Source organism: Mesorhizobium sp. M7A.F.Ca.CA.001.04.2.1 (assembly GCF_003998485.1).
In the GTDB taxonomy this organism is placed as follows: Bacteria; Pseudomonadota; Alphaproteobacteria; order Rhizobiales; family Rhizobiaceae; genus Mesorhizobium; species Mesorhizobium ciceri.
Genome location: NZ_RZQT01000019.1, coordinates 1 through 57,671 on the forward strand (window position 1 = coordinate 1; position 57,671 = coordinate 57,671).

Consider the following 57,671-nt stretch of genomic DNA (forward strand, 5'->3'; position numbering starts at 1 on the left):
GCGCAGCCCGAGACGGGCCGCGGATATTTGGCGTCGAGGAACGTGCCTTCCGGCCGCTTGACGATCAGGGGTTCAAACGCGCCGGCGCTGATCGGTACATCCGGGAAAATGTGGCGCATGGCGAGATAGACCGAGGATAGGGTCGTCGCCAGCACGCTGTTCATCGGCCCGGCGCAGGGCTTTGACGAGCCGGTGAAATCGAAGGTCAGCGTGTCGCCCTGTTTTTCGACGCCGAGCGCGATGATCAGCGGCTCGTCGACCACCCCATCGGAATCGACAAACGCCTTGGAATGGTAGGTGCCGTCGGGAATGGCTGAGATGTTGGCGCGCATCTGTTCGGCCGCGCGGCGGCGCAGTTCGGCGATCGCCTCTACAACCGTTTCATCCCCGTAACGATCCAGGATTCCATTCAGCCGATCCTGGCCGATCAGCAGTGCGGCGGCCTGGGCCCTGATATCGCCGATGCGCTGGTCGGCGACGCGGATGTTGGAGCAGATGATGGCGTAGATTTCCGGGTCGAGCACGCCCTTCTTGAACAGTTTTACGGGCGGCAGTCGCAGGCCTTCCTGCTCCACGGCAGTCGCCGAGGCTGAAAATCCGCCCGGCACCGAGCCGCCAATGTCGGGCCAATGGCCGGTGTTGGATAGCCAGCAGAAAATCTTGCCGTCCCGGTAGACCGGCATGGCGAAGCGCACATCCATCAGATGGGTGCCGCCGAGATAGGGGTCGTTGACGACGTAGATGTCGCCTGGTTCCGGCGGCAGGCAACGGCCGTCGGCGATCATCTCGATCACCGTCCTGGTCGAATACTGCATGACACCGACGAACACCGGCAGGCCCTGGCTGCCTTGCGCGATCAGCGAACCGTCGACAGCCGAATAGATTCCGTCGGAACGGTCATTGGCCTCGGCGATGACCGGCGAGAAAGCGGCGCGAGAGAACGTAAGGTCCATCTCGTCGCAGACCTGCTGCAGGGCCGCCTGGAGGACCGAAAGGGTGATGGCGTCGAGCTTTGCCATATCAGGCCTCGCCAATGTCGATGATGATGTTGCCGTCAGCGTCGCTGCGTGCGCGGTCGCCGGGTTCGAGCACGGTGGTGGCATCCATCTGTTCGAGGATCGCCGGGCCTTCGATGATAGCATCGAGCGGCAGCTTTTCACGCGCATATACGGGCGTGTCGTGCCAACGGCCGGCATACCAGACCGGCCGGATTTCGCGCCGCGCCTCGTCCAGCGTTGCTGCGCGCCCCGCCGGATCGATCAGGCGCGACAGATCGATCGCCAGACGCACGCCGGTGACCGATGTATTGAGATTGACGAGATTGGCTCGGATTTCCGGCAGCTCGACCTTGAAGCGGGCGAAATAGGCCTTTTCGAAAAGCTGCTGCAGCGTTGCCCGGGTCACCGAGGAGGACGGCAGCGCCACGTTGATGATGTGGGTCTGGCCGACGAACTGCATGTCGGCGGAGTGGGTGACGCGGATCGTCTCCGGCTTTACCGCTTCCTTGCCGATCAGCTCCTTGCCTTCGTTTCGGTGCCGTTCCAATACTGCGTAAAGATACGTTTCGTCGAGTACCGACACCGGCTGGTTGATGGTGTTGACGAAGTCGTGGCGCAGGTCGGCAACGACGCAGCCGAGCGCGTTGGTGATGCCTGGACGCGCCGGCACCAACACCTTGGGCAGGCCGAGTTCGCGCGCCAGGGCAGTCGCATGCAGCGGCCCGGCGCCGCCGAAGGCGAACAGCGCGAAATCGCGGGGGTCATGACCGCGTGACACCGAGACCATGCGGATGGCGCCGGCCATCTTCATGTTGCCGAGCCGCAGCACCGCGCCCGCCGCCTCGACGCCGGAAAGGCCGGTCGGCTTGCCGATTTTCTCCTCGAAGATGCCGGTGACGCGCTCTGATGTGACCGGGTTTTCGACTGCCAGCAGCTTCTTCGGCGCCAGCCGGCCGAGCACCAGATTGGCGTCGGTGATGGTCGGCTCGAGGCCGCCGCGCCCGTAGCAGATCGGGCCGGGATTGGCGCCCGCACTTTCCGGGCCGATCTGGATCAGGCCGGCCGCGTCGACGCGGGCGATCGAGCCGCCGCCGGCGCCGACCGTGTGCACCGCCACCATTGGCACATGGATCGGCATGGCATATTCGATCTCGATCTCGTTCGAGACGGCCGGCTCGGCATTGCGGATCAGCGCCACGTCGGTCGAAGTGCCGCCCATGTCGTAGGTGACGAGGTTTTCGAAGCCGGCACGTTTTCCGGTGTAGGCGGCGGCGATGACGCCCGAGGCCGGACCGGACATGACAGTCTTGGCCGATTCACGTGTGACGAAGCGGGCAGAGATCATGCCGCCATTGCCGTTCATGATCAGGAAGTCGCGGGCATAGCCTTTTGCAGCCAGTTCCTTGCGCAGCCGCTCGACATAGCGCTCGAGGATCGGCTGCACCGAGGCGTTGACCGAAGCGGTGACGCCGCGCTCGAACTCGCGCGCCTCCGACAGCAGCGCATGGCCTGCCGTGATGTAGCCGTTCGGCCAGAGCTCGGCGGCAATTTCGGTGGCGCGCCGCTCGTGCGCCGGATTGGCGTAGGAATGCAGGAAATGGATGACGAGGGATTCGCAACCGGCCGCGATCAGCGTCTGCACCGCCTCGCGCATTTCGGCCTCGTCGAGCGGTGTGCGTATCGCACCCGACGCCTCGACGCGCTCCGACACTTCGAGCCTGAGATTGCGCGGGATGATCGGCACGAAGCTGCCGGTCATGCCATAGGCCTGCGGCCGCGTGCGCCGGCCAAGCTCGATCACGTCGCGAAAACCGCGCGTGGTGATCATGCCGGTTTTCGCCAGCCGGCGTTCGAGCACCGCATTGGTGGTGGTGGTCGTGCCATGCACGATGAGGTCGATGCCGTCGATCGGAAATCCGGTGGCGCCGAGCGCCGAAACGACACCGAAGGCCTGGTTGTCGACCGTGGTCGGCGTCTTGGCCAGATACACCCTGCCGCCATCGCTTCCGTCGATCAGGAGCAGGTCGGTGAAGGTGCCGCCGACATCGATACCGGCAACGACATTTCCCTGGGGATCGCGCGCTTGCGCCGAAATATTCTCTTCCATCGTCGAAACCCGAAATGCGCGGACTACGGATATGCGTCAGTTTGGAAAGCTGTTTTAAGGGAGCATCTTGACGCAAATATCGTTTGTATACTAATAAATTCCGGACACAAGAGCTTGCCGCTTTGCAGTGTGCGAACAGCACGCCGGGACCTGAATGGTCCGGGCGCGCAGGTGAAGGTTTGGCGCCCGCGTCCGTGAGCTGGGCCAGAAGGTTGGATTTGATGAACACCACATCCGCTCTCAACACCGTCGGCGCCCGACCGCTGCAGTTCCCGATTCCGGCCAATGTCTATGCCGAAACCGTGGTCTCGGTGAAGCACTACACCGACCGGCTGTTCTCGTTCCGCATCACCCGTCCGCAGTCGCTGCGCTTCCGCTCCGGCGAGTTCGTCATGATCGGGCTGCCCAATGCGGAGAAGCCGGTGTACCGCGCCTATTCGGTGGCGAGCCCGGCCTGGGACGAAGAGCTGGAATTCTTCTCGATCAAGGTGCCGGACGGCCCGCTGACTTCGGAGCTGCAGAAGATCCAGGTCGGCGACACCGTCATCATGCGCCAGAAGTCGACCGGCACGCTGGTGGTCGACGCACTGACGCCGGCCAAGCGGCTGTTCATGATCTCGACCGGCACCGGCATCGCGCCCTTCGCCAGCCTGCTGCGCGACCCCGACACCTATGAAAAATTCGATCAGCTGATCCTGACCCATACCTGCCGCGACAATGCGGAACTCACCTACGGCCAGGAGCTGGTCGCAGCACTTGAAAGCGACCCGCTGATCGGTGAACTGACCACTGGGCGCGTCACGCTCTACAATTCGACGACCCGCGAGGAATCGGCACGCATGGGCCGCATCACCGCGCTGATCGGCTCCGGCAAGTTCTACAGCGATCTCGGCATCGACAAGCTCAACCCGGCAACCGACCGGATCATGATCTGCGGCTCGATGCATATGCTGAAGGACGTCAAGGAACTGGCCGAAAGCCTCGGCTTCGAGGAAGGCTCGCTGAGCCATCCGGCGACTTTTGTCGTCGAGCGCGCCTTCGTCGGCTGAGCCGCACCAACATCTCGAAGTCTACGTTTTTGACCGCACGGTCAAAAATTGCTGCTTTCGCCGCCTTTTTCGGTTATGACCGCCCGCAGGACTCGTGAAGTACGGCTTCACGGGCTATCTTCGGCACACGTCGCTGAATGAAAGGGCAGGAGATGAGCAGCACAATCCGCGAAGCCGATGTCGACTCGTCCAAGGTGACGCCGCTGCCGGCGCGTGCCGCCGCCAATACAGCCGTCCCACCGGACCATCGCGTTGCGCGCAACCCCGGCATGAAGCTCGACCTTGGCTTCATGGAATCGGTGCGCAGCGTCAATCGCTCGGCGCTGGAACGGCGCGTCGCCAGCCTGACCAAGCGGCGCTCTATCAAGGCCGACAACCAGGCCGCCTGGCTGCTGCGCGCCGTCGCCTGCATGGATTTGACGACGCTGAATTCCAACGACACCGAGGAGCGCGTGCGCCGGCTCTGCGCCAAGGCGATCAACCCGTTCCGCCGCGACATTGTCGAGGGCCTCGGCATATCAGGTGAAACCATCCGCCCGGCCGCCGTCTGCGTCTACCACCCCTTCGTTGCCACCGCCGTCGATGCGGTGCGCGGCACTGGCATCCATGTCGCCGCCGTCTCCACCGCCTTTCCGCATGGCCTGGCGCCGCTGTCGACCCGTTTGCAGGAGATCGAGGCCTCGGTCCGTGACGGCGCCGACGAGATCGACGTCGTCATCCCGCGCGGCCTGGTGTTCGGCGCCAAGTGGCGGGAGCTTTACAATGAGATCGTCTCGATGCGCGCCGCCTGCGGTGATGCGCATCTGAAGGTCATCCTCGGCACCGGCGACCTCGCCACGCTGCGCAATGTCATGCTGGCCTCGATGGTGGCGATGATGGCGGGCGCCGATTTCATCAAGACCTCGACCGGCAAGGAAAGCGTCAACGCGACGCTGCCCGTCGGCCTCGCCATGGTGCGTGCCATCAGGGCCTATTTCGAGGAAACCGGCTATCTCATCGGCTTCAAGCCGGCCGGCGGCATTTCCACGGCCAAGGCCTCGCTCGACTGGCTGGTGCTGATGAAGGAAGAGCTCGGCCGGCCATGGCTGGAGCCGGACCTGTTCCGTTTCGGCGCGTCGAGCCTCTTGACCGACATCGAGCGCCAGCTCGAGCACCATCTGACCGGACATTATTCGGCCAATCATCGCCACGCGATGGCGTAAGCCTTTACCCCACCCCGATCGGCTTTTGCCGATCGACCCTCCCAGGCGGGAGGGTGAAGGAGGCACCTGATGAACATTCTCGATCGCTATCACGCCATGGAATACGGCCCGGCACCGGAGGCCCGCAACGAGGCCGACGCCTGGCTTGCCGCGCGCGATTTCGGCAAGGCGCTGTTCATCGGCGGCGACTGGAAAGCCGCTGCCGGCGGCAAGACCTTCGAGACCAGCGAGCCGTCTTCCGGCAAGCTGCTGGCCGAGGTCTCGGACGCCAATGCCGCCGATATCGACGCGGCGGTTGCGGCCGCCGCCAAGGCGCTGCCGAAGTGGTCGGCAGCCTCAGGCTATCAGCGTGCCAAAGTACTCTATGCCATCGGCCGCGCCATGCAGCGGCATCAGCGCCTGTTCGCGGTGCTTGAGACCATCGACAACGGCAAGCCGATCCGCGAAAGCCGCGATATCGACGTGCCGCTGGCGATCCGCCATTTCATCCACCATGCCGGCTGGGCGCAGGCGCTGGACAGGGATTTCCCCGGCCATAGGGGTGTCGGCGTCGTCGGCCAGATTATCCCGTGGAACTTTCCGCTGCTGATGCTGGCCTGGAAGATCGCGCCGGCGCTCGCCGCCGGCTGCACCGTGGTGCTGAAGCCGGCCGAGTTCACGCCGCTGACCGCTATCCTATTCGCCGAGATTTGCGAGCGTGCCGGCGTGCCGAAGGGCGTCGTCAACATCGTCCAGGGCGGCCCTGAGGCCGGCGTCGCCATCGTCAACCATCCCGGCGTCCAGAAGATCGCCTTTACCGGTTCTTCCGAGGTCGGCAAGATCATCCGCAAGGCCACCGCCGGCTCGGGCAAGAAACTGTCGCTGGAGCTCGGCGGCAAATCGGCTTTCATCGTCTTCGAGGATGCCGATCTCGACAGCGCCGTCGAAGGCCTGGTCGACGGCATCTGGTTCAACCAGGGCCAGGTCTGCTGCGCCGGTTCGCGGCTCCTGGTGCAGGAAGGCATAGCCGACGCCCTGATCGCCAAGGTCAAGACGCGGATGAGCCGGCTGCGCGTCGGCAGCCCGCTCGACAAGAACACCGATATCGGCCCGCTGGTCGATCTGACCCAGCTCGAGCGCGTCAAGGGCCTGGTTGCCGAAGGCGCCAGACAGGGCGCTGTTTGCTGGCAGCCGGATGCCGGGCTGCCGTCCTCCGGCTACTACCATCTGCCGACGCTCGCCACAGGTGTTTCGCCGGCTAACATATTGGCGCAAGAAGAGGTGTTCGGCCCTGTTCTGGCGACCATGACCTTCCGCAACACCGAGGAAGCGATCGAGCTCGCCAACAACACGCGCTATGGCCTCGCCGCCTCGGTGTGGAGCGAGAACGTCAACCTTGCCCTGCACGTCGCGCCGCAATTGAAGGCCGGCGTGGTCTGGGTCAACGGCACCAACATGTTCGACGCCGCGTGTGGCTTCGGCGGCTACCGCGAGAGTGGTTTCGGTCGTGAGGGCGGGCGCGAGGGTATGTTCGAATATCTCACGGCAAAATTGCCGCTCGGCCCGGTCATCAAGCCGGCGACGATGTCGGCGCAACCGGTCGAGCAGGCCGACGGCGCGGCAATCGACCGTACGGCAAAGCTGTTCATCGGCGGCAAGCAGGTACGGCCGGACGGCAATTATTCGCTCGCCATCGCCACCGCCAAAGGCAAGCTTGCCGGCGAAGTTGGGCTCGGTAGCCGCAAGGATATCCGCGATGCCGTCTCCGCCGCCCGCGGTGCCAAGGCCTGGCCGGAGGCGACCGCCTATAACAGGTCCCAGGTGCTCTATTATCTGGCCGAGAACCTTTCCGGCCGCGCCGGCGAGTTCGCCGCCCGTCTCACCGAATTGACCGGCGCCACGCCCAAGGCCGCGCGGGAAGAGGTCGAACAATCCATCGAGCGGCTGTTCCTCTATGCCGGTCTGGCCGACAAATTCGAGGGCCGCGTGCACCAACCGCCCGCGCGTGCCGTGACATTGGCGCTGCACGAGCCGGTCGGCGTCGTCGGCATCGTCGCGCCGGATGCCTCGCCGCTGCTCGGCCTGATCTCGCTGATTGCACCCGCACTCGCGATGGGCAACACCGTGGTCGCAGTGCCGTCGGAGCGCTACCCGCTGCTGGCGACCGATCTTTACCAGGTCATCGAATATTCCGACATTCCCTCAGGCGCCATCAACATCGTCACCGGTCGCAGCGCCGAACTCGCCGGCGTGCTGGCCAAGCATGACGATGTCGACGGGCTTTGGGTGTTCGCCGATGCCGAGACCTGCGCCAAGGCGGAAGCCGAGTCCATCGGCAACCTCAAGCGCGTCTGGAGCGGCAATGGCCGCGGCATCGACTGGGCATCCGACCAAGCCGCCGGCGACGCCTTCCTGCGCCGCGCCGTCGAGGTCAAGAATGTCTGGGTGCCTTACGGCGATTGATGGCCTGCCGGTACTGTTCAGATCGTGTTCGGGCTTGACGCCCGGACAGATGTTCTTTAACGAGAAAAAACATCTTTATCAGTGAACGGTCAACGGCGCAGGCTGCACGATCACGCGTGACTGGCACATGACGCCTTGGCCAGCCGCAGGTAGACCCGGACTATCCCAGCGGACGAGGAGAACAGCATGGCGGATCTGGCAGGCAAGGTCGTTGTCGTCACGGCAGCGGCGCAAGGGATCGGCAAGGCGAGCGCACTGGCCTTCGCAAAAGCCGGCGCCATCGTCTACGCCACCGACATCAACGAGACGCTGCTGGCGGAACTCGCCAAGACGCCAGGGATCAAGACCCGCAAGCTGGACGTGCTCAACGACGAAGCCGTCAACGCCGCCTTTGCCGAGATCGGTGTCGTCGACGTGCTGTTCAATTGCGCCGGTTTCGTCCATTCGGGCTCGATCCTGGAGATGAAGGACGGCGACCTCGATTTCGCGCTGAACCTCAATGTCCGCGCCATGATCCGCACCAGCCGGGCCGTGCTGCCCGGCATGCTGGAACGCGGCGACGGATCGATCATCAACATGGCCTCGCTGGCCAGTTCCACCAAGGGCGTGCCCAACCGCTTCGTCTATGGCCTGACCAAGGCCGCGGTCATCGGCCTGACCAAGGCGATAGCCGCCGACTATGTCGGCAAGGGCATACGCTGCAACGCCATCTGCCCCGGCACGGTCGAGAGCCCGTCGCTGCAGGACCGCATGCACGCGCAAGGCGACTATGATGCCGCCCGCGCCGCCTTCATCGCCCGCCAGCCGATGGGCCGGCTCGGCACGCCGGAGGAAATCGCCGATCTGGCCGTCTACCTGGCCGGCGCCACGTACACGTCCGGGCAGGCCTACAATATCGACGGCGGCTGGTCGATCTGACTGCGGAAATCTTGCGTGGGCCGGACGATCTGGCCCGTTGCCGGCGTTTAACAGGGGATCGAACAGTCTGAAAATCCCGCGCGCCGGCTATCTTGTATGGCGATCGCGCTTGTCCGTAGTCAGGTCGGTGGGTACGGTCCGCCGGTTCCTTGAAGGAGCAATCGCCTTGGCGGAAAGTTTGCAAAAGGCCACGAGGCCGCAATCAGGAGAAGGATTTAGATGAAACTGCTGCGCTATGGCGAGGTGGGAAGCGAACGTCCCGGCCTGCTCGATGCGGATGGAACGATCCGTGATCTCTCCGCTCACGTCACCGATATCGGCGGCAAGGCACTCGATCCGGCATCGCTGGCAGCACTCGCCAAGCTAGATCCGAAGTCGCTGCCGGCGGTTTCCGGCAGCCCGCGCCTCGGCGCCTGCGTTGCCGGCACGGGCAAGTTCATCTGTATCGGCCTGAACTATTCCGACCACGCCGCCGAGACCGGCGCCACCGTGCCGCCGGAGCCGATCATCTTCATGAAGGCGAGCTCGGCCATTGTCGGCCCGGATGACGACGTGCTGATCCCGCGCGGCTCGGAGAAGACCGACTGGGAAGTCGAGCTGGCCGTGGTCATCGGCAAAACCGCCAAATATGTCAGCGAAGCCGACGCGCTCGACTATGTCGCCGGCTATAGCGTCGCCCACGACGTCTCAGAGCGCGCCTTCCAGGCCGAGCGGCAGGGCCAGTGGACCAAGGGCAAGAGCTGCGACACATTCGGCCCGACCGGCCCATGGCTGGTGACCAAGGACGAAGTGGCCGACCCGCAGAACCTCAAAATGTGGCTGACCGTCAACGGCAAGACGATGCAGAACGGCTCGACCAAGACCATGGTCTATGGCGTCAAGTATCTGGTGTCCTATCTCAGCCAGTTCATGTCGCTGCATCCCGGCGACATCATCTCCACTGGCACGCCGCCCGGCGTCGGGCTGGGCATGAAGCCGCCGGTGTTCTTGAAGGCCGGCGATGTGGTGGAGCTGGGCATTGAAGGCCTGGGGCAGCAGAAGCAGACGTTCAAGGCGGACGTTTAGGCAGTACATTTCGGGGTCGGCGCTGCCCCCTCATCCGGCCGCTTCGCGGCCACCTTCTCCCCGCTGGGGAGAAGAGACTGGCGTCGGCGCTGACAATCTCCTCTCCCCTCGGGGAGAGGTCAGCCGAGCGAAGCGGAGGCTGGGTGAGGGGGCTGCGCCGGCGTATCTACTTCAGCACCTTCCCATCCGCACCAAACCGATACGTCTTCGCCGGATCCGGCGTCGCATACAGCGTGGCACCCGGCTCGGCATCGTAAACACCAAAAATCCGCACGGTGATCAGCCCGGCCTTCTCGCAGTCGAGATAGAGGTTGGTGTCGGCGCCGAGATGCTCGGCGTGCACCACCGTTCCCTTCCAGGAGCCGGATTTCGGGTCGACGGTCAGATGTTCCGGCCGCACGCCGATGGTCCTGGCGGTTTCGCCGAGACGGGCGCCGTCGACGAAATTCATCTTCGGTGAGCCGATGAAGCCGGCGACGAACTCATTTGCCGGCGAATTGTAGAGCTCCATCGGGCCACCGATCTGCTCGATTTTCCCTGCGTTGAGCACCACGATCTTGTCGGCCAGGGTCATCGCCTCGACTTGGTCGTGGGTGACGTAGATCATCGTCGCCTTCAGCCGGCGGTGCAATTGCGCGATCTCGAGCCGCGTGTTGACACGCAGCGCGGCATCGAGGTTCGACAGCGGCTCGTCGAACAGAAACAGCTTCGGCTCGCGCACCACGGCGCGGCCGATGGCGACGCGCTGACGCTGGCCGCCGGAGAGTTCGGCCGGCCGCCTTTCGAGATAGGGCTCCAGCGACAGCATCGACGAGGCGATGCCGATGCGGCGCTCGATCTCCGGGGTCGGCGTGCCGGCCTGCTTGAGGCCGAGGCCCATATTGTTCTTCACCGTCAGATGCGGATAGAGCGCATAGGTCTGGAACACCATGGCGATGCCGCGCTTGGCCGGCGGCGTGGCCGAAACGTCCGCGCCATCGATGACGACGCGGCCCGAGGTCGAATCCTCCAGTCCGGCGATGACCCTGAGCAGGGTCGACTTGCCGCAGCCGGACGGCCCGACGAAAACGACGAACTCGCCGTCGTTCACTTCGAGGTTGATGCCCTTCAGCACCTCGACCGGCCCAAAGGCCTTCTTCACGTTCTCGATGTTCAGCGAGCCCACGGCTTCGTCCCTGTTCTAGAGTTTGACGGCGGCGCCACTGCGCACGCTCTCGTCGGCGGCAAGGCAGACGGCGAGCGATTTGACCGCGTCGTCCATATGTTTGGTGAGATCGAGATCCTCGCGGATTGCCTTCAGCACGAAGGCCTGTTCGAGGTCGCAGAGGTCCTGATGGCCGGGTTCGCCCTCCATCGACAACATCTCGTCTGGCTTGGCGAACTTGCCGTCCGCGCCGGTCGCCGCATTGTGCAGGCGGATGGTCGAGGTCTTGGTGTGGGTGTCGATGTCATCGGACTTCACACCTTCCTTCATGACGATCGACACGCAGCCATTGGGCGAGATGACGTCCTTCACGAAGAAGGCGGTTTCCGAAATCATCGGCCCCCAGCCGGCCTCATACCAGCCGACCGAACCGTCATCGAACAGCACCTGCAAGTGGCCGTAATTGTACATCGAGGGCGCGACCTCGTCGGTCAGCCGCACGCCCATGCCGCGCACTTCCACGGGCTTCGCATCGGTGATCTGCAGCATGACGTCGAGATAGTGCACGCCGCAATCGACGATCGGCGAGGTCGTCTGCATCAACTGCTTGTGCGTCTCCCAGGTATGGCCCGAGGATTGCTGGTTGAGGTTCATGCGGAAGACGTAGGGGCCGCCGAGCTTGCGCGCTTCGGCGATGAGCCTGATCCAGGACGGGTGATGGCGCAGGATGTAGCCGATCACCAGCTTCCTGCCGTTGGCCTTGGCCGCCGCGACGACGCGCCTGGCATCGGCCACCGTCGTTGCCAGCGGCTTTTCGACGAAGACGTGGCAACCGGCCTCGAACGCCTTCACCGCATAGTCGGCATGGCTGTCGGAATAGGTGGCGATGCAGGCGACATCGGGCTTTTCGTCACGCAATGCCTCGTCGAAGGAGCGCCTGATGCCGTAACCCGACAGCCCGTCCGGCAGCGGCACGTCGGAGCGATTGATCAGCGCCGCGATCTGGAAACCTGGATTGGTATGGTAGGCCAGCGCATGGCTGCGGCCCATATTGCCGAGGCCGGCGACGACGACACGCAGGGGTTGGGCCATTTCAATTCGCCTTTTCTTGCCTGCGGGCTGCGAGAGCCACCATCACCTGTGGCTCACATTCATCTGCGACCCGCAGGGCTGCTTCTTCGCTGTCACACCGGGACAAAAGTCGAAAGCCATAGGCATCAACTCCGTCCTTGATCAGTGAAAGCCTCTGATCATCAGGCAAGGGATGCTCAAGGTTGAGCGCCTGCTCGAACGCTTTCGACTGCTCGTCTTCCATCTGGGAATTGACGCGCCAACGAATGTGACAATTGTATTCCTTCGGCCGGCGCTCCGGCCCAAGCCGTGCAAACCAGACAGCAGCGTTGATATAGAATTGCGGACCCCAGGAAGACTTCTGAAGGTTCAGCACACAGATCGTCTCCGGCCCCTCTCGGTAGAAATTTTTGGCGCGAACGCCCCGGAATCCATAGTGGCTCGCTGTCTCGACGAGGGCCTGTACGATAGCTTCTTCCCCGCCGCTCACTTCACCGCTCCGGAAGTAATGCCGCGGATCAACTGCCGCGAGAAGATGACGTAGAGGATCAGCACCGGCATGATCGCCAGCGACAGCGCCGCCAGGATAGCGTTCCAGTTGGTGACGAACTGGCCGAGGAAGAGCTGCGCGCCGAGCGTCACCGTCTTGGTTTCTTCCGACGGCGCCAGGATCAGCGGGAACCACAGGTCATTCCAGATCGGGATCATGGTGAAGACGGCGACGGTTGCCATCGAGGGCCTGACCAGCGGCAGCACCAGGCGGAAGAAGATGGTGTATTCCGACAGGCCGTCGATGCGGCCGGCATTCTTCAGATCGTCGGACACCTGCTTCATGAACTCCGACAGGATGAACACGGCAAGCGGCAGGCCTTGCGCGGTGTAGACCAGGATCAGCGCCGTCAGCGTGTTGACCAGCCCGCTCGCCACCATCAATTGCAGGATGGCGACGGTGCCCAGCCGGATCGGGATCATGATGCCGAGCGCCAGATAGAGGCCCATCAGCGAGTTGCCGCGGAAGCGGTATTCCGACAGCGCGAACGCCGCCATGGCGCCGAACAGGAGCACGAGGAACAGGGAGGCGACGGTGACGACGAGGCTGTTCTGGAAATAGTGGATGAAGTCGCCCTGGCCGATGACGGTGGTGTAGCCGATCAGGTCGAAGGTTTTGGGCGTCGGCGGCGTCAGCGGCGCGCCGAAGATGCCGGCGCGGGACTTGAACGAGTTCATGATCACCAGGATCACCGGAAACAGCGCGATCACCGTGTAGGTCAACAGGATCGCATGGGCGCCGATGGTGCGGGGCACGGAACGGGTGGCGGTGCTCATCTCTCGGCCCCTCAGAACTGGTAGCGACGCAGGCGCGTCTGGACGAGAAAGAGATAGACGCAGACGCCGCCGAGGATGATCAGGAACATCATCGTGGCGATCGCCGCGCCCATATTGGGGTCGCCGACCTGCAGCTGGAAGCCGAAGAAGGCGCGGTAGAGGAAAGTGCCGAGAATATCGGTCGAATAGTTCGGCCCGGCGAGCGCGCCTTGCGCGGTGTAGATCAGGTCGAAGGCGTTGAAATTGCCGACGAAGGTGAGGATCGAGATGATGCCGATCGACGGCAGGATCAGCGGCAGCTTGATCTTCCAGAACTGCGCCAGGCCGGTGATGCCATCGCATTCGGCGGCCTCGATCACCTCTTCGGGGATCGACAGCAGGGCGGCGTAGATCAGCATCATCGGGATGCCGACGAACTGCCACACCGAAATCAGGCTGAGTGCGGTGAGCGCATATTGTTCCTTGCCGAGCCATGGCGTGAACAGGCTTTTCAGACCGACGAGATCCATCAGATGCGGCGCTACGCCCCACAACGGGGACAGGATCAGCTTCCAGGCGAAACCGACGATGACGAAGGACAGGATGGTCGGCACGAAGATCGCCGTGCGGTAGAAGGCCGCGAACCTCAGCCTCGGGCTGGACAGAAGCGCGGCCAGCATAACGCCGATCGGGTTCTGCACCAGCATGTGGATGATAAAGAACCAGGTGTTGTTCCTCAGCGCGTTCCAGAAACCCACCGACCAGTTGGGATCGCCGAACAGCATGCGGAAGTTTTCCAGCCCGACGAAGACCTGGTGCTGCTCGATGTTGCGGAACAGCGAGAGCTGCAGCGTGCCGGCGAGCGGCAGGATCATGATTGCCGTGTAGACAAGCACCGCCGGCGCCAGGAAGACGCCTATATGCCAGCGGAACGGTCTTTTCGGTCTGATATCTGCGGCCATGAGTTCGGTCCCCGCCGTCTCTCGGTTCCAAAGGGTATCGATCTAGATGATGCCTCGATGCACGGCCCGACCATTCCTGCCGATGCGGCAGGAACAAAGGCCTGCGACTGATCAGCTAGCCTTCCCCGAAGAGAGGGTAAGGCCGGGAGGCGGTGCCGACAATCGCAATCTGAATAGGCGCACTTTGAATGAGGTAGTCCGGAACCGGCCAGGCGTGCGCCGGCCGGTTCCATTACCTGAGCTCTTACTTGGCCGGATGGTACCAGCTGTCGAGGCCGGTCTGCAGCTTCTTGGCCGCCGCTTCCGGCGTATCGGTGCCGTTGATGACGTTGGCCGATTCAACCCAGGTCTCGTTCTCGAGGTTCGGCGTGCCGCGCGACAGGATCTGGTAGGTCGAGCGGATCGTCGACTTGCACTTGCCGCGCCAGGAGACGAATTCCTGCGCCAGCGGGTCTTCCATCTTCACCGGCGAGGAGTTCAGGCTGAAGAAGCCCGGCAGTGCGTTGGCGTAGATGGTGGCGAAATCCGGCGAGGCGACCCAGGACAGGAAGGTCTTGGCCGCATCGGCGTTCTTCGAAGCCGCATTCAGGCCCATGCCGATATCGGTATGGTCGGAGATGTAGCAGGTGTCACCGGCCTTCTCGACCGGCGGCGGGAAGGCGCCCATCTTGAACTGCGCCTGGGTGTTGAACAGGCCGATCTCCCACGAGCCGGCCGGGTAGATGGCGGCGCGGCCGAGCGTAAACAGGTTCTGGCTGTCCGGATAGGTCTGCGCCTCGAAGCCATCGCCGAGATAAGGCTTCCACTTGGCCAGTTCCTCATACGGCGCGACCCAGTCCTTGTCGGTCAGCTTCTGATCGCCCTTGATCAGTGCTGCGCGGCCATCTTCGCCCTTCCAGTAGTTGGGGCCGATGTTCTGGTAGCCCATGGTCGCGGCTTCCCAGAGATCCTTGGTGCCCATCGCCATCGGGATGTAGGTGCCGTCGGCCTTGATCTTGTCGAGCGCGGCGAAGAACTCGTCGCGGGTCTCCGGCACCTTGATGCCGAGCTTGTCGAAGGCGTCCTTGTTGTAGATGAAGCCGTGGATGACCGAAGCCATCGGCACGCAGAAGCTCGCCTTGCCGTCGTCGGTCTGCCAGGCGGACTTGGCCACCGGCGAAAAGTTCTCCATGCCGGGCAGCGCCGAGAGATCGGCAAGGTTGCCCTTCTTGAACAGCTCAAGCGACTTGTCGAACGGGCGGCAGGTGATCAGGTCGCCCGCCGAGCCGGCGGCGAGCTTGGCGCCGAGCGCGGCGTCATATTCGGTCGGAGCCGAGGGTGCGAACACGACCTTGATGCCCGGGTTCTTGGCTTCGAAAGCCGGGATCAGCTTGTCCTTCCAGATGGCAAGGTCGTCGCCGCGCCAGCTTTCGATGTTAAGCGTTACGTCGTCGGCATAGGCAACCCCGGCCGAGCCGAGAATGCTGGTGCCCAAAAGCAGTGCCGTCAGTAGTTTCGTTGTCATGCTCAGTCTCCCTGTTGACCTTTTTCAGGTTCGGTTTTGATGAGAACAGAGGCTTTTGAGCCCTTGCTCCCCTCTATAGCGGAAAGGGCCGGCCGCAACTTCTGGCCGGCCTCTTCCAGTATCTTCTGCGCCGCGTCAGTGCTGTCGGCGCCGGCGGCGAGCAGAATGGCGGTCTTAACCGCGCCGCCGCTCTTTTCGAGCAGGCGGGCCGCTTCGTCCGTGCCGCGGCCGCTGACGACGGCGACGATGCGCGCCGCGCGGTCGCGCAGCTTGATGTTGTCGGCCATGAGATTGACCATGTAGCCGTCATGCACATGGCCGAGATGGATGGCGGTCAGCGTCGACAGCATGTTGAGCGCGATCTTCTGGGCAGTGCCGGCGCCCATGCGCGTGGAGCCGGCGATCAGTTCCGGCGGCGTTTCGAGCAGGATGGCGGTTTGTGCCTGGCGCAGCAGCGCAGAGTCCCTGTTGTTGGCGATGCCGATGGTGGCAGCGCCGCGGCGGGCAGCCTCCTGGATGGCCCGCACGGCATAGGGCGTCGTGCCGCTGGCGGAAATGGCGATCAGGCAGTCGCCCTTGCCGAGGCCGGCCTCGGCGACCGCTGCCGCGGCTTCCTCGGTATCGTCTTCCGGCCCGCCGGCCAGCGTGCGGAAAGCGTCGTCGCCGCCGGCGATGAGGATGGCGATGCGGTCGCGGTGAATGCCGAAGGTGCCCGGCAGCTCCAGCGCATCGGCCAGTGCCATCAGGCCTGAGCTGCCGGCCGCGGCGTAGGCAAGCTTGCCGCCGCCCTTCAGCCTGCCGGCGATGATCTCGGCGGCCCTGGCGATGGATGGAATGGCATGGCGCACCACCTTGGCGGCTTCGATCTGCGCATCGGCCAAATAGGAAAGGATGGCGTCCGGAGGCTGGATATCCAGCCCCTCGGCATTTTTGTGAAGCGCTTCGGTGCGCGTTTCGGCCATCCCGGTTCCTCCAATACCAGAACAATACCAAAAAAATACCACTTGTCCACACGCATTAACGAATTCGCGGGCCGGAAATCGCTGAGCGGCCGAAATACGCAGATTTTTCAATAAAATACGGCTTAAACTTTTTGAAACGGAAATTAACCCTTGGCTATTGGTATTTTATTGGTATTATCCGCCCGGAGGAGAAATCAACGTGAATTTCGTGCTCGGAATCGATGGCGGCGGCACCAGCTGCAGGGCCGCCCTGGCAACGGCGGACGGCACGGTGATCGGCCGCGCCAAAAGCGGCGCCGCCAACATCCGCACCGACCTGACCGGCGCCCGCTCGAACATCGTCGAGGCCGCCAGGCAGGCGTTCCTCGTCGCCGGGCAGGATCCGGAACTGATCCCGCGAACGCCCGCAATTCTCGGCCTTGCCGGCGCCAATGTCGGCACCTACCGGCAGCAGCTCGAGGCGATCCTGCCATTCAGCATCAGCCGCGTCGAGACCGACGCCGAAATCGCGCTGGAAGGCGCTGTCGGCGCCGGTGACGGCGCCATGGCGATCCTCGGCACCGGCACCGCCTATATGGCGCGCAGACAAGGCAAATCGCGCGCCATCGGCGGCTGGGGCTTCCAGGTTGGCGACCAGGGCAGCGGCGCCCGTATCGGCCGCGACCTGCTCGAACAGACACTGCTTGCCTATGACGGCGTCCGCGCGGGCTCGCCGCTGACGCAGAGCATGCTGGCCGTCTTCCGCAACAACCCGGAGGATGTCGTCGAATTCACCACCAATGCCAAGCCCGGCGATTTCGGCGGCTTCGCACCCAAGGTGTTCGAACACGCCGAGAAGGGCGACAGCGTCGCCAACTGGATCCTCGACAGGGTGGTTGCCGATGTCGAAGCCTCGCTCGGCGCGCTCGATCTCGCCGACGACGCGCCGCTGTGCCTTCTCGGCGGGCTGGCGCCGCTCTACGCGCCGCGCCTGTCTGCCCGCTACCGGGCGCTGCTGAAGCCGCCGCTCGACGACGCGCTGGGCGGCGCGGTGCAGATGGCGGTTCGCCTTTTCGCCGGACACGCGGAGGCAACTCGATGAGCGAGGCCGCCGACCAGATCTTCGCCACGCTGAAACATCAGGCGCAAAGCGGCGCGCCGCTTTATCTGCAGCTGCGCAAGAGCATCGAGGACGCGGTCAATCGCGGCCTGATCGGGCCGGGCGACGCGCTGCCCTCCGAGCGCGACATCGCCACCAAGGCCGATATTTCGCGGGTCACCGTGCGCAAGGCGGTGCAGGATCTGGTCAAGGGCGGCATCCTGGTGCAGCGCCACGGCTCCGGCACCTTCGTGGCGCCGCGCATGGAGCGTGTCGAACAGTCGCTGTCGCGGCTGACCTCGTTTACCGAGGACATGGCGCGGCGCGGCATGGTGGTGCGTTCGGCATGGCTCGACCGCGGCCTTTACGCACCTTCGCCCGACGAAATGATGGTGCTCGGCCTGTCGTCGGACGAACTGGTGGCGCGCGTGGCGCGCCTGCGCATTGCCAACGACACGCCGCTGGCGATCGAGCGGGCCTCGCTGTCGGCCAGCGTGTTGCCCGACCCGGCCGACATAGGCTCCTCGCTCTATGCCGCGCTGGAATTGACCGGCAATCGGCCGGTGCGGGCGGTGCAGCGCATTTCCGCCGCCAATCTCGGCGACAGCGACGCGCGCCTGCTCGAAGTGCCGCCAGGCATTGCCGGCCTGCACATCGAACGTATTTCCTATCTGGCGAGCGGCAAGGTGATCGAATTCACCCGCTCTATCTACCGGGGCGACGCCTATGATTTCGTCGCCGAACTGCGGCTGACAGGGCCGAGCGAAGAGGGCCGACCATGAGCACGACAGAGCCGACCATGTCGACAGAGATGACCCATATGCGGCGCGAGATCGAGGAGGTCCCACAGGCCGTCGCCCGCCTGCTCGACGGCTCCGGCGCCGTGCTGACCGAAGCCGGGCGCGGCATCCGTGAACGCGACCCGCAGTTCGTCGTCACCGTGGCGCGCGGCTCATCCGACCATGCCGCCACCTTCATGAAATACGCCGTCGAGCTGACCGCAGGCCTGGCCGTCGCATCGGTCGGGCCGTCGATCGCCTCGATCTATGGCCGCAAGCTCAGGCTCGCCGGCTCGGCCTGCCTGGCGATCTCGCAGTCGGGCAAGAGCCCCGACATCGTCGCCATGGCCGAAACCGCGCGGGCGGGAGGCGCGCTGACCGTCGCCATCACCAACACCGCCGATTCGCCGCTGGCGCGTGCCTCGGACTATGCTATCGATATCCTGGCCGGCCCCGAGCGCAGCGTCGCGGCCACCAAGACCTTCATCAATTCGGCCGTCGCCGGCCTCGCTCTGATGGCGCATGCCACCGGCGACGATGCGCTACTGGCGGCGCTTGCCCGCCTGCCGGAGCATTTCGGCAAGGCGATCGCCTGCGACTGGATGAGCGTGCTCTCTGAGACGATCGAGAAGCAGAAGTCGTTGTTCATCCTCGGCCGCGGACCGTCGGCGGCGATGGCCAATGAGGCTGCGCTGAAATTCAAGGAGACCTGCGGCATGCATGCGGAAGCCTACAGCGCCGCCGAGGTCATGCATGGCCCGCTGGCGCTGGTCGGCCCTGATTTTCCGGTGCTGGCGCTGGCCGCGCGCGACGCGTCCGAACCGTCGATTGCCGAGGCCGCCGACAGCCTGGCGGCCAAGGGCGCGCCGGTGTTCGTCACCTCGGCACTTGCCCAACGCGCCGTGCGCCTGCCGCATGTCGCCACCGGCCATCCGCTGACCGATCCGCTGACGCTGATCGTCTCCTTCTACATGTTCGTCGAGGCGTTTGCCCGCCATCGCGGTCTCGACCCGGACACGCCGCGCAATCTTCGCAAGGTGACGGAGACCGTATGAGCAATCGCTTTGCCCTGACTGGCGCCCGGATTTTCGACGGCGACGATTGGCATGAAGGCCACGCGCTGGTCGTGCGCGACGGTCTCGTCGAGGCCATTTTGCCCACGGGCGCCGTCCCCTCGGACATCGCCCTCGTCGACGCCGGTGACGGCCTGCTGGTGCCGGGCTTCGTGGACCTGCAGGTCAATGGCGGCGGCGGCGTCATGCTCAACGACCATCCCGATATCGCTTCCATCGAGACCATCTGCCGCGCGCACGCGCCCTTCGGCACGACGGCGCTGCTGCCGACGCTGATCACCGACACGCCTGCAATCACGGCCGCCGCTGTTGCCGCCGGCGAGGCGGCGGCGCGCCAGAAGGTGCCTGGCTTTCTCGGGCTGCATCTCGAAGGCCCGCATTTGTCGGTCGCCCGCAAGGGCGCGCATGATCCGGCGCTGATCCGGCCGATGACGGATGCCGACCAGGCGATGCTGATCGCGGCGCGGCAAAAGCTGCCGGTGCTGCTGACCACCATCGCGCCCGAATCCGTCGAGCCGGCTCGCGTCGCGGCGCTGACTAAGGCCGGCGTCATCGTCAGCCTTGGCCATTCCGACACCGGCTACGCCACCGCCAGCGCCTTTGCCGCGGCGGGCGCCTCGATGGTTACCCACCTGTTCAATGCGATGAGCCAGATAGGCAATCGCGAGCCTGGCCTGGCGGGCGCCGCCATCGACATCGGCACCTTGTCGGCCGGTCTCATCGCCGACGGCATCCATGTCGATCCGGCCACCATCAAGATCGCACTGCGCGCCAAGCAGGGGCCGGCCAGGATCGTTCTGGTCACCGACGCCATGGCGACAATCGGCACCGACATGACGTCGTTCACGCTCAACGGCCGTACCATCTATCGCAGGCATGGCAGCCTGCGGCTCGGCGACGGAACGCTGGCGGGCGCCGATCTCGACATGATCTCGGCCATTCGTTTCACCCACCGCGTCATCGGGGTCGAGCTTTCCGAGGCCTTGCGCATGGCTTCGCTCTATCCGGCGCAAGCAATCGGCCAGTCGCACCGGCTTGGCCGATTCGCCAACGGCACGGCTGCGGATATTGTCGCGCTGTCGGACGATCTCGACCCGAAGGGCGTCTGGATCGGCGGCGAAAAGGTTTTTGGAGCCGGCTACGGCACTGCGCATTGATATCGGCTGTCGTCGTGAAACCTTTTGATTTTGAGGTCGTTGTCGGAGCGTATGTCCGAGGCGAAACCCAAATTGAAACAGGCCGACGGCATCAAACCGCGCGGTGCCTTGAAGCCGCGACAGCAAGCGCCGCGTGACCACAGGCCGCGCCACGAGGATCTGCGCGGAAAAAAACCGCCGACTGCCGAAGCTGCCCCCGAGGTCGACGGCCAGCCGGGACCGCCCCCGGAGGCTGTCGAGCCGGATCCGCAACTGACGCCCGAAGAAGCCGAGCAGGCGCGCCGGAAATACCTGCTGCGGCGTTTCTGGATCAGCGGGCGCGGCTACTGGGCCAGGCGCGGCGATGGGCTTGCCTGGCCGCTCACGATCGGGCTGTTGATCCTGATCTGCGTCAATGTCGGCTTTCAGTACGGGATCAACGTCTGGAACCGCTCCTTCTTCGACGCCATCGAGCAACGCAACGTCCACACCGTCTATGTGCTTAGCGCCATATTCCTGCCGCTCGTCGCTGGAAGCGCGGGCCTTGTGGTCGCGCAGGTCTATCTGCGCATGACGATCCAGCGCCGCTGGCGTTCCTGGCTGACCACCGCCGTCATCGCACGCTGGCTTGCCAATGGCCGCTACTACCAGTTGAATCTCGTCGCCGGCGACCACTCGAACCCCGAAGCCCGCCTCACGGAGGATCTGCGGATCGCCACCGAGTCACCGGTCGATTTCATCTCCGGCGTCCTCAATGCGTTCCTGTCGGCCTCGACCTTCATCGTGGTGCTGTGGACGATCGGCGGCGCGCTCACTTTGCCGATCGGTGGCGAAAACCTGACCATTCCCGGCTTCCTCGTCATCACCGCAGTCATCTATGCCGCCATCACCTCCACGTCGATGGTGGTCATCGGCCGGCATTTCGTCCGCCTCTCCGAGCAGAAGAACCAGGCGGAAGCCGAATTCCGCTACACGCTGACGCGGGTACGCGAAAACGGCGAGAGCATCGCATTGCTCGGCGGCGAGGAGGAGGAGCGCAGCGGCATCGACAGGAATTTCGGTCATGTGCTCAGGCAATGGGCGCTGCTGACGGGCCAGCACATGCGCACGGCGCTGGTGTCGCAGGGGTCGAGCCTGTTTGCACCGGTCGTGCCGGTCCTGCTTTGCGCGCCGAAATTCCTCGAAGGCTCGATGTCGCTCGGACAGGTGATGCAGGCTGCCTCCGCCTTCGCCATCGTGCAGGGCGCGTTCGGATGGCTGGTCGACAACTACCCGCGTCTTGCCGACTGGAACGCCTCGGCGCGACGCATCGCCTCGCTGATGATGTCGCTCGACGGGCTCGAGCGTGCGGAGCAGAGCGACGCGCTCGGACGCATCCAGCACGGCGAAACCGAAGACGGTGCGATGCTCAGCCTCGACGATCTCTCCGTCACGCTCGACGACGGCACCTCCGTGGTCAAGGAAACCGAGGTTGCGATCGAACCGGGCGAGCGTGTGCTGGTGGCTGGCGAATCCGGCTCGGGCAAGTCGACGCTGGTGCGGGCCGTTGCCGGCCTGTGGCCATGGGGCGGCGGCAGCGTCAATTTTCATGCCGACAGGCGACTGTTCATGCTGCCGCAACGTCCCTACATCCCCTCGGGCACGCTTCGCCGCGCGGTCGCCTATCCCGCGGCCGCGGACAAGTGGACGATCAAACAGATCAAGGCCGCCCTGGACAAGGTCGGCTTGGCCTATCTTGCCGAAAGGATCAAGGAAGAAGCGCCATGGGACCAGACGCTGTCGGGCGGCGAAAAGCAGCGTCTCGCTTTCGCGCGCCTGCTGCTGCACCGCCCCGATATCGTCGTGCTGGATGAAGCAACCTCGGCGCTCGACGAGAAGAGCCAGGACGCCATGATGGCGACGGTGATCCGCGAATTGCCCGATGTCACCATCATCAGCGTGGCGCACCGTGCCGAGCTGGAAGCCTTCCACAGCCGCAAGATCACCCTCGAACGGCGCGAGGGCGGCGCCAAGCTTGTCAGCGACATCAACCTCGTGCCGCGCAAGCGCAACCTGCTGAAGCGCGCCTTGTGGGGCTCCGGTAGTCGGGTCGAAAGGGCGCGCAAGGAGTAAGGCGCCGCTGCCCCGGGCACCGCGCGACTATGATGCGTATATGTCCTTGTAGGTGTCGCGCAGCAGGTTCTTCTGTACCTTGCCCATGGTGTTGCGCGGCAGTTCATCGACGAAGATCACGCGCTTCGGATGCTTGTATTTCGCCACCCGTCCGGCGATAGCGCCGAGAATTTCGGCACCGGTGATCCGCGATGACGGCGCCCGCACGACCACGGCGGTGACGCCTTCGCCGAAATCCGGATGGGCAACGCCGATGACGGCGCTTTCGCTAACCCCGTCGAGCGCATCGATCTCGCTTTCGAGCTCCTTCGGGTAGATGTTGTAACCGCCCGATATGATCAGGTCCTTGCCGCGACCGACGATGTGGACGTAGCCGTCGGCGTCGGTCATGCCGAGATCGCCGGTGATGAAAAAACCGCCGGCGCGGAATTCCGCCTTGGTCTTCTCCGGCATGCGCCAATAGCCGCCGAAAACATTTGGGCCCTTCACCTCGATCATGCCGACCTCGCCCTGCGCAAGCGCTGCGCCGCTGTCTGGATCGGTGATGCGAAGCGTGACGCCGGGCAAGGGGAAACCGACGGTGCCGGCGCGCCGCTCGCCCTCATAGGGGTTCGAGGTGTTCATGTTGGTCTCGGTCATGCCGTAGCGTTCGAGGATCGCGTGGCCGGTGCGCTCGCGCCAGATCTTGTGCGTCTCGGCCAGCAGCGGCGCCGACCCGGAAATGAACACACGGATGTTTTTCGCCGCCTCATGGTCCAGCCCCTCATGCTGCAGCAGGCGCACGTAGAAGGTCGGCACCCCCATCAGGGCCGTGGCACGCGGCAGCAGCGAGGCGATGCGGGCCGGATCGAACTTCTGCTCGAACAGCATCGAGGCGCCGGCCATCAGGACGACGTTGGTGGCGACGAACAGGCCGTGCGTGTGGAAGATCGGCAATGCGTGGATCAGCACGTCGTCTCCGGTGAAACGCCAGTGCTCGACCAGCACGCGCGCGTTCGAAGCAAGGTTCTCGTGGCTGAGCATGGCGCCTTTCGAACGGCCGGTGGTCCCCGACGTGTAGAGGATTGCCGCGAGGTCATCCGGCCCGCGCGCCACGTCATGAAAATCCGTCGGCAGCCGCGAGGCCTGGTCGGTCAGCGATCCCCGGCCATCGCGGCCGAGCGTGACGGTGACGGCGCCCGTCTTTTCCGCCAGCGCGCCGATGTCGGCCGCTCTTGCCGGATCGCAGACGACCAGGCGTGGTTCTGCGTCGCCGAAGAAATACTCCAGCTCAGCCAGCGTGTAGGCGGTGTTGAGCGGCAGGAAGACGGCGCCGGCGCGCAGGCAGGCGAGATAGAGCATGACCGCTTCCGGGCTCTTCTCGACCTGCACGGCAACGCGGTCACCGGGCTCGACATCCAGTTGCAGGAGCGCATGCGCAAACTGCGCCGAGCGGGCCAGCATATCGCCATAGGTGATCGAGCGGCCATCATCGGTTTCCATCAGCAAGCGCGCTGGCGCCGGCATCCGGAACCGGAACGCATCGAACAGATGATTGCTCATGAAGACTTCCCTGGGGTGCTGCGGCGCTGAGCATGCGCCTGTCGCGGCATGCCTCGGCGGCGAGAGTTCGCGGTTCTTGGCCGCGCCGTCAAGCCCGCCGACAGCGGTTCACGCCGGCCGCGCCGACGCAGGTTGCGTGCAAGAAACGAGCACAAGAGACCCGCCAGGAGACGACTGCTATCGCCGAGCGCGTTTGCCGGCGATTTCTTTCGTTTCCTCGTCCTGCTCGAAGCGCTTCATGCACATGGCCGCAGTCAACCGGTAGTGGTTGAGCAGGGCCTCGACGGCACCGTCGGCATTGCCGTCGAGGGCACATTCGGCGATCAGACGATGCTCGCCGAAATCGTCGCGCTGGACGCCTTCGCCATCATTGGCCATTTGCCGGTAGCGATAGGCGTGATCGGAGAGCTGGTCGCAAAAGCCCACCAGCCATTGCGACCGGCAGGCCGAAATCAGCACCCTGTGGAAGATGCGATGCAGCCTCTCCCAATCGGGATTGAGCGAGAAGAGATTCTGCGGTGCCAGGCGTGACGCGCGTCCCAGGCGATGCAGCGCCAGCACGAGCTGTTCTTCCCATTCGGCGGTGCGGTGGGTGATGGATTCGCGAAGCGCTCGCTCCTCGAGCCAGCAGCGGGTGCGCGTCAGCTCCTCGAGTTCCGAGGCGCTGACCGGCATGATGAAGAAGCCGCGCTGGTCGTGCCGGCCGAGAAGCCCTTCCGAGGCGAGGCGATTGAGGGCTTCGCGGACAGGCGACGCGCCGGCTCCATATTTGGAGACCACCCACTCGACCCGCAGCTTGCTCTCGGCTTCAAGGACACCGCCGAGAAGATCGTCCCGCAATTGCTGATAGACCGTAGTGGCAAGCGTGCTCTTCGGTCCGGCAGCGTCGTCGTTCAGATTGGCAGCTCCGTATGTCAAAGCGACTCCTTGTCCCCAGGACTTGTCCCGGGCGATTCGAGTCCGAAAGCATTCGCCTTCTCGTACTTGTACCATACAGCGCGAAGATTCGCCTGCTCAAGCAGAAGATCACGTTATTGTACTTTAGCACAAAGGAATATGCGGCATTTCGGAGTTCAGTGCTGTAATTCCGCGCTTTTTCACAACCTGCGGGCACTTAACATGGTTTGTATGCACGCAGGAGAATCTGTTCTTTTTGTTCTTTTGTATTCGCGCGAGATCAACTGTCTGCTTTGGGCATAGACGACGGAGCTGAAAACCGAATCAGGCAATCGCTCACATCCGATGCCGTTGCCCCAAAAGCTTCACAAACCCGCCCGGCACCAGAACCTTAGCCGGCATGCAGGGCTGACGCGGGAACACTGCTGGTCAACCGGCTGCCTTATCGGCTGCCGTCCGGATCGCCTGGATGTTCTGCCGATAAGCCTCGACGCTGCCGCCTTTGAAGATGGCGGCGCCCGCCACCAGCACGTCGGCGCCGGCAGCGGTGACCAGCGGCGCGGTTTCGGCTGAAACACCGCCGTCGATCTCGATTCGGATCGGCCGGCCTCCGATGAGGGCCTTGACCCGCTTCACCTTGTCGACGATCGCTGGGATGAAGGCCTGGCCGCCGAAGCCCGGATTGACGGTCATGATCAGGATCAGGTCGAGCCGGTCGAGCACGTATTCGACCACGCTTTCCGGCGTCGCCGGATTGAGCGACACACCGGCCTTCTTGCCAAGATTCCTGATGGTCTGCAGCGAGCGGTCAAGATGCGGGCCGGCCTCGGCATGGACGGTCAAACCGTCGCAGCCGGCCTCGGCGAAAGCGGCCAGATAGGGGTCGGCCGGGGCAATCATCAGATGGCAGTCGAAGAAGGCCTTGGTGCGGTTGCGGATCGCCTTGATCACTGGCGGGCCAAAGGTGATGTTGGGCACGAAATGCCCGTCCATAACATCGAGATGTATCCAGTCGGCGCCGGCTGCCGCTACCGCTTCGACCTCATCGCCGAGTTTGGAAAAATCCGATGCCAGCACCGATGGTGCAATCAGGGTCTCTCTGCTCATGGATGCGGCCTTTCCGAGTGTCCTTCTCGTTGGCCACCCTATCGACTGCCTAATGCGCCGCAGCCGACTTGTCGAGGGTGCAGGCGCGGTCGACGCGCAGGCTGGGACGCGTGCCGTTATCCGCGATCATGCTACGGCCAATTCCCGCTTGTCCCCACAGCTGCGAAGAAAAACCCGCCGGATTGCTCCGGCGGGGTTTCTGGTCTCGTGTCGAGCAGGTGGTTATTGCTGCTGGAGCTTCAGGATTCTGTCTGGAACCTGATCCTGCCGCTGTTCGACCTGCGGCCTGCGCCGTGGCAGCACCTGCTGCAGCAGCAGGCCGGGGTTCAGCTCCAGCGACGGTTGTCCGCGGACCGCCCGGCAGTTCGGGTAGCGCCCGATGGTGCCTTCCGGGCAGCGCCTCCTGATGATCGGCTGGCACTGGCCATCGATCATCTGCGAGCCCGGTGCGCATTCCACCTCCTGCCTGCGGCATGCGCCGTTGATCACCTCGGTGCCGCGCGGGCAGACACATTCGCCGCGCTTGTTGTGGACCTGGCCGCGTACGTCGCACTGCTCCTGCGTCGGCTGCTTGCGCCGGCAGGCATTGCCCCGCACCTCGGTACCCCTCGGGCAGACACAATTGCCGTCGGCGTCGTGGACCTGGCCACGGATGGTGCACTGGTCAGGCCTTGGCCGGATCGGGCGGCAGGCGCCGTTTCTGACCTCGTTGCCTTGCGGGCAGACGCAGTCTCCGTCCGCGTCGTGGACCTGGCCACGGATGATGCACTGCTCAGGCTTCGGCCGGATCGGACGGCAGGCGCCATTGCGCACCTCGGTCCCTCGCGGGCAGACACAGTCTCCATCGGCATCGTGGACCTGGCCACGGATCGTGCATTGCTCCGGCTTTGGCTGGATCGGGCGGCAGGCATTGCCCCTGATCTCGGTTCCCCTGGGGCAAACACAATCGCCATCCGCATTGTGGACCTGGCCACGGATAGTGCACTGCTCGGGCTTGTCGGTCCTGACGCACCTGCCGTTCTCGAGCCCGGTTCCGCGTGGGCAGACGCAGCGTCCGTCCTCGGTGCGGATCTGGCCCTCGAGCAGCACACAGCGTTTCGGCTGTTCCGGCTTCGGCACGATACCACCGCCCGGCGAGCACTGGCCGTTGCGGTAGGTGGTGCCTTCGGGGCAAACGCAGCGGCCGGCATCGTTCATGACGAAGCCTTGCGAGCATTCCTTCCTCGTCTCCTGGCTAATGGTGAAGGGATGGCAGGCATAGGCCTTGCCGCGATCGCCCTGCACATTGGTCTGATCGCCGACAAGCACGTCGCCACCGCCCTGCACGCGTGTGTCGGGAGACAGCACGCCGACGCAATTCTGGCCGCTGACATTGCCCTGCAGATTGGCCAGGCGGCCGTCGTCGGGAATGACCACGGTGACATGGTGTACCCGGCTTTCGCCGGCGCCGAGCGTCAGGTTGGCAATGCAGGACGCAGGCAAGGTTGCCGGTTCCGGCGAGCAGCCGAAGGGCGGATCGATCGAGGTGATCTCAACGCCTTCAAGCCTGCCGAGCCCCTCCACGCCGATCGCATCGCCGATGCGGACCGGCCCGGAGAAGGCGGTCGCTCCGTCATTGGTGATGGTGATCTCGAACGAGCAGGGTTGGCCGAGCCTGCATTCGCGGTCGCCGGTCTTTTCGACACGGATGGTCGAAGAACCGCCGCCCTTGGCGCAGGCCTGGCCAAAGGGATAGACGACGTCGTCGCCCGGCGCAGGCCCATAGGAGCCGCGCGCGCAGTTTTCGAACGCGCCATTCGCCGAGACCGTCACGTCGAAGTGGCGGCTGGTTCCAGGTGTCATGACGGCACCGGGAATCTGGCACGACAGCGCATTGGCCGGAACCGGTCCGCACGCCCATTCCGCGCCGTCAGGGGTGACGGTCTGGATCTGGACGGGCGCGCCGCCGGCCACCAACGTGGCGGCATCGTTGACCCGCACCGGACCGGTGGGGGCAGCGGTGCCAAGGCTGATGACGGTGATGCGGCAAGAGACGACCGCGGCACCGGCGAGCGAGCCGTTGCACACCTTGGTGATGCGCAGGGTCGGCTTGCCGCCATTGGGATGACGGAAGCGTTCCTTGGCGCAGGCCTTGTTGTTGGTGAGGTCGTTTTCACCGGGGATGGGCTTCACCTCAGCGCAATTCTCGACAGTGTCCGACTGGTAGCCGGCCGGCATGACCGCCTTCACGAAGATCGGCGTCGAGGCGCCCGCAGGCAGCGAGATGCCGGCATTGTCGCAACGGAACTGGCCGGGGCCGTTCGGTCCGCATGTCCAGGGCGGGTTCGGGCCGAAGGTCGAGGACGACGGCGCGCCGCCCGGATAGCTGTCGATCACCGTCAGCGGTCCATTGTAGGTGGCGCTGCCGTTGTTGATGATGTCGATCACGAAGGTGCAGATGCCGTCGGCCGAGCAGACCGGGACGCGGGCACGCTTCTTCAGGATCAGGTCGACCTTCTTCTCCACCGGCGGCCGGCAGTCGCGGTCACGGTCGCCGCGCCGGCAGATCGGGATCGAGGCACAGCCGCGATCGTTCGACTGGCTGCCGAACAGCGGCTTGCCGCTGGCGCCATAATTGTAGGTGGCGCAGTTGCGTAAAGCACCGCCTTGCCAGCCTCCGGCCGGCTTGAAGCCGAGCTTGAGGTCGACGGAGGCCCCCGGATTGAGCGTGGTCACCGGATAGGTGCAGGTCATCGGGGTGGTTCCGGGTACGCAGACCCAAGGTGGATTTGGCCCTGAATCGAGCGTCGAGCCGGCCGGCAGCGTCACCTCGTCGAGCACGATCTTGCCGTGGTAGGCTCCGGTGCCGACATTGGTGACCCTGATGGTGAAGTCGCAGCCGCCGCCCATCGTGCAACGCGTCACGTCGGCGCGTTTCTCGACCTTGAGGTCCGGCTCCTTGTCCCTGGGCGGGCACCTCTGGTCACGCGGGATGACGATGTCGATCGTCTGCGTGCAGCACAGGCCCCAGCCTTCCTTCGGACCGGCATAGGTTTCGATGCCGGTGACGATGAGGTGGATGACGTCGCCGGGCGAGGCACCGACGATCTTCCAGTTGAGCACACCGCCGCCCGCCGGCACCAATTGGGTATCGGGGATGATGTTGATGCCGGGCGTGCTCGTCGACACCTGCACCCACTTGCCGCCCATCTCCGGGCCGACCGGCATGTGATAGATGAAGGCGCCGCCGCCGGGCACGCAGTCGACCGTACCGCGTTCCACCTTGAAGCATTCCTTGCCGGGAGGTGGCGGTGGCGGATTGCACTTGGTGACGTCGATCTTGATCGAGGTCTTCACGCCGGTCTTGAAGTCACCGTCGTCGGGCTTGCCCGGATCCTGCGATGGGATGATGGTCCCGGTGCCCGGTCCGGCCGTCACCTTGATCATGCCCTGGTTGTCGACGATCGTCGGCGCGGGAAATGCCGCACGATCGATCTTGGCCGTGATCGCGAAGTTGATCACACGCTCGTTGGCAGCGCCGACGCCGTCGACATCGGACGTGGAGATGCGGAAATCGGAAACCGTGGCAGTATCGTTCGGATTTGCCGAAGTGCTGATCGTTGCACCCGGCAGTGGTCCGCCGGACGAATCCGTGCCGTCGCCGGACACGTTGACGTTGATGATCGCAAGGCCGTGCGGAAGCTGGTCCTTGAAGTCGATCCTGACCTTCTTCAGCCTGGCCTCGAGGCTCGGGTCGGCAAGGCCCTGCGGATCGCCGCGCAAGCCGAAGCTCAGCGAGTAGACGACGTAATCGCAGCCTCTTTGAACGCCTGTCTTGGTGAAGAAAGGCACCACCTGGTCAGGCCTCGGAGTGACGACGCGCGAACTGTCGAGATCGAGCTTCAGCTCCGGGGTGATCGAGGCAGCGTCTTCTGCAAAGCCTTGCACCGGGGTGAACATGGCGACCGCGATACCGGCCGCCATCAGCCAGCGCGCGCCGCGCCTGGCGTATGACAGGGGTTTCATGATCGTCTCCATGACGGTTGTTTGGACGTTCGTTGCGAGCGGGGAGAGTGCGAGATTTTTCATCTTCCCCTCCTCAACGTTCGCAGCTGGCGGCTGGGGTTCTGAGCGGCAAAGTCATCTTGCAGCAAGGGTAATAGCCACCCTTGTCCTTGTCGGACTTCCTGTAGAAGCAGAGCCCGACATCGACTGTGTCGCCCGGATAGTGGCCGGTGATGTCGATCGTGTAAGGCTTGCCGGGCGCATGCGACTGGGATGATGTCACCCCGACGCCTGGCGTCCTGGACTGGACCTTGATCGAATCGCCGCCGAAGCCGGCATGGTCATGGAGATAGAGATCGGCCTCGAGGCCGGAAGGCGTGCAGTAATACTGGACGTCGTCGACGTCGAGACATGGAGGCAGGTTGCCGGGTGGTGGGAAATCCGGCGGGTAGAAGGGGGGCAGGTAGCCGCCCGGGATTTCCTCGTAATAGCCGGCGCGGCCCTCGCAAGGGTGCCAGACGGCAACATCGCCGACATGGCCCTCGACCTCCGGGTCTTCGAAATAACCGTCGAAGTCGACGAACCATGAGCCGAAGGGCGGCACATTAGCCGGCTTGACCAGCTCTTTCGGCGTGATCTGCACACCGTGTACGGCCAGCGGCCCGCCGGCTGCGAGCTGTTCGGCGAGTGAAGGATTGTCGCGCAGCTTGTCGCCCGTGTTGACCAGCGTCTGCGTGCAGACGGAGCTGTCGAGATTGCCGTCGGCGTCATAGCCATATTGCAGGTCGAGGCCGCCGGCCGACTGCCGGTTGCCTTGGGGGAAGCCGACCGCATATTCCTGCGGCACTTCGACCCAGACCGATTCCGTTTCCGGATCGTCCGGGTTCTCCCGGAAATAGCGGATGACCTCGCCTTTACCGGAATCGGCGAACTGGCTGTAATCGTAACGGTTCTCGACCGGACCGCGCTGGGCCAGGTACATGAAGCCGCTGTTGTCGAAGGCGATGTCGGTGACGGCGTAGTCCTTGTCGGCCCTGACCATCAGTTCCCAGCGCGGGTCACCGGCAAAACTGCCGTCGCGAGCGATGCCCACCGACCAGATTTCCGACTTTTCGCCGACCGAATAGTAGAGCCGGCCGCCATGGTAGGAGACACCCCAGACGCGGCGCTCGTCCTGCGTGTAGCCCCAGCTGTCGGGGTCTTCGCTATCGAAGGCGGCACCTTGTATGTCCATCACCGAACCATCGTCGGCGACGGGAGCGAGCCCATGCGTGGGCCGGCCGGCAACGCCGTGATCGAAGCTGTCGATCAGTCTGCCTTCGGCGTCGATGCGATGGATCAGGCCGGTGTCGAGATCGGACGCAAAGAACTCGCGGTGAGTGGCGTCGAAAGTGAGATTGCCGATGCCGGGACCGCTGTTGGTGTCGATGTCGGCGAATTTGGAGACCTGGCCGGTGATGCCGTCGATCTTCCAGACGGTGCCCGGCCCACCACCGTTTTCGGTGCCGAACTGGCCATCCATGAAGGTGGCACCGGCAGCGCCGCGGCGCTGCCTCTCGGGGCGGCCGTCATCGTCGGCATCCGGGGTGACGATACGGATGCCGTGCAGCGAGGTGGCGCCGGCATAGAGATTGGGAATGCCCGATGGAACGCCGTCGCGCACGCCGTCATCATAGGTGACGCCGAACACCTGGCCGATCTGCTCCGCCGTCACCTCGAAGGGCGGCGGCGTGTTGACCAGCTGGCCGGAGGCTGGGCCGCCCAGATGCGAAACGTCGAACACGCGCAAGGTGGCGCGCGTGGGGTCGATGAAGGTTTCGTCGACCGGATCGACGCCGGGCGGCAGGCCCTCTTTTTCGGAATCAGGGGGGTCGAAATTGGGAATGATGGTGCCGGAGAATCCGGTCACCGCCATCGAGCCGGGATAGATGATCCGGGTTTCCTGCGCCTGCGCGGCGCCCAGCCACAGGCCGAGTGCCAGCGCCAGCAACCCGCCTGGATGCACAGCACGGCGCAAGCCGCCATCAAGAGACGACACGAACGAGCCGCGGATGCGAGACATGACACTACCCCCCGTAGTCGACGGGAGAACGTCGGGGCTGGCCGCGCAAATCAGGGCAAGGCGCGGCGGTCCGGCTCGTTCTTCCCTGATCGAATTGTCTGCTTTCCTCAAGACGACGATACGCCTGGTCTTACGCAGGGTCAACGGAATCAGCGGAAAGCCCAGCGCATCGACCCCGTCCCGAAGGCGGTGGTCGCGCCGAGCTCCTGTTGTTCCCGGAGACCTCAGAGCCTCTGGGTTATTGGTCATGGGGGCTTCCTTTCCGGGCCGCACCATGCGGCACCTGGAGATCAGTCGCGGGCGGAGATGGAAAGGTTCATGGAAGGCCTGCGCAGAATGCTTGCGCGCGATGCCGCCTGTTCTTATATACGCGCCAAGCCGTTCGGCGCCGGAACGCCGGTTGCCGGAACGGGATTTCTTGTGAACAGGGGCTTTCGTCGGAACGCCTGTACGGGTCCTGAGAGCCTGCTTAGCGGAGAGACTAGAGAAATGGCAAAAGTAATCGGTATCGATCTCGGCACCACCAACTCCTGCATCGCCATCATGGATGGCAAGGAGCCCAAGGTAATCGAGAATGCAGAAGGCGCGCGCACGACGCCTTCCATCGTCGCCATCTCGGGCGACGACGAACGTCTGGTCGGCCAGCCGGCCAAGCGCCAGGCGGTCACCAATCCTGAAAACACCATCTTCGCGGTCAAGCGCCTGATCGGCCGCCGCTATGACGATCCGGTGACGGAGAAGGACAAGAAGCTTGTCCCCTACAAGATCGTCAAGGGCGACAATGGCGATGCCTGGGTCGAAGCCGGCGGCAGGAAGCAGTCGCCCTCGCAGATTTCGGCCATGATCCTGCAGAAGATGAAAGAGACGGCGGAAGCCTATCTCGGCGAAAAGGTCGAGAAGGCGGTCATCACCGTTCCGGCCTATTTCAACGACGCCCAGCGCCAGGCGACCAAGGATGCCGGCAAGATCGCCGGCCTTGAAGTGCTGCGCATCATCAACGAGCCGACCGCGGCAGCGCTTGCCTATGGCCTCGACAAGAAGGAAGGCAAGACCATTGCCGTCTATGACCTTGGCGGCGGCACGTTCGACATTTCGGTGCTCGAAATCGGCGATGGCGTGTTCGAGGTCAAGTCGACCAATGGCGACACCTTCCTCGGCGGCGAGGATTTCGACATGCGCCTGGTCGAATACCTGGCGGCCGAGTTCAAGAAGGAACAGGGTATCGACCTGAAGAACGACAAGCTTGCCCTGCAGCGCCTCAAGGAGGCGGCTGAAAAGGCCAAGATCGAGCTGTCGTCGACCACCCAGACCGAAATCAACCTGCCCTTCATCACCGCCGACGCGACCGGGCCGAAGCACCTGACGCTGAAGCTGACGCGCGCCAAGTTCGAGCAGCTGGTCGACGACCTCGTCCAGCGCACGATTGCCCCTTGCAAGGCGGCGTTGAAGGATGCCGGCCTGAAGGCGGGCGAGATCGACGAAGTCGTCCTGGTCGGCGGCATGACCCGCATGCCCAAGATCCAGGAAATCGTGAAGCAGTTCTTCGGCAAGGAGCCGCACAAGGGCGTCAATCCGGATGAGGTCGTCGCTCTCGGCGCCGCCATCCAGGCCGGCGTGCTGCAGGGTGACGTCAAGGACGTGCTGTTGCTCGACGTGACGCCGCTGTCGCTCGGCATCGAGACGCTGGGTGGCGTGTTCACCCGCCTGATCGAACGCAACACGACGATCCCGACCAAGAAGAGCCAGGTGTTCTCGACGGCCGAGGACTCACAGTCGGCAGTGACCATCCGGGTCTTCCAGGGTGAGCGCGAAATGGCCGCCGACAACAAGGCGCTCGGCCAGTTCGACCTGGTCGGCATTCCGCCGGCGCCGCGCGGCGTACCGCAGATCGAGGTCACCTTCGACATCGACGCCAACGGCATCGTCAACGTTTCGGCCAAGGACAAGGGCACCGGCAAGGAGCACCAGATCCGCATCCAGGCATCGGGTGGTCTTTCGGACGCCGACATCGAGAAGATGGTCAAGGACGCCGAGGCCAATGCCGAGACCGACAAGAAGCGGCGTGCGCTGGTCGAGGCCCGCAACCAGGCCGAAGCGCTGCTGCATTCCTCGGAGAAGTCGCTGAAGGAATATGGCGACAAGGTTTCGGAAGGCGAGCGCACGGCGATCTCCGACGCGATCGCGGCGCTGAAGACCGCGACCGAAGGCGACGACGCGGCCGACATCGAAGCCAAGAGCCAGGCGCTGGCCGAGGCTTCTATGAAGCTTGGCCAAGCCATGTACGAGGCTTCGCAGAAGGAAGCGGCGGAAGCCGACGCCAAGGCGGACGCCGCCAAGGACAGTGACGTTGTCGACGCCGATTTCGAGGAAATCGACGAAGACGACGACAAGAAGAAGTCGGCCTGAACCGTTTGACGGCAAGATAAAGCGAAAAGCCCGGCGAAGGCCGGGCTTTTTTGCAACCCCTTGCAGAAAAACAGCGGGCCTTGCTGAAAAAATGCAGGCAAAGCCGCGTCGACACTGGCATCCCCCTTCCATCGCACCTAAATCGAAGCGTCAGTGCCGGCAAGAGACGCAACAATGCTTCAAGACGTTGAGCATCCGGACAGCGGGAAAAAATGAAAGCTGATTTCTACGAGACGCTGGGCGTGCAAAAAGGCGCCGATGAGAAGGAGCTCAAGAGCGCTTTCCGCAAGCTCGCCATGCAATTCCATCCCGATCGCAACCCCGGCGACCATTCCTGCGAGCACAAGTTCAAGGAAATCAACGAAGCCTACGAGACGCTGAAAGACCCGCAGAAGCGCGCGGCCTATGACCGCTTCGGTCACGCCGCCTTCGAACAGGGCGGCATGAATGGCGGGGCCCAAGGCTTTGGCGCCGGCGGCTTCGCCGACATTTTCGAGGACATTTTCGGCGACATGATGGGCGGGCGCCAGCGCCGCTCGTCGGGCGGCCGCGAGCGCGGCGCCGACCTGCGCTACAACATGGAAATCACCCTGGAAGAGGCTTTTGCCGGCAAGACCGCACAGATCCGGGTGCCGGCGTCGATCTCGTGCTCTGAATGTTCGGGCAGCGGCGCCAAGCCCGGCACCCAGCCCGTCACCTGCTCGATGTGCAACGGCCACGGCAAGGTGCGCGCCACGCAAGGCTTCTTCTCGATCGAGCGGACCTGCCCGCAATGCCAGGGGCGCGGCCAGACGATCAAGGATCCGTGCCCGAAATGCGCCGGCCAGGGCCGCGTCACCGAGGAGCGTTCGCTGTCGGTCAACATCCCGGCCGGCATCGAGGACGGCACCCGCATCCGCCTTGCCAATGAGGGCGAAGCCGGCCTGCGCGGCGGGCCCTCGGGCGACCTCTATATTTTCCTGGCGGTCAAACCGCACGAGTTCTTCCAGCGCGACGGCGCCGACTTGTATTGCAAGGTGCCGATCTCGATGACGACGGCAGCCCTTGGCGGCTCCTTCGAGGTGACGACGCTGGACGGCACGCAGACCAAGGTCAAGGTGACCGAAGGCACACAGAACGGGCGCCAGTTCCGCCTCAAGGGCAAGGGCATGCCTGTGCTGCGCCAGCCCAATGTCGGCGACCTCTACATCCAGACCGCGGTCGAGACGCCGCAGAACCTGACCCGGCGCCAGCGCGAACTTCTGGAGGAGTTCGAACAGCTCTCCTCGCAGGACAATTCGCCTCAATCGAGCGGCTTTTTCGCCCGTATGAAGGATTTCTTCGAGTCTTTCGGCGAGCGTTGATGCACTTTGGCCCGCGTAAGCCGATTTGCCACGCGTAAATCCTTGAATCGCGTCACCCCTTGAGACGCGACGAAAATTATCTTATCCACGACATGCGTCCGGCCGCGCCTTGCCTAGCACCGCTCAGGTGCTAAGTAACTTTGCGGGGAGCGCTGAGGAGAGCTTGCATGACACGTGGCCCTGGACTGCGGAAGGCGCTTGTCGAAAAGTTCGACGACGAACTCAAATTCTTCAAGGGCTGGATCGACAAGCCGAAGACGGTTGGCTCGATCGTGCCGACCAGTTCGATCACCGCGCGCAAGATGGCCTCGATCGTCAATCCTAAATCCGGCCTGCCAGTGCTCGAGGTCGGTCCCGGTACCGGCGTCATCACCCGCGCCATCCTCGCCCAGGGCGTACGCCCCGAAAACCTCTACGCTGTCGAATATTCCACGGATTTCGTTCGTCACCTGCGGCGGCTCTATCCCGGCGTCAACGTCATCGAGGGCGACGCCTTCAACCTCAACGCCACGCTTGGCGACAAGAGCGGGATGATCTTCGATTCCGTCGTTTCGGGCGTGCCGCTGCTCAACTTTCCGGTCGCCCAGCGCATCGCCTATATCGAGAGCCTGCTCGACCGCATCCCGGCCGGACGGCCGATCGTGCAGTTGACCTATGGCCCGATGTCGCCGATCCCACCCGGCCGCGGCAATTATACGGTCAAACATTTCGATTTCATCCTCCGCAACATCCCGCCGACGCAGCTGTGGATCTATCGCCGCGAGGCGCACTAAGGGAGAAGGGGGTAAGGGAGTAGGGATGAAGGGTTCCATTTCCAGGCTATTTTCTACTCCCATATTCCCCTACTGCCCTATTCCCCTATCCAGCCGTTGATTTGAGCCGTCCTTGGCTGTACCTGTCCGGGAACAAGGGTGGCCAATGGCAGTGATCCCGAAAATCCTCGTCTTCGCCGGCTCGGTGCGCAGCGGCGCCTACAGCGGCAGGGCCGCCGACGTGGCGCAAAAGGAACTCGCCATGCAAGGTGCCGAGGTGACCCGCATCTCGCTCGCCGAATACCCCCTGCCGATCATGGACGAGGACCTGGAAAAGGAAAAAGGCGTTCCCGAAAACGCCCAGAAACTCGGCCGTCTGATTGTCGCCCATGACGGGCTGCTGATCGCCACACCCGAATATAACGGCTCCATTCCGCCGCTGCTCAAGAACACGATCGACTGGGTGAGCCGGGTGCGCAGGGATGGTGGCCGGCCAGTCAGGCCGCTGGCCGGCAAGGTCGTTGGCCTCTGCTCGTCCTCCAACGGGCACTTTGCCGGTATCCGCTGCATCAACCATCTGCGCGCGGTGCTGGTGCGTTGCCAGATGGAGGTGGTGACGCCGGAATGCTCGGTGCCCGACGGCGGTGACGCCTTCGACGAGGATGGAAATTTCCGTGACGAAAGACTGCACAAATCGATGGAGCACCTATGCCGCACGCTGATCGAGACCTCGCGCCTGCTGTCCACCCGGATCGAGGCATGATCGCCAATAGCATGCGCGACCGGCTCATCGTCGGCCTCGACGTGCCGACAGTGAAGCAAGCCGAGCAGGCAGTGCGCGAACTCGACGGCATCGTCTCCTTCTACAAGATCGGCTACCAGCTTGCCTTCGCCGGCGGGCTCGACTTCGCCAGGGAGCTGGCCAGCGGCGGCACCAACGTCTTCCTAGACATGAAGCTGCTCGACATCGACCACACGGTGGCCAAGGGTGTCGAGAACATCGTCAAGATGGGCGTGACCATGCTGACCATCCACGCCTATCCCAAGGCCATGCAGGCCGCCGTAGAGGCGGCCAGAGGCAGCGACCTTTGCCTGCTTGCCGTCAGTGTTCTGACCTCGATGGACGAGCAGGACATGATCGACGTCGGCTATGAGTACGATCCGCATACGCTGGTGCTTAGGCGCTCGGAACAGGCGCTGCATGCCGGCATGGGCGGCATCGTCTGCTCGGCCGCGGAGGCCGAGGCGGTGCGCCGGATCGTGGGACCCGACATGGCGGTGGTGACGCCCGGCATCCGGCCGGCGGGCAGCGACCATGGCGACCAGAAGCGCGTGGTGACGCCAGGCCAGGCGATTCGCAACGGCGCCAGCCACCTCGTCGTCGGCCGTCCGATCATTGCTGCGGCCAACAAACGGGAAGCGGCCGAAGCCATCCTCGACGAGATGCGCTCGGCCTGAGATTTCCAGGAACAAGTTCGGAGACCAAGAAAATGCCCAAAGGATACTGGATCGCTCGTGTCGATGTGCGCGACGCGGAAGGCTACAAGGACTATGTCTCCGCCGCCAAACCTGCCTTCGAGCGCTTCGGCGCGAAGTTCCTGGCGCGCGGCGGCGAGCATGAAAAGGCCGAAGGCCCCGGCCGCGCACGCAATGTCATCATCGAGTTCGAATCGCTGGCCGCCGCGCATGATTGCTACCATTCGCCGGAATACCAGCGCGCCGCCGCCATCCGCCAGAAGGTCGCCGACGGCGAGATCGTCCTGGTCGAGGGCGCCTGAGGTCCCCTGCAAGCATAGTTCCGGTTTTAGCCGGAGACGTGCTCAAAATCGGATAGAGCCTGGCGGCGTTTGAAGCCTCGCAGGCTCATTTTACATATCTTTGCTCCGCGATTTCACGATGATCTGCCTGGCGCAGTTGCCAGGTGCGGAGCCGTGCCGACGAGCGGTCATTCAACGCCGGTCGGATTGCTGGTTGACATGCAGGTATTTACCTGCATATTATGCCTTACAACAGAGTGAGGCAGATGGACGCCGACAAGGTTTTCAAAGCGCTGGGCGACCCGACACGCAGAAGGCTGCTTGACCTTCTGTGCGAGCAGAACGGGCAGACGCTCAGTCAGCTTTGCGATCATCTGGACATGGCCAGGCAATCCGCCACCCAGCACCTCGACCTGCTGGAGGCGGCCAACCTGGTGAGCACGGTCAAGCGCGGCCGCGAAAAACTACATTTCATCAATCCCGTGCCGCTGCACGAAGTCTACGAGCGCTGGGTACGGAAATTCGAACGGCAGCGGCTCAGCCTGCTGCACGACCTGAAGCAAGAACTCGAAGGAGAAGACCAATGACCAGGGAAACGACCAGCTTTGTCTACGTGACCTATATCCGCTCGACGCCGCAGAAGGTGTTCGAGGCGATAATCAAGCCCGAGATCGCAAAGCGCTACTGGGGCCACGAGAACGTCTCCGAATGGACGCCGGGCTCGAAATGGGAGCACATCCGCGCCAATGACGAACGGACCGTCGAACTCGTCGGCAAGGTCGTCGAGATTTCGCCGCCGACCCGCCTCGTCATCACCTGGGCGAACGCTTCGCAGGCGGACGATCCGTCAAAAACCAGCCGCGTGACGTTCGCCATCGAGGAATACGACACCATGGTGCGGCTGACCGTCAGCCATGACGAGCTCGAGGCCGGCAGCGGCATGGCGAAGGGCGTCAGCCAGGGTTGGCCGGCGGTGCTGTCCAGCCTGAAATCCTTCCTCGAAACCGGCAGCGGCATCGATATTTTCGCCAAGCCGAAGTCGGCCTGATGTTGCGGCCTCGAGCAGAATCAGACCCGTGGAGAATGACAATGACCAAGCGCTATACCGGCGGCTGCGCATGCGGCGCGATCCGTTACGAGACCAATGACGAGCCTATCTTCCAGAACCACTGCCAATGCAGCGATTGCCAGAAGCGCTCAGGCACCGGCCACGGATCCTACCTGACCTTCGGCCAGCGCGCCGATATGGCCATTACCGGGGAGGTGAGCACCTGGCGCGTGGCGGGCGCCAGCGGCAATGAAAAAATCCACACCTTCTGTCCAACCTGCGGAACGCCGGTCTTTCTGATATCCGTCGCCATGCCGGAATTCATAGCGGTCCATGCGGCCAGCCTCGACGATCCGGAACAGTTCAGCCCGCAGATGGTGACCTACACGAGCCACGGCCATGCCTGGGACAAGATGGATCCCGCCTTGCAGGCGGTCGAGCGAATGCCGTAGTGAAACGCGTCCGCCGTCGGCCCGCGATCTGCCGTCGCGCCTTCAGGCCCGATGCTCTTGGCCGATCAGCCGGCTCGCCGCTGTCTCGGCTATGGCATCGGCAAGCTCGAGGTCCCATTGCTGGCGGCAATAGACGCGGAAATCGAAGCAGGGCAGGCCGGGGCAGACCTCGAACTCGATGAGGTGGACGGTGTCGTCGGCCTCGACCCTGAGATCGATGGAAAACACGTCGCGCAGGCCGAGCCCGCTCATCAGCCGCCCGGCGATCGCACGAATCCTGGCGTCGGCGGCCGGCTGGCTGTCGGCGACCGCGACGAGCTCCGGCTCGGCGTAATGTCCCGCCGCTTTCGCTGCCTGGCCAGTGTCGCCGTAGAGCGCCAGGCTGTCGGCCATGGTCTGGAAATCGGCGCCTGAATCGACAAAGGCCACGCCAAGCGCTTCGACCCCGGCATCTGGTACCAGGCCGAGGAAACTGGCGCGCACGTTGCGGCCGGCGACATAAGGCTGGACGACGACATCGTCGCGATAGGCCGAAAAGACGCGCCGGCTGAGCTCCAAAGCGTGGGCGAGATCGCTGCAGCGCGAATCCGGCCATATGCCGATCTTGGCGCCGAGCCGGTTGGGCTTGACGAACCAGCCGGCGGGCGAGGCCGGCGGCTCGACCAGCCATTGGCCGTCACGCGCGAGCCCAGCCTGTGGCACCGGCAGGCCGAGCGCGCCGAGCACGGCGCCGGAGCGGAACTTGTCCTGGCAGAGCGCGAACAGCGCATCGTCGGCGCCGATTGTCTTGAAACCGCCCAGTCGCGCCAAAGCGGGCGCCGCGCCGCCGCGGAAATAGGCAATGCCGTCGGTCAGCGTCCAGACCAGCGTTGTGCTGGGATGCTCGCCGGCGAGCACGCTGGCAGCGTCGTCGAGCGCCACCGGCGTGAACGACAGGCCGCGTGCGTGGCAGGCACGGCCAAGCACGTCGAATTCAGGAGCGAGATCGGTCGACTGCGCCAGATAGGAGGCGATTTCGGTGGCGCGCTGCGACGCATGGCCGTCGGCGAACAGACGGTTGAAACAAGCCTTTTCCGGCTCATGGACGAGTATCAGTTTCGGCTTACGGCTTGGCATGAGATGAACGATTCCCGGCGGTACGATCACCTACCATCGCATGGTCGAGACGTCAGGCTCTCGCGAAACCGACACGGTGCGGGCGGTGGCGTGACAACGCACCGTCCGACCATAGAATCCAGTTCGATCAGGCGATCAGCACGCGCGGCTCGAAGCGGCCGTTGACGGGAATATCGAGCAGAAAGGTCATGCCGCCCTGCAGATCCAGCAGACGCTGCTTCTCATCCTTGCCCGACCAGGCGGAGGTGACCGCCAGCCGGTCGGCCTTGGCGCCGACGAAGGCTGGGCAGGATGGCTGCGTCACCGGCATGGCGACCGTGCGGACGAGCTTGCCGTCGGGTCCGTAGGCTTCGATGACGCTGCCGCCCCAGACGGCGTTCCACAGGATGCCGTCGCGGTCGAGCACCGACCCGTCGACATAGCCCTTGGCCGAGCGGTGGTCGACGAACAGCTTGGGCTCACCGGCAGGCAGACCGGTCGCCGGGTCGCAGGCGACGCGCATCAGCAGCCCGGTCGAGGTGTCGGTGTAGTAAGCGATCGCGCCATCCTCGGTAAAACAGATCGAATTGGAGACGGTGATGTCCGAAAACAGCTGGCGCAGTTCGCCCTTGAAAAACCAGTAGATCGAACCCGCGCCTTTTTCCTCGCCCTTGCCCATGGTGCCCATCCACAGGGCACCACAGGGATGGACGCGGGAATCGTTGGAGCGCGTGACCGGATTGTCGGCCTCGACAGGCGTGTGCAGCGTCAGCTTGCCGGTCGCGACATCGCGGACATAAAGGCCGGTCTCGGCGGCGATCAGCTGGCGCTTGTCGTCGATGACGGCGATGGCGCTCGCCATTTGGCCAAGCTCATGGACGGTGGTCGCGCCGCCGGACAGCCGCTTTTCCAGAAGCTGGCTGTTGACGATGTCAAACCAGTAGAGCGTATCGGTGGCGGGATCGTAGCTCGGCCCCTCGCCGAGCTGGCAGACGTGATCGGAAAAAACCGAAACGATCGCTTCGCTCATCCTGCTTCTCCGAACACCGCATCCCAGGCCGCGACGGCAGCTTGCGCACGCGCGGCCACCTCGTCGACGCTCATGCCCGGCTTGAACAGGCTGGAGCCCAGACCAAAGGCGGTCACGCCGGCAGCCTTGTAGCCGGCAAAATCTTTTTCAGAGACACCGCCGACGGCGCCGACCAATGTCTGCGCCGGCAACACCGCGCCCATCGCGGAAATGCCGCCGGCACCCAGCACGCTCGCCGGGAAGAATTTCAGGGCCGAGGCGCCGAGCTTGATCGCCAGGAAGGCTTCGGTCGGCGTGAACACGCCGGGCATCGTCACCATGCCGTAATGCATGGCGCGCGCCATCACCTCGGCATCGATGTTGGGACTGACCAGAAGCCGCCCTCCGGCCTGGTGCAAGCCATCGACATCGGCCGGCGTCAGCACCGTGCCGGCGCCGACCAGCGCCGTTTTCGGCAGCACTTGGACGATGCGGGCGATCGACGAGAACGGTTGCGGCGAGTTGAGCGGCACTTCGATCGCCTCGATGCCAGCGTCGAACAGCGCCTGGCCCATGGCCATCGCCTCGGTGGGCTTGAGCCCGCGAAGGATGGCAACCAGGCCGCGCTTGAGTTTTGGAAACGGTGCGGTCTGGCTCATCGGGCAACTCCAATTCTGGCGATCATGCCGTTCTCGCGCGCCGCCTCGACGAGACCGGCACGCACTGCCTCGTCGGCGTCGACGGCCCGGACCTCAAGCCCAGCAAGACCAAGTGCGGCCTGGTAGAGGGCGGCCAGCGCGCCGGAGGCAATCAGCACCACGGGTTCGGCGCCGGCGCCATGCCGGCGGCTGGCGGAGGCGATCTCGCCGCCGATCAAAAGGCCGGACAGGCAGGCGGCGGCATCGTCGGCTTTCAAATCCTGCAGCAGGCCGGCGGCCCGGATCGAAAACAGCCGCGAGGTGACATCGCCGCCTTCGCCCAATGCGGTTTCGCACCAGCGGCGGAAGAACGGATTGTCCGATGTGACCGGCTTGGGGTGCTCGCCGAGCGAATGGCGCAGGATCGAATGCGCGGCAAGCACGGAAAACAGCTCACCGGTCGGCCAGGTGCCGAAGCCGGTAACGGCGCCATCCTCGACCAGCACCCATTTCGAATGGGTGCCGGGCATGCAGACCAACTGGCGCCCCCTGGCCGGCAGGCCGGCGCCGGCAAGCTGGGTTTCCTCGCCGCGCATGACGTCGGGCGCGTCAGTCAGCCGCTGGGCAAGGCCCGGAACGATGCGGATGTCGCGGCTTTGGCCGGGCACCCTGGCGGCACCCGCAAGGATGGCGGTAAGCGGCGCCGGCACGGTGACATAGGGCGCTTCGAGCCAGCCCTGGCGGGACCCGGCCATGCCGCAGATGATGACGGGCAGCGCCGCTGGTGCTCCCATCGCCGCCAGATGCCCTTCGAGGATGGTCGAAAAGCCCTTTTGCTGCGCGGTGATCAGGCCGTCATCGCCGCGGCGTTCGGCAAGCATATTGCCTTGCCCGTCGATCAGCCAGACCCGCATACGGGTCGTGCCCCAGTCGACGGCGGCGACCGCCGGTGCGTTGCCGGCTTGGCTCACAGGAAGCCTCCATCGACGACCAGCATCTGCGCTGTCAGCATGCGCGAGGCGTCCGAGGCCAGGAACAGCACCGTGCCGACGATGTCGTCCGGCTGCATCACCTGTTTTATGCACTGCTTGGCGACATGGGCGGCAAGCCCCTGTTCGGTCACCCAGAGCTCCTTCTGCCGCTCGGTGATCACCCAGCCGGGCGCAATGGCGTTGACGCGGATGCCGTCCACACCGAGCTTGCCGGCCAGCCCCTTGGTCAGACCGAGGATACCGGCCTTGGCGGCCGTGTAGGACGGCATGTCGGGGTGGTTGATCAGATAGGACGTCGAGGTGAAGTTGATGATCGAGCCGCCGCCGGCCCGCTTCATGCCCGGCGCCACCGCTTGCGCGGTGAAGAAATGCGGCCTCAGATTAATGGCTTGGTTGTTGTCCCAGAACTCGACCGTCACGTCTTCGACGGCGTGGCGTTCGTCCCAGGCCGCATTGTTGACCAGCACGGTGACATCGCCATGCGCCTCGGCAGCCTTCGCGGCGGACGCCCGCAGGGCCTCGACATCGCGCAAATCGGTCTTGAGATAGAGCGGCCGGCGGCCGAATTCTTTCTCGATGCGGTCGGCAAGAGCTGTGCTTGGGCCGTCGGCGATGTCGATGAAGGCGACATTGGCGCCCTGGCGCACAAAACCCTCGGTCAGTGCCGCGCCAATTCCGGAGCCGCCGCCGGTGATCAGCACCGAGGCTCCTTCGAGGTCGGCAAAATGCGCCGATGGCATCATCGTTGTTGTCTCCCAGCGCATGACCCCGAAAATCGGATCGATTTTCGGAAAGGGATCATGCGCAAATGTTAAATGCTACAGCGTCCTTTGCGCGTCTTGAAAGACGCGCGGCGCTGTAGCGTGACCGGCGCGCATCCTAGCCACGCAAGGCGCGCGGGCAAGGGCGAACCGCCGAATTTCAGGGCTTATGTCAGACAAAACGACAATGCGCCGCACCGGATGTGCACGGCAGCACCGTCGGGGTTGGGGATTGCGGAGGACCGCCGGTCAGATCGCCTTGGCGCGCAGGGCGCCGCGGAAGGAATCGCGGAGATAGCCGAGCGTGGCGTCGGCATCGACCGGCTTGCCGAACAGATAGCCCTGTCCGCCGGCGCAGCCAAACTGGACCAGGCGATCGGCCTGCGCTTCCTGCTCGATTCCTTCGGCGACGACGTCCATGCCGAGCCCTTCGCACATTGCGAGGATAGCGCGGATGATGTGTTCCGACGGCCTGTCGTCGAGAATGGAGGAGACGAAGGCGCGATCGATCTTGAGCTTGTCGAAATGGAATTCGCGCAAGCGGCCGAGCGAGGACTGGCCGGTGCCGAAATCGTCGAGCGAGACGCGGATGCCGACGCGGCGCAGATCCTCGACGATCTGAGCGGCCGAGGCCGGGTCGTTCATCAGGCCGGTCTCGGTGATCTCGATCTCCAGCCGGCGCGGATCGAAGCCGGTGCGGTCGAGGATCGCCAGTATGTGCAGGCCGGTGTTCTGGTCGACGAGCTGCGAGGGTGACAGGTTGAACGACAGGAACAGGTCCTTCGGCCAGCTTCTGGCGGCCTCCGTCGCCTTGCGCAGCACCAGCTGCGACAACGGGCCGATGATGCCACGCTCCTCGGCGATGGGAATGAAGACGGTCGGCGGCACGGAACCCAGGTCGCGGTCGGTCCAGCGCGCCAGCGTCTCGAAGCCGATGGTGCGGCGCGTGGCGAGATCGACGATGGGTTGGAAATGCGGCTCCACCTCGCCGGCCGAGACAGCCCGGCGCAGCGCCTGTTCGATGCGGGTGACGCGCTTGGCGGCTTCTTCCATCTCACGGGTGTAGACGACGACGCGGCCACGGCCGGAACGCTTGGCGTGGTAGAGTGCCGTCTCTGCCTTGTTGATGAGGATTTCCGTGGTCTCGTCGCCCGAATAGAACAACGAGCAGCCGACCGAGGCCGAAAGCCTGGCGGTGCGTTCGCCGACATCGTAGGGCGCCGACAGGATCTCGATCAGCATGCGCGACTTTTCGGCCGCAGCGTCCTCGCTGAATACCATCGGATAGAGAAAAGCGAATTCGTCGGCGCCGATGCGGCAGACCGTGGAATAGCCGTCCATAGAGGCGCGCAGCCGCATCGCGACCTGGATCAGGATGTCGTCGCCGGCCTTGTGGCCGAACAGATCGTTGATCGGCTTGAAGCCGTCGAGGTCGAGAATCCCGACGGTAAAGGGCGCGGGATCGTCGGCTCGGTCGGCGATCAGCCGATCGACCTTGTCGAAGAAGCGGCGATGGTTGCCAAGCCCGGTCAACGGATCGGTGAATGCCAGATCCGTGCTCTCCCTGTTTGCCTGACCGGTGCCAAACGAAGTTTGCATCGGTGTCCCTGTTTTGTGACTTCGGAATTTATTTTCAGACTGGCAGCAAACCCTTTAGGAAACGTATCGCGAAATCGATTTTCCATGGGCAACCGCGACCTGTTTCGAAGGATCGATGTGAGGTGTGGATTCGGGCTCAAGGAACAACGAGGACGCGCAGCCTGGCTCCTGTCACGGAATGACCGGCAGGGCCGAGCTTGCGACTTGCTGATGCCAATCTTCAAAAGGTCGCGATTGGCAGACGGGCAGTGAGCCTGTACAGGCAGGACAGTCGTCCATCCGAGCCGCCGGAGACCCGCCATGAAGCTGAAAATCGCCGTCCAGATGGACCACATCTCCACCGTGTCGATCGCCGGCGACACCTCGTTCGCGCTGTCGCTGGAAGCGCAGCGGCGTGGCCATGAGCTGTTCCACTACACGCCGGATCGGCTGTCGTTGCGCGACGGCAAGGTGTTTGCCCGCATTGAGGAGATGCAGGTGCGCGACGAGAAGGGCAGCCACTATTCGCTGGGCGAGAAGGTGCGCACCGATCTGTCGGAGATGGACGTCGTCCTGCTGCGCCAGGATCCGCCCTTCGACATGAACTACATCACCACCACGCACATCCTGGAGCGCATCCACCCGAAGACGCTCGTGGTCAACGACCCGGCCTGGGTGCGCAACAGCCCGGAAAAGATCTTCGTCACCGAATTTGCCGACCTGATGCCGGACACGCTGATCACCAAGGATCCACTCGAAGTTGCCGCCTTCCGCAAGGAGTTCGGCGACATCATCGTCAAGCCGCTCTACGGCAATGGCGGCGCCGGCATCTTCCATCTGCTGGAGGGCGACCGCAACCTGGCCTCGCTGCTGGAAATGTTCGGCCAGATGTTTCGCGAACCCTATATCGTGCAGCGCTATCTCAAGGACGTGCGCAAGGGCGACAAGCGCATCATCCTGATCGACGGCGAGCCGGTCGGCGCCATCAACCGCGTGCCCGCCGAACATGATTCCCGCTCCAACATGCATGTCGGCGGCCGCGCCGAAAAGACCGAGCTGACGGCGCGCGAACGCGAGATCTGCGCACGCATCGGGCCTTCGCTGAAGGAGCGTGGCTTCATCCTGGTCGGCATCGACGTGATCGGCGACTACATGACCGAGATCAATGTCACCTCGCCGACCGGCGTGCGCGAGGTCAAACGCTTCGGCGGCGCCGACATCGCCAGCCTGTTCTGGGATGCAGTCGAGGACAAGCGCGGGTAAGCCGTTTTCATTTTGTCTTAACCATGTTCCGTTTTTGCAACCGCGCTCAATTCGGCTGCAACCCACGCGCTCACATGTTCCCGTAATGTTCTTGATTTGACCGAGGATTTGTGATTGTCTGCCCGTGGGGCCATTTCTTGGCCATCGCGTGGGTTGTGGTCTGGGGGCAAAGAAATGGTGGCGCGGGTTCGCACGGTCGCTTTCCAGGGCATCGAGGCCGTGCCGGTCGACGTGCAGGTGATGATCGCGCCCGGCAAGGTCAACATGCACATCGTCGGCCTGGGCGACAAGGCGGTGGCCGAAAGCCGCGAGCGGGTGCAGGCCGCACTGCATGCATCCGGCCTGTCGATGCCGTCGAAGAAAGTCACGGTCAATCTGGCGCCGGCCGACCTGCCGAAGGAAGGCAGTCACTACGACCTGCCGATCGCGCTTGGCCTGATGGCTGCCCTTGGCGCCATTCCGGGCGACATGCTGGCCGGCTATGTCGTGCTTGGAGAATTGTCGCTCGATGGCACGATTGCCGCGGTCGCCGGCGCCTTGCCGGCGGCGATCGCCGCCAATGCCGAGGGCAAGGGCCTGATCTGCCCGTTCGCCTGCGGACCTGAGGCGGCCTGGGCTGGAAAGGATTTCGACATTCTGGCACCGCGCAGCCTGATTGCCATCGCCAATCATTTTCGCGGCACGCAGGTGCTGTCGCGCCCCGAGGCCGGCATCCACGCCGCCGCGCTGGATTTGCCCGACCTCGCCGACATCAAGGGCCAGGAGACCGCCAAGCGGGCGCTGGAAGTGGCGGCCGCCGGCGGGCATAATCTTCTGATGATCGGGCCGCCGGGCTCGGGCAAATCGATGCTGGCGCAGCGGCTGCCGTCGATCCTGCCGCCGCTGGCGCCGAAGGAATTGCTCGAAGTCTCGATGATCGCGTCGGTGGCGGGAGAGCTCGGCGAAGGCAAATTGACCGACCGGCGGGCGTTCCGCGCGCCGCACCACTCGGCCTCGATGGCGGCGATGGTCGGCGGCGGCATCCGCGCGCGGCCGGGCGAGGTGTCGCTGGCCCATCACGGCGTGCTGTTCCTCGACGAGTTTCCCGAGTTCACGCCGCAGACGCTCGATGCGCTGCGCCAGCCGCTGGAGACCGGCGACTGCATGATCGCGCGGGCCAACCATCGCGTCACCTATCCGGCGCGTATCCAGCTGGTGGCGGCGATGAACCCGTGCCGCTGCGGCATGGCCGGCGAGCCGGGTTATCGCTGCCTGCGCGGCGAGCGCTGCCGCACCGACTACCAGGCGCGCATTTCGGGCCCGCTGCTCGACCGCATCGATCTCAGGATCGAAGTGCCGGCGGTCTCGGCCAGCGACCTGATCCGGCCCGACCGGGCGGAGAAAAGTGCCGATGTGGCGATGCGTGTGGCACGCGCCCGCACCATCCAGCGCGAGCGCTTCGAGCGGCTCGGCGCCACCCGCGCCACCACCAACGCGCATTGCGCGCCCTCGGTCATCGAGGAGATCGCCATGCCGGACGCCGCCGGCCTGTCGCTGCTCAAGGACGCCAGCGAAAAGCTCGCCTTTTCGGCGCGAGCCTATCACCGGGTGCTGAAGGTGGCGCGGACACTCGCCGATCTCGACGCCAGCGAAACCGTCGGCCGCATCCATCTGGCCGAAGCGATTTCCTATCGCATGAGCTCGGAGCGGGTGGCGCAGGCGGCGTAGATCACTCGCCGCCCGACAAGCCGACCTTGCCACGCCACCTTCCGCAATCACGCCATAACCGTCATCCGACGAATCGGCCATCTCCGCACTGCCGCGGACCTGATTGTCCGCTTGGTCGACGTCCTCACCACCCAACTGCCCCCACCGACCGGGCGCCGGCCGTTTCTCCGTCTTCGGGGGCGTGGACGTCATCGCATCGGACCAAAGTCTTGGTCTCCGCATTGGGAATTCCTTATTTAGATAATGTGAATATGATTGCGGTCGGGGAGCCCGCTATGTTCGTTGACTACTACGAAGTTTTGGAAGTCAGCCCGAACGCCAACTCGGAAACGCTGGAGCGCATATTTCGCTATTTTGCGATGCGCTATCATCCCGACAATCGCGAAACCGGCGATGAAGCCCGCTTCAGTGAAATCGTGGAAGCCCACAACACGCTCAAGGATCCGGTCAAACGCGCTCAATACGACATCGCGTATAGGGACCATGCCGGCCTTCGCCGCGAATTGACCGAGGAAGCCAGCAACAGCAAAGGCATCGAGCGGGATGTCGTGATCCAGGCCAGGCTGCTGTCGCTGCTTTACGCGAAGCGCCGGCACGACGTCAGCAATCCCGGGATCGGGGATGTGGAGCTCGAACGCCTGTCAGACTGTCCGCGAGAGCATCTCGAGTTTCATCTCTGGTATCTGAAAGCGAAGGGCTGGATAGCAAGAGTGGAAAACGGGACGATCGCGATTACGGTGGAAGGCGTCGATAGGGTCAACTCCGAACACCGTCGCGATCCCACCATCCGGCTCCTGGACCATACAGCTTCCTGACGCCTCACCTCCGGAGGAAGTCAGGCCGAAGACCTGCCGCCCCATTCACGGCAGGGACTGGCCTCTTCAGCCCTGCTGCGCCTTCAGTTCCAGCCGCCGCGCGTGCAACACCGGCTCGGTGTAGCCATTGGGCTGGACGCGGCCCTTGAAGACCAGATCACAGGCGGCCTGAAAGGCGATCGATCCGTCGAAATCGGCCGCCATGGGCTGGTAGAGCGGGTCGCCCGCGTTCTGGCGGTCGACGATGTCAGCCATGCGCTTCATCGTCGCCATTACCTGGTCCTCGCTGCACACGCCGTGGTGCAGCCAGTTGGCGATGTGTTGCGAGGAGATGCGCAGCGTGGCGCGGTCTTCCATCAGGCCGACATCGTTGATGTCAGGCACTTTCGAGCAGCCGACGCCCTGGTCGATCCAGCGCACGACATAGCCAAGAATGCCCTGCGCGTTGTTGTCGAGTTCCTTCTGGATATCCTCGGGCGACCAGTTCGGCCGCACGGCAACGGGCACCGACAGGATGTCGTCAAGCTTCGCCTTGGGCCGGTTCTTCAGCGCCGCCTGCACGGCGTGAACATCGACCTTGTGATAGTGCGTGGCATGCAGCGTCGCCGCCGTCGGCGACGGCACCCAGGCAGTGTTGGCGCCGGCCTTGGGATGGGCGATCTTCTCGACCAGCATCGCAGCCATCAGATCCGGCATCGCCCACATGCCCTTGCCGATCTGGGCGTGGCCGGCCAAGCCGCATTCCAGCCCGGTGTCGACATTCCAGGCCTCGTAGGCGGAAATCCAGGCGGCCTGCTTCATGTCGCCCTTGCGGATCATCGGGCCGGCTTCCATCGAGGTGTGGATCTCGTCGCCGGTGCGGTCGAGGAAGCCGGTGTTGATGAACACGACGCGCTCTTTTGCGGCGCGGATTGCCTCCTTGAGGTTGACGGTGGTGCGCCGCTCCTCGTCCATGATGCCCATCTTGATGGTATTTTTCGCCATGCCGAGCAGCGCTTCGACGCGGTCGAAGATCTCGACGGCGAAAGCGACTTCCTCCGGCCCATGCATCTTGGGTTTCACGACATACATCGAGCCGGCGCGGGAATTGGCGCGGCGGCCGTTCGGCCCGACATCGTGCAGCGCGATCAGCGCCGTCATCGCCGCATCCATGATGCCTTCCGGAACCTCATTGCCGTCGCGGTCGAGGATCGCCGGGCTGGTCATCAGGTGGCCGACATTCCTGACCAGCATCAGCGAGCGGCCGGGCACGGTCAGCCTGCCGCCGGCGGGCGCAGTGTAGGCGCGGTCGGGATTGAGCTTGCGGACAAAACTCTTGCCGCCCTTGGTGATCTCTTCTGCTAGGTCACCCTTCATCAGGCCGAGCCAGTTGCGGTAGACGATGACCTTGTCTGGCGCATCCACCGCCGCGACCGAATCCTCGCAGTCCTGGATGGTGGTCAGCGCCGATTCCAGGATGACATCGGCGATGCCCGCCGGATCGGTGCGGCCGATCTGGTTGTTGCGGTCGATCACGATCTCGATGTGCAGGCCGTTGCGCACAAGCAGCACGGCATCGGGATTGGCGGCATCGCCGCGATAGCCGACGAATTGCCTGGGGTCGGCCAGCGTCGTCGAGCCGGCGCCGGCGCTCAGCCGCAAGGCACCTTGCGCCAGCGACAGGCCATTGACGCCGGCCCATTTGCCGGACGTGAGCGGGGCAGCCTCGTCGAGAAAGGTCTTCGTCCAGGCGACGACCTTGGCGCCGCGTGCCGGATTGAAGGCTTTGCCCTTTTCGGCGCCATCCGTTTCGGGGATGGCATCGGTGCCGTAGAGCGCATCGTAGAGCGAACCCCAGCGCGCATTGGCAGCGTTGAGCGCATAGCGCGCATTCATCACCGGCACGACCAGCTGCGGTCCGGCAACATCAGCAATTTCAGGGTCGACATTGTCGGTCGACACGCTGAAGGCCGGGCCTTCGGGAACGAGGTAGCCGATCTCTTTCAGGAAGCCCTTGTAGGCCTCCATGTCGACCGACGCGCCGTGATCGCGATACCAGCCGTCTATCTGTTCCTGGATGGCGTCACGCTTTGCCAGCAGCGCCCGGTTCTTCGGCGCCAGATCATGGACGATGGCCGAAAAACCGTTCCAGAAGGCGTCCGCTTCGATCCCCGTGCCCGGCAGCGCTTCCGTGGCCACGAACTCATGCAGCTCGCGGGCAATCCGCAATCCGGCGATCTCGATGCGGTCGGTCATCAGGCTACTCCAGATGAAAGGCTTTGCGGGCCTTTGGCATGTCAGGTTTGCCGGGTCAATTCAGCTTAGGGTGAAGGTGGCGTATTTCGCCGCGTCGCTCAAACCGCAATCCTTGGCCTACCCGAGGCCACGGCCACGACATGCGCCTCGATGAACATGCGCTGGGCCTCGACGGTCGAGACCCGGAATTCGGTGGCGACGTCGATCTCGGCGCTGTCGGTGCCGGCATCCCTGGCGCGCTCCGCGACGATGGCGCGGACATCGGCCTCGGCCGCCGCGATTGCCGCTGCCTCGTCGAGGAAATCGCGTACGGTCTCGCCCGAGGCGAGACGAAACAGCCCTTCTATGGGCTGGCTGACCCGCGCCTCGGCCGAAACCCTGACCTGGCCGACGACGGCGCCGAGCGCGTTGGCGACATCGGTATCCCTGGGCACCACGCAGTCATTGCCGATCAGCTCGGCCAAGCCGGCATAGTGCAGCGGCGCCGAGGCGCCGAGGCCGATGACCGGGCGGTCGAGCGCAACGCCCAGGCGGGCGATGCCGGGATGCGCGTCGACCGCGCGCTGCACCAGGGCGTGCGCCACCGTCGCGGCGCCGTCGAGCCCATCCTCGGCAAAGGCGGTCTCGAGGATATATTCGGCCGACCAGCGCGTCAGCGTCACCAGCACCCGTTCCGAGATCGCTTCCGGCGAAGCGGCGATGTTCTGGCCACGGCCGTCACGCTTGCGGGCGAACAGTTCGGCGCCGAGGCGCGCGGCGATGGGATCCCAGTTCGCCTGCTTGCCCAGCACGTGGGCGGCGTCCGACGGGGTGAAGCCGGCGACATGCACCAGCCCGCGCGACACCAGCCGGTTCAGCGTCGCGTTCTGCGCGTTCGAGGTCAAAAGCCTGTCGACGGCGAGCGGCACGGCACCAATCAGCTCGTAGAGCTTGGCTTCGGCGCCGGTCAGGCCGGCGGCGAGCCGGTCCGGCACGCCGGTGCGCACCGCGAAGCGGCCGTCCATACGGCCGGGATTGGGTGCCCGCAGCTGACGCTCCAGCTCTGAAATCACCGCTACGCCATGCGCCATGCCGGCCAGCGCCAGCGGCACCAGGCGGCGCGGCCCGAGCAGGATCCTGGGGTTGAGCGCGCCATCCTCCAGCGCCACTTCGGAATCGCCGCCGAGGCCGAAGGTGCGCATGGCGACGGCCTCGACCATGGTGCGGAAGCCGCCGACGGTGGCGCCTTCCGGATCTAGCCTGGGACGGCCGCCGTCGAGCACGGCGACGTCGGTGGTGGTGCCGCCGATGTCGGACACCACAGCATTGTCGAGCCCGGTCATGTGGCGGGCGCCGACCAGGCTGGCGGCCGGGCCGGACAGGATGGTCTCGATCGGTCGCTGGCGGGCAAAAGCGGCTGAAACCAGCGCGCCATCGCCGCGCACCACCATCAGCGGTGCTGCGATGTTGCGCGCCTCGAGGAAGCCTTCGGTTGCTGCCACCAGCCGGTCGATCATCGAGATCAGCCTGGCGTTGAGCAAAGTGGTCAGCGCCCGGCGCGGGCCGCCGAGCTTGGCCGACAGCTCGTGGCTCGATGTGACCGGCAGGCCGGACTTGTCGCGGATCAACTCGCGGGCGGCGATCTCATGCGCCGGATTGCGGGTGGCGAAGTAGGCGCAGACGGCAAAGCCGGACACCGAGGCGCCGAGTTCCGGCAGCGCCGCTTCCAGTCCGGACAGATCGAGCTTGGCGGCATTGCCATGCACGTCGTGGCCGCCCGGACAAAAAACCACCGGATCGGTGCCGAGCGCGGCCTTCAGCCCGTCGCGGGCGAGGTCGCCCTCGGAAAAGCCGATCATCACCAGCGCGACGCGGCCGCCCTGGCCCTCGACGAGCGCGTTGGTGGCAAGCGTCGTCGACATCGACACCAGCTTGATATCAGCCGGATCGGTTCCGGCTTTCTGCAGCACCGCGTCGACGGCGCCGGAAATGCCGACGGCAAGATCATGCCTGGTGGTCAGCGCCTTGGCCTTGGCCAGCACCTTGCCCTTGTTCGGCCCTTCTTGCGGGCCTTCCGTTTCAGACCACAACACGGCATCGGTATAGGTGCCGCCGGTGTCGATCCCGAGGAACAACGGTTTTGGCTTGGTCTTGGCTGTCATTTTTGGCGGCGGTCCGGCTGGGGAGTCTGTCTGCCCCTGCCTTTAGCCGATGCGGGCGGGTCGATAAAGCTGCGAGCGCTGGGCCAAGGCGGAGATTGGCAGCGTTGGCCGAAGCGCCAACCTACCCGACAAACCCCACTTTCTTGTGCGTGCCATCGCAGAACGGCTTGTTGGCGGAATGGCCGCAGCGGCAGAGGAAGGCGCGTTGCGTACGGTCGACCGTATGGCCGGTTCCGGTGACGATCTCGAGATTGCCCTCAAGCTTGAGCGGGCCATTGGTGGTCGGCGTCACTTTCAGCGGACCATTTCTCGCTTCGAGCGCCGGCGTGTCCTTCAGCTGCGGCTCGCCGGTGGCGGCAAAACCGGATTTGTTGTGGCTGCCGTCGCAGAACGGCTTGCTTTCCGAAGCGCCGCAGCGGCAGAGCGTGGCACGATAAGAAGTCTCGCCGTCGAGAACGATTTCGGCGTGTACTGCCAGCGGGCCGTTTTCCCGCAGCCGCACCGTGTTGACCACTGGTGCTTGCTCCTGCGGCCCGCCATCCTTCCTGACATAGGTGATGGCGCCCGACGGGCAGCTTTCGGCGATGGCCACGATCTTCTCGACGCTGGCCGCCTCGGGATGGATCCATTGGCCCGGCGCGTTGGGCACGAAGACGTGCGGATCGCCGAGCACGCAGTTGCGCGAATGGATGCAGCGCTTGCCGGAAAACCCGACGTCGATCTTGTCGCTTTCGACCATGCCGGCCATAGCTGAGCTCCTTTTGCCTGAAGCACGTCGCGTCTGAACAGTTCGAGGCGGCGCGCGCTGCGTATTTGCACAGGCTATGGCTCCAGCCCGAAGACCGTCAAGCTGGCAAACCGGTCAGGGGACCAGTTCGATCTCCTCGGTCTCCCCGCCGCTGCAGGTGTAGCAGCAATCCTCGCATTTTTCCTTGTTGCCGGGGCCGACGCCCCAATAGGTGCCCTCGTCACCATCGACCCAGGCGCCGTAACAGATCGATTCCCCGGCGTTGCAGGATATCGGCAGCTGCTTGGTCTCGCCGTCGTCGAGGTAGAAGTCCTTGTCATCGCCCGGCCAGACATAGTCGCGATCCTGGCTGTAGAGTTCGACGCGCATGGCGTTGGGGTGGCCGTTCTTGATGGCAAAGGTGACATCGTCGGCACGCGCCGCCGGCACGAGCAGCATGAGGAGAGACAGCGCGGCCAGCACGCGGCGCGCATAGACATGAAACATGAGTGACCCCCTGAATAAGCGGCCCACCCGGCCGCGTGGCGACCATCGCACGCAGCGCTGAATCGCGGAAGTGGACCGGACGAGCCGATCCCTGACTTAATTTGGGTCCAACGAAAACTTCCGCGCTCTACGGCACCAGATCGATCGTCTCTGTCGAGTGTTCGACGCAGATGAAGCAGCAGGTGTCGCAAGGCTGGTCATTGTCCGGCCCGACGCCGGCCGAGAGGCTGTCATTGCCGTCGGCCCAGGCGCCATAGCAGATATGTTCGCCCTGATTGCAGGAGAACGGCACGGATTTCTGCGACCCTGGGGCGATCAGGAACACCTTGTCGTTGCCCGGCCAGACCGTCTCGCGGTCGCGGCTGAACAGCTCGACCGCGACTGCTTCCTTGCGCAGGTTCTTGACGAAGAAGGCCATGTCGGCGGCCTGCGCCGAGGCGGTGAAGACCAGCGCCGCCAGTGCAACCATACGAAACAGCGTCACGGCCTGGATCTCCCGAATCACCGCGGCAGAATCGCATGCCTGCCCGCAACTAGGAAGGTGCGGAACCCTGCGTCGCGATCTCATGCCCCAGCCGCACCGTTTCACGCACCAGCAGGTCGAGATCCTCGCGCCGTGTGCGATGATTGGTGATCGCCACGCGCAACCAGTGCTCGCCATGCACCGTGGTGTCCGAAAGGGCCGCAATGCCCTGTTCCTGCAGCCGCAGCATGATCTCCGTGTTGAGCGCCTTCAGAGCCTCGCCTGTCAGACCGGGCTGATAGCGGAAGCAGACGATGTTGACGGTCGGCGATGCCGCCAGCTGCAGCCGCGGCGCGGCCTCGATCAAGCCGGCAAGATAGACGGCCTGGGCAATGTTCTGGTCGATCAGGCGGCCGAATTTCTCGACACCGTGCTCCTTCAGCGCCATCCACACCTTCAGCGCGCGAAAACCGCGCGACGTCTGCAGGCCGTAGTCGTGCAGCCATTCGCCGGAAGCGAGGCCGCGCGGCGTCGATTCCAGATATTCCGGCGTGACCGCGAAGGTCCCGCGATGCGCGGCGGCATCCCTGACCAGGGCGCAGCCGACTTCGAAGGGCGCGTGCAGCCATTTGTGGGGATCGAGCGCGACCGAATCCGCCCGTTCGATGCCGGCGACGCGATGGGCATTCTCAGGCGCAATGGCGATCAGCGCGCCGATGCAGCCGTCGACATGGAACCAGAGGCCTTCCTCATGTGACAGCTTCGCAAGCGCCTGCAAATCGTCGATCGCCCCGGTGTTGACGGTGCCCGCCGTACCGATGACGCAGGCCGGCTTGAACCCTGCCGCGCGGTCGTCTGTGATCGCTGCCCGCAAGGCGGCGATATCGATGCGCAGCCCGGCATCGGTCGGGATGCGGCGCAGTGCCCGGTTGCCGAGGCCAAGTGCCTCCATCGCCTTGCGGTGGCACGAGTGGATCTGCTCCGAGCCGTAGAAGCGCAGCGGCTCTTCGATGGCGGCGACACCATGCTCGCGCACGTCGATGCCGGCCTTGACGTTGCGCGCCACGGTCAGCCCGATGATGTTGGCCATCGAGCCGCCGCTGACCAGCGTGCCGCCGGCAGAAGCGGGAAAGCCCAGCATCTCCTTGCACCAGTTCACCACCTGGCTGTCCATCAGCCCGGCGGCGTGGTTGCCGCCGCCGAGGTTCGAGCCCTGGATTGCCGCCAGGAAATCGCCGAGCGCACCGGTGAAATTGCTCGACCCCATATACCAGGACCAGAAGCGCGGATGGATGTTGCCCATTGGATAGGACATCACCGTGCGGGACACCTCAGAATAGACCGCATCCAGCGGCGCCGGCGAGCGCGGCAGCGGCGCCGAGAAGGCCCCTCTCACATCGGCCGGCATCTCCCGCCAGACCGGGCGGTCGCGCACATCGCGGAGGTAATCGACCGCATCGTCGATGACCCGGTGCGACAGGGC

At 64.4% G+C, this 57,671-nt stretch carries 48 protein-coding genes (1 of these 48 running past the window's edge); 22 read left to right on the top strand and 26 right to left on the bottom strand.

Translation table 11 applies throughout. From position 1 onward, the window contains the following. Together EN955_RS08700 and EN955_RS08705 are read right to left on the bottom strand one after the other, a co-directional pair. Window positions 1-1,019 (bottom strand): hydantoinase B/oxoprolinase family protein (locus EN955_RS08700; protein WP_206523749.1); only part of this gene is annotated, 1,019 nt, incomplete at its 3' end. Window position 1,020: 1 nt separating this feature from the next. Continuing rightward, window positions 1,021-3,105, bottom strand: coding sequence for a hydantoinase/oxoprolinase family protein (locus EN955_RS08705; protein WP_024502139.1), 2,085 nt, complete (start codon window positions 3,103-3,105; stop codon window positions 1,021-1,023). A gap of 221 nt (window positions 3,106-3,326) precedes the next feature. On the opposite strand from EN955_RS08705, the gene EN955_RS08710 reads away from it, so the two are divergent. From EN955_RS08710 to EN955_RS08730, 5 genes are all read left to right on the top strand, one after another. Further along, window positions 3,327-4,154 (top strand): ferredoxin--NADP reductase, encoded by an 828-nt coding sequence (locus tag EN955_RS08710; RefSeq protein ID WP_013528564.1) that lies wholly within the window; start codon window positions 3,327-3,329, stop codon window positions 4,152-4,154. 152 nt (window positions 4,155-4,306) lie between these two features. Continuing rightward, window positions 4,307-5,356, top strand: a complete 1,050-nt coding sequence (gene deoC / locus EN955_RS08715) for a deoxyribose-phosphate aldolase (RefSeq protein WP_127218515.1) — start codon at window positions 4,307-4,309, stop codon at window positions 5,354-5,356. 69 nt (window positions 5,357-5,425) lie between these two features. Next, the gene (locus EN955_RS08720; protein WP_024502141.1) at window positions 5,426-7,798 is read left to right on the top strand and encodes an aldehyde dehydrogenase family protein; all 2,373 of its coding nucleotides are present in this window, start codon (window positions 5,426-5,428) and stop codon (window positions 7,796-7,798) included. Window positions 7,799-7,984: 186 nt separating this feature from the next. Beyond that, window positions 7,985-8,716: an SDR family oxidoreductase gene (locus EN955_RS08725; RefSeq protein ID WP_013528567.1), complete on the top strand. Its 732-nt coding sequence runs from the start codon at window positions 7,985-7,987 to the stop codon at window positions 8,714-8,716. Between the two features lie 219 nt (window positions 8,717-8,935). After that, a complete protein-coding gene (locus tag EN955_RS08730) occupies window positions 8,936-9,781 on the top strand; it encodes a fumarylacetoacetate hydrolase family protein (protein WP_024502142.1) in 846 nt (281 codons plus the stop codon). Between the two features lie 166 nt (window positions 9,782-9,947). Here EN955_RS08730 and EN955_RS08735 read toward each other — a convergent pair whose 3' ends face one another. From EN955_RS08735 to EN955_RS08765, 7 genes are all read right to left on the bottom strand, one after another. After that, complete coding sequence (locus EN955_RS08735) at window positions 9,948-10,946, bottom strand: ABC transporter ATP-binding protein (protein ID WP_024502143.1); 999 nt, start codon at window positions 10,944-10,946, stop codon at window positions 9,948-9,950. Window positions 10,947-10,961: 15 nt separating this feature from the next. Next, entirely contained in the window at window positions 10,962-12,017 is a 1,056-nt protein-coding gene (locus EN955_RS08740; protein ID WP_024502144.1) for a Gfo/Idh/MocA family oxidoreductase, read from the bottom strand. A 1-nt stretch (window position 12,018) separates the two neighbouring features. Next, on the bottom strand, window positions 12,019-12,486 hold the full coding sequence (locus EN955_RS08745; protein ID WP_024502145.1) for a DUF4304 domain-containing protein: 468 nt from the start codon (window positions 12,484-12,486) through the stop codon (window positions 12,019-12,021). Beyond that, window positions 12,483-13,322, bottom strand: coding sequence for a carbohydrate ABC transporter permease (locus EN955_RS08750; RefSeq protein WP_013528572.1), 840 nt, complete (start codon window positions 13,320-13,322; stop codon window positions 12,483-12,485). Before EN955_RS08750 ends, EN955_RS08745 begins: the two co-directional genes overlap by 4 nt. A gap of 11 nt (window positions 13,323-13,333) precedes the next feature. Continuing rightward, window positions 13,334-14,263, bottom strand: coding sequence for a sugar ABC transporter permease (locus EN955_RS08755; protein ID WP_013528573.1), 930 nt, complete (start codon window positions 14,261-14,263; stop codon window positions 13,334-13,336). Between the two features lie 244 nt (window positions 14,264-14,507). Next, window positions 14,508-15,767 (bottom strand): ABC transporter substrate-binding protein, encoded by a 1,260-nt coding sequence (locus tag EN955_RS08760; RefSeq protein WP_024502146.1) that lies wholly within the window; start codon window positions 15,765-15,767, stop codon window positions 14,508-14,510. A gap of 2 nt (window positions 15,768-15,769) precedes the next feature. Beyond that, window positions 15,770-16,729, bottom strand: a complete 960-nt coding sequence (locus EN955_RS08765) for an N-acetylmuramic acid 6-phosphate etherase (RefSeq protein WP_024502147.1) — start codon at window positions 16,727-16,729, stop codon at window positions 15,770-15,772. Between the two features lie 199 nt (window positions 16,730-16,928). On the opposite strand from EN955_RS08765, the gene EN955_RS08770 reads away from it, so the two are divergent. The 5 genes from EN955_RS08770 to EN955_RS08790 are packed head-to-tail and all read left to right on the top strand — an operon-like array spanning window position 16,929 to window position 22,907. Beyond that, window positions 16,929-17,810 (top strand): N-acetylglucosamine kinase, encoded by an 882-nt coding sequence (locus tag EN955_RS08770; RefSeq protein WP_013528576.1) that lies wholly within the window; start codon window positions 16,929-16,931, stop codon window positions 17,808-17,810. Then, window positions 17,807-18,589, top strand: a complete 783-nt coding sequence (locus EN955_RS08775; RefSeq protein WP_013528577.1) for a GntR family transcriptional regulator — start codon at window positions 17,807-17,809, stop codon at window positions 18,587-18,589. The genes EN955_RS08770 and EN955_RS08775 overlap by 4 nt, the downstream gene beginning before the upstream one ends. A 17-nt stretch (window positions 18,590-18,606) precedes the next feature. Continuing rightward, a complete protein-coding gene (locus EN955_RS08780; protein ID WP_024502148.1) occupies window positions 18,607-19,641 on the top strand; it encodes an SIS domain-containing protein in 1,035 nt (344 codons plus the stop codon). Beyond that, window positions 19,638-20,816, top strand: coding sequence for an N-acetylglucosamine-6-phosphate deacetylase (gene nagA / locus EN955_RS08785; RefSeq protein WP_024502149.1), 1,179 nt, complete (start codon window positions 19,638-19,640; stop codon window positions 20,814-20,816). The genes EN955_RS08780 and nagA overlap by 4 nt, the downstream gene beginning before the upstream one ends. A 51-nt stretch (window positions 20,817-20,867) precedes the next feature. Next, window positions 20,868-22,907 carry an ABC transporter ATP-binding protein/permease gene (locus EN955_RS08790; RefSeq protein ID WP_024502150.1) on the top strand — a complete coding sequence of 680 codons (2,040 nt, stop codon included), beginning with the start codon at window positions 20,868-20,870 and terminating at the stop codon, window positions 22,905-22,907. Between the two features lie 27 nt (window positions 22,908-22,934). On the opposite strand, the gene EN955_RS08795 is transcribed toward EN955_RS08790, so the two are convergent. The 5 genes from EN955_RS08795 to EN955_RS08815 form a co-directional block, all read right to left on the bottom strand. Further along, on the bottom strand, window positions 22,935-24,449 hold the full coding sequence (locus EN955_RS08795) for a malonyl-CoA synthase (protein WP_024502151.1): 1,515 nt from the start codon (window positions 24,447-24,449) through the stop codon (window positions 22,935-22,937). A 177-nt stretch (window positions 24,450-24,626) separates the two neighbouring features. Further along, window positions 24,627-25,367, bottom strand: coding sequence for a GntR family transcriptional regulator (locus EN955_RS08800; protein ID WP_024502152.1), 741 nt, complete (start codon window positions 25,365-25,367; stop codon window positions 24,627-24,629). Between the two features lie 408 nt (window positions 25,368-25,775). Beyond that, entirely contained in the window at window positions 25,776-26,453 is a 678-nt protein-coding gene (rpe, locus tag EN955_RS08805; protein WP_024502153.1) for a ribulose-phosphate 3-epimerase, read from the bottom strand. Between the two features lie 222 nt (window positions 26,454-26,675). After that, the gene (locus EN955_RS08810; RefSeq protein ID WP_024502154.1) at window positions 26,676-30,521 is read right to left on the bottom strand and encodes a DUF11 domain-containing protein; all 3,846 of its coding nucleotides are present in this window, start codon (window positions 30,519-30,521) and stop codon (window positions 26,676-26,678) included. A gap of 10 nt (window positions 30,522-30,531) precedes the next feature. Next, the gene (locus EN955_RS08815; protein ID WP_032898762.1) at window positions 30,532-32,775 is read right to left on the bottom strand and encodes a hypothetical protein; all 2,244 of its coding nucleotides are present in this window, start codon (window positions 32,773-32,775) and stop codon (window positions 30,532-30,534) included. A 213-nt stretch (window positions 32,776-32,988) separates the two neighbouring features. Between EN955_RS08815 and dnaK the strand changes: the two genes are divergently transcribed. The 9 genes from dnaK (at window position 32,989) to EN955_RS08860 (ending at window position 40,257) form a co-directional block, all read left to right on the top strand. After that, the gene (gene dnaK, locus EN955_RS08820; RefSeq protein ID WP_024502156.1) at window positions 32,989-34,905 is read left to right on the top strand and encodes a molecular chaperone DnaK; all 1,917 of its coding nucleotides are present in this window, start codon (window positions 32,989-32,991) and stop codon (window positions 34,903-34,905) included. Window positions 34,906-35,117: 212 nt separating this feature from the next. Then, complete coding sequence (dnaJ, locus tag EN955_RS08825; protein WP_013528587.1) at window positions 35,118-36,248, top strand: molecular chaperone DnaJ; 1,131 nt, start codon at window positions 35,118-35,120, stop codon at window positions 36,246-36,248. 167 nt (window positions 36,249-36,415) lie between these two features. Beyond that, entirely contained in the window at window positions 36,416-37,021 is a 606-nt protein-coding gene (gene pmtA / locus EN955_RS08830; RefSeq protein WP_013528588.1) for a phospholipid N-methyltransferase PmtA, read from the top strand. Between the two features lie 145 nt (window positions 37,022-37,166). Continuing rightward, entirely contained in the window at window positions 37,167-37,763 is a 597-nt protein-coding gene (locus EN955_RS08835; RefSeq protein WP_024502157.1) for an NADPH-dependent FMN reductase, read from the top strand. Further along, window positions 37,760-38,458: an orotidine-5'-phosphate decarboxylase gene (gene pyrF, locus EN955_RS08840; RefSeq protein WP_013528590.1), complete on the top strand. Its 699-nt coding sequence runs from the start codon at window positions 37,760-37,762 to the stop codon at window positions 38,456-38,458. The genes EN955_RS08835 and pyrF overlap by 4 nt, the downstream gene beginning before the upstream one ends. Before the next feature lie 32 nt (window positions 38,459-38,490). Further along, a complete protein-coding gene (locus tag EN955_RS08845) occupies window positions 38,491-38,778 on the top strand; it encodes a DUF1330 domain-containing protein (protein ID WP_024502158.1) in 288 nt (95 codons plus the stop codon). A gap of 245 nt (window positions 38,779-39,023) precedes the next feature. Next, a complete protein-coding gene (locus EN955_RS08850; protein ID WP_024502159.1) occupies window positions 39,024-39,344 on the top strand; it encodes a helix-turn-helix domain-containing protein in 321 nt (106 codons plus the stop codon). Next, window positions 39,341-39,805, top strand: coding sequence for an SRPBCC family protein (locus tag EN955_RS08855; protein WP_013528593.1), 465 nt, complete (start codon window positions 39,341-39,343; stop codon window positions 39,803-39,805). The genes EN955_RS08850 and EN955_RS08855 overlap by 4 nt, the downstream gene beginning before the upstream one ends. 41 nt (window positions 39,806-39,846) lie before the next feature. Next, window positions 39,847-40,257 (top strand): GFA family protein, encoded by a 411-nt coding sequence (locus EN955_RS08860; RefSeq protein ID WP_013528594.1) that lies wholly within the window; start codon window positions 39,847-39,849, stop codon window positions 40,255-40,257. A 42-nt stretch (window positions 40,258-40,299) separates the two neighbouring features. Here the strand turns inward: EN955_RS08860 and EN955_RS08865 are convergent, their stop codons facing one another. The 6 genes from EN955_RS08865 to EN955_RS08890 all read right to left on the bottom strand — a co-directional run bounded on the left by EN955_RS08865 (window position 40,300) and on the right by EN955_RS08890 (window position 46,351). Beyond that, entirely contained in the window at window positions 40,300-41,373 is a 1,074-nt protein-coding gene (locus EN955_RS08865) for a hypothetical protein (protein ID WP_024502160.1), read from the bottom strand. Window positions 41,374-41,500: 127 nt separating this feature from the next. Then, on the bottom strand, window positions 41,501-42,382 hold the full coding sequence (locus tag EN955_RS08870) for an SMP-30/gluconolactonase/LRE family protein (protein WP_024502161.1): 882 nt from the start codon (window positions 42,380-42,382) through the stop codon (window positions 41,501-41,503). Further along, window positions 42,379-43,020: a 2-dehydro-3-deoxy-6-phosphogalactonate aldolase gene (locus EN955_RS08875; RefSeq protein WP_024502162.1), complete on the bottom strand. Its 642-nt coding sequence runs from the start codon at window positions 43,018-43,020 to the stop codon at window positions 42,379-42,381. The genes EN955_RS08870 and EN955_RS08875 overlap by 4 nt, the downstream gene beginning before the upstream one ends. Then, on the bottom strand, window positions 43,017-43,970 hold the full coding sequence (locus tag EN955_RS08880) for a 2-dehydro-3-deoxygalactonokinase (RefSeq protein WP_024502163.1): 954 nt from the start codon (window positions 43,968-43,970) through the stop codon (window positions 43,017-43,019). Before EN955_RS08880 ends, EN955_RS08875 begins: the two co-directional genes overlap by 4 nt. Beyond that, window positions 43,967-44,734 (bottom strand): SDR family oxidoreductase, encoded by a 768-nt coding sequence (locus EN955_RS08885; RefSeq protein ID WP_024502164.1) that lies wholly within the window; start codon window positions 44,732-44,734, stop codon window positions 43,967-43,969. Before EN955_RS08885 ends, EN955_RS08880 begins: the two co-directional genes overlap by 4 nt. 267 nt (window positions 44,735-45,001) lie before the next feature. Further along, window positions 45,002-46,351, bottom strand: a complete 1,350-nt coding sequence (locus EN955_RS08890; protein ID WP_013528600.1) for an EAL domain-containing protein — start codon at window positions 46,349-46,351, stop codon at window positions 45,002-45,004. A 300-nt stretch (window positions 46,352-46,651) separates the two neighbouring features. Between EN955_RS08890 and gshB the strand changes: the two genes are divergently transcribed. The 3 genes from gshB to EN955_RS08905 all read left to right on the top strand — a co-directional run bounded on the left by gshB (window position 46,652) and on the right by EN955_RS08905 (window position 50,115). Further along, the gene (gene gshB, locus EN955_RS08895) at window positions 46,652-47,593 is read left to right on the top strand and encodes a glutathione synthase (RefSeq protein WP_013528601.1); all 942 of its coding nucleotides are present in this window, start codon (window positions 46,652-46,654) and stop codon (window positions 47,591-47,593) included. A gap of 174 nt (window positions 47,594-47,767) precedes the next feature. Continuing rightward, window positions 47,768-49,300 carry a YifB family Mg chelatase-like AAA ATPase gene (locus tag EN955_RS08900; RefSeq protein WP_127223404.1) on the top strand — a complete coding sequence of 511 codons (1,533 nt, stop codon included), beginning with the start codon at window positions 47,768-47,770 and terminating at the stop codon, window positions 49,298-49,300. Window positions 49,301-49,575: 275 nt separating this feature from the next. Further along, complete coding sequence (locus EN955_RS08905; RefSeq protein WP_013528603.1) at window positions 49,576-50,115, top strand: J domain-containing protein; 540 nt, start codon at window positions 49,576-49,578, stop codon at window positions 50,113-50,115. A gap of 66 nt (window positions 50,116-50,181) precedes the next feature. On the opposite strand, the gene EN955_RS08910 is transcribed toward EN955_RS08905, so the two are convergent. The 6 genes from EN955_RS08910 to EN955_RS08935 form a co-directional block, all read right to left on the bottom strand. Then, the gene (locus tag EN955_RS08910; protein WP_024502166.1) at window positions 50,182-52,350 is read right to left on the bottom strand and encodes a malate synthase G; all 2,169 of its coding nucleotides are present in this window, start codon (window positions 52,348-52,350) and stop codon (window positions 50,182-50,184) included. Between the two features lie 98 nt (window positions 52,351-52,448). Further along, window positions 52,449-54,491, bottom strand: coding sequence for a hydantoinase/oxoprolinase family protein (locus tag EN955_RS08915; protein WP_024502167.1), 2,043 nt, complete (start codon window positions 54,489-54,491; stop codon window positions 52,449-52,451). 121 nt (window positions 54,492-54,612) lie between these two features. Next, entirely contained in the window at window positions 54,613-55,239 is a 627-nt protein-coding gene (locus tag EN955_RS08920; RefSeq protein ID WP_024502168.1) for a CDGSH iron-sulfur domain-containing protein, read from the bottom strand. 114 nt (window positions 55,240-55,353) lie between these two features. Continuing rightward, complete coding sequence (locus EN955_RS08925; RefSeq protein WP_013528607.1) at window positions 55,354-55,725, bottom strand: hypothetical protein; 372 nt, start codon at window positions 55,723-55,725, stop codon at window positions 55,354-55,356. A 127-nt stretch (window positions 55,726-55,852) separates the two neighbouring features. Then, window positions 55,853-56,209 carry a hypothetical protein gene (locus EN955_RS08930; RefSeq protein WP_024502169.1) on the bottom strand — a complete coding sequence of 119 codons (357 nt, stop codon included), beginning with the start codon at window positions 56,207-56,209 and terminating at the stop codon, window positions 55,853-55,855. Window positions 56,210-56,258: 49 nt separating this feature from the next. Next, on the bottom strand, window positions 56,259-57,671 hold the 3' portion of the coding sequence (locus EN955_RS08935) for an aspartate aminotransferase family protein (RefSeq protein ID WP_024502170.1). 75 nt of this gene lie beyond the right edge of the window; 1,413 of the gene's 1,488 nt are visible here — the last part of the coding sequence; its start codon lies off the right edge, out of view; it ends in the stop codon at window positions 56,259-56,261.

Excerpts from the sequence above, each read along its gene's own strand:
- EN955_RS08865 (WP_024502160.1), bottom strand. The coding sequence starts at position 41,373 with ATGCCAAGCCGTAAGCCGAAACTGATACTCGTCCATGAGCCGGAAAAG.
- EN955_RS08790 (WP_024502150.1), top strand. The coding sequence starts at position 20,868 with ATGTCCGAGGCGAAACCCAAATTGAAACAGGCCGACGGCATCAAACCG.
- EN955_RS08900 (WP_127223404.1), top strand. The coding sequence starts at position 47,768 with ATGGTGGCGCGGGTTCGCACGGTCGCTTTCCAGGGCATCGAGGCCGTG.
- EN955_RS08705 (WP_024502139.1), bottom strand. The coding sequence starts at position 3,105 with ATGGAAGAGAATATTTCGGCGCAAGCGCGCGATCCCCAGGGAAATGTC.
- EN955_RS08780 (WP_024502148.1), top strand. The coding sequence starts at position 18,607 with ATGTCGACAGAGATGACCCATATGCGGCGCGAGATCGAGGAGGTCCCA.
- EN955_RS08835 (WP_024502157.1), top strand. The coding sequence starts at position 37,167 with ATGGCAGTGATCCCGAAAATCCTCGTCTTCGCCGGCTCGGTGCGCAGC.
- EN955_RS08855 (WP_013528593.1), top strand. The coding sequence starts at position 39,341 with ATGACCAGGGAAACGACCAGCTTTGTCTACGTGACCTATATCCGCTCG.
- gshB (WP_013528601.1), top strand. The coding sequence starts at position 46,652 with ATGAAGCTGAAAATCGCCGTCCAGATGGACCACATCTCCACCGTGTCG.
- EN955_RS08795 (WP_024502151.1), bottom strand. The coding sequence starts at position 24,449 with ATGAGCAATCATCTGTTCGATGCGTTCCGGTTCCGGATGCCGGCGCCA.
- EN955_RS08910 (WP_024502166.1), bottom strand. The coding sequence starts at position 52,350 with ATGACCGACCGCATCGAGATCGCCGGATTGCGGATTGCCCGCGAGCTG.
- EN955_RS08725 (WP_013528567.1), top strand. The coding sequence starts at position 7,985 with ATGGCGGATCTGGCAGGCAAGGTCGTTGTCGTCACGGCAGCGGCGCAA.
- EN955_RS08740 (WP_024502144.1), bottom strand. The coding sequence starts at position 12,017 with ATGGCCCAACCCCTGCGTGTCGTCGTCGCCGGCCTCGGCAATATGGGC.
- EN955_RS08850 (WP_024502159.1), top strand. The coding sequence starts at position 39,024 with ATGGACGCCGACAAGGTTTTCAAAGCGCTGGGCGACCCGACACGCAGA.
- EN955_RS08755 (WP_013528573.1), bottom strand. The coding sequence starts at position 14,263 with ATGGCCGCAGATATCAGACCGAAAAGACCGTTCCGCTGGCATATAGGC.
- EN955_RS08730 (WP_024502142.1), top strand. The coding sequence starts at position 8,936 with ATGAAACTGCTGCGCTATGGCGAGGTGGGAAGCGAACGTCCCGGCCTG.
- EN955_RS08810 (WP_024502154.1), bottom strand. The coding sequence starts at position 30,521 with ATGAAAAATCTCGCACTCTCCCCGCTCGCAACGAACGTCCAAACAACC.
- pmtA (WP_013528588.1), top strand. The coding sequence starts at position 36,416 with ATGACACGTGGCCCTGGACTGCGGAAGGCGCTTGTCGAAAAGTTCGAC.
- rpe (WP_024502153.1), bottom strand. The coding sequence starts at position 26,453 with ATGAGCAGAGAGACCCTGATTGCACCATCGGTGCTGGCATCGGATTTT.
- EN955_RS08870 (WP_024502161.1), bottom strand. The coding sequence starts at position 42,382 with ATGAGCGAAGCGATCGTTTCGGTTTTTTCCGATCACGTCTGCCAGCTC.
- EN955_RS08860 (WP_013528594.1), top strand. The coding sequence starts at position 39,847 with ATGACCAAGCGCTATACCGGCGGCTGCGCATGCGGCGCGATCCGTTAC.
- EN955_RS08920 (WP_024502168.1), bottom strand. The coding sequence starts at position 55,239 with ATGGCCGGCATGGTCGAAAGCGACAAGATCGACGTCGGGTTTTCCGGC.
- EN955_RS08720 (WP_024502141.1), top strand. The coding sequence starts at position 5,426 with ATGAACATTCTCGATCGCTATCACGCCATGGAATACGGCCCGGCACCG.
- EN955_RS08875 (WP_024502162.1), bottom strand. The coding sequence starts at position 43,020 with ATGAGCCAGACCGCACCGTTTCCAAAACTCAAGCGCGGCCTGGTTGCC.
- EN955_RS08750 (WP_013528572.1), bottom strand. The coding sequence starts at position 13,322 with ATGAGCACCGCCACCCGTTCCGTGCCCCGCACCATCGGCGCCCATGCG.
- deoC (WP_127218515.1), top strand. The coding sequence starts at position 4,307 with ATGAGCAGCACAATCCGCGAAGCCGATGTCGACTCGTCCAAGGTGACG.
- pyrF (WP_013528590.1), top strand. The coding sequence starts at position 37,760 with ATGATCGCCAATAGCATGCGCGACCGGCTCATCGTCGGCCTCGACGTG.
- EN955_RS08890 (WP_013528600.1), bottom strand. The coding sequence starts at position 46,351 with ATGCAAACTTCGTTTGGCACCGGTCAGGCAAACAGGGAGAGCACGGAT.
- EN955_RS08915 (WP_024502167.1), bottom strand. The coding sequence starts at position 54,491 with ATGACAGCCAAGACCAAGCCAAAACCGTTGTTCCTCGGGATCGACACC.
- EN955_RS08710 (WP_013528564.1), top strand. The coding sequence starts at position 3,327 with ATGAACACCACATCCGCTCTCAACACCGTCGGCGCCCGACCGCTGCAG.
- EN955_RS08815 (WP_032898762.1), bottom strand. The coding sequence starts at position 32,775 with ATGGTGCGGCCCGGAAAGGAAGCCCCCATGACCAATAACCCAGAGGCT.
- EN955_RS08775 (WP_013528577.1), top strand. The coding sequence starts at position 17,807 with ATGAGCGAGGCCGCCGACCAGATCTTCGCCACGCTGAAACATCAGGCG.
- nagA (WP_024502149.1), top strand. The coding sequence starts at position 19,638 with ATGAGCAATCGCTTTGCCCTGACTGGCGCCCGGATTTTCGACGGCGAC.
- EN955_RS08765 (WP_024502147.1), bottom strand. The coding sequence starts at position 16,729 with ATGGCCGAAACGCGCACCGAAGCGCTTCACAAAAATGCCGAGGGGCTG.
- dnaJ (WP_013528587.1), top strand. The coding sequence starts at position 35,118 with ATGAAAGCTGATTTCTACGAGACGCTGGGCGTGCAAAAAGGCGCCGAT.
- EN955_RS08845 (WP_024502158.1), top strand. The coding sequence starts at position 38,491 with ATGCCCAAAGGATACTGGATCGCTCGTGTCGATGTGCGCGACGCGGAA.
- EN955_RS08760 (WP_024502146.1), bottom strand. The coding sequence starts at position 15,767 with ATGACAACGAAACTACTGACGGCACTGCTTTTGGGCACCAGCATTCTC.
- dnaK (WP_024502156.1), top strand. The coding sequence starts at position 32,989 with ATGGCAAAAGTAATCGGTATCGATCTCGGCACCACCAACTCCTGCATC.
- EN955_RS08905 (WP_013528603.1), top strand. The coding sequence starts at position 49,576 with ATGTTCGTTGACTACTACGAAGTTTTGGAAGTCAGCCCGAACGCCAAC.
- EN955_RS08885 (WP_024502164.1), bottom strand. The coding sequence starts at position 44,734 with ATGATGCCATCGGCGCATTTTGCCGACCTCGAAGGAGCCTCGGTGCTG.
- EN955_RS08925 (WP_013528607.1), bottom strand. The coding sequence starts at position 55,725 with ATGTTTCATGTCTATGCGCGCCGCGTGCTGGCCGCGCTGTCTCTCCTC.